Here is a 48,451-nt window from a genome sequence, read left to right on the forward strand (position 1 = left end):
GTATGCGGTAAAACTGGTAGGTAAAACCCGACCCGCTGGAGAATTTGCACCCGCATTGGTAAAAGAGTATGTAGACTGGGGTGCTGGTCCACGTGCCTCACAAAATTTAATTTTAGCTGCGAAAACCCATGCCGCAAGTAAAAGCAAGTTTTCGCCCGATATAGCCGACGTTAAAGCGGTTGCCACCGGAATATTGCGACATAGAATCATTAAAAATTACAAAGCCGAAGCAGAAGGATTTACCGAAGAACGCATTATCGCTGAACTACTGTAAGTATTACAAATTGATTTTATGTTAAGTTTTTATCCTTATTTTTAATAGAATCGTAAGATTGTCGATTAAAATTTTCATACTGCTAAATTTTAAGTAAAAAACCTTATTTAGACTCGTTTTAAGTAAGGTTTTCTTGATTTTGTTGCTTATTTTTCTGAGAAAAGCTAAAAAGCCTAGTTATTTTTTAATTTGATAGGAATTGCTTATTTTCGCAGCACTTTAAAACAATTAAACCTATGGCATACGATATTGATATGATTAAAAAGGTTTACAACCAAATCGCAGAGCGTGTAGACAAAGCGCGTGAGATTGTGGGTAAACCCTTAACGCTTTCAGAAAAAATACTTTACGCCCATCTTTGGGATGGAGAGCCTACAACGGCTTATAAGCGAGCAACCGATTATGTAAACTTTGCACCAGACCGTATTGCTTGTCAGGATGCAACGGCACAAATGGCTTTATTGCAGTTTATGCAAGCGGGTAAAAAGAAGGTGGAGGTGCCTACTACGGTGCACTGTGATCACTTAATTCAAGCTAAACAGGGAGCCGCAAAAGATTTACTACGTGCCAATGAAACCAGTAATGAGGTTTTTGATTTCCTAGAGTCGGTTTCAAACAAATACGGCATAGGTTTCTGGAAACCAGGGGCTGGTATTATTCACCAAGTGGTATTGGAGAATTATGCTTTTCCTGGTGGAATGATGATAGGTACCGATTCACATACGGTAAATGCTGGTGGACTAGGAATGGTAGCCATTGGTGTTGGAGGTGCAGATGCTGTTGATGTAATGGCAGGAATGCCTTGGGAGTTGAAATTCCCTAAATTAATCGGGGTAAAGTTAACCGGTGAATTAAACGGTTGGACGGCCTCTAAAGATGTTATTTTAAAGGTAGCCGGTATCTTAACCGTAAAAGGAGGTACTGGTGCGATTATAGAATATTTTGGTCCGGGTGCTAAGGCGATGTCTTGTACAGGAAAAGGAACCATTTGTAATATGGGAGCCGAAGTAGGAGCAACTACTTCAACCTTTGGTTACGATGACTCTATGGAGCGTTTCTTGCGCGCAACTAATCGTGATGACGTGGCCGATGCTGCGAACGAAGTGCGTGAGTACTTGACGGGAGATGACGAAGTTTACGCGAACCCAGAGCAGTATTTTGATGAAGTTATCGAAATTGACTTGTCAACGCTTAAGCCGCATTTAAACGGACCATTTACTCCAGATTTAGCTACTCCTATTTCAGAAATGAGCGAGAAGGCGCAAAAGAATGGTTGGCCTATTCAAGTAGATTGGGGACTTATTGGTTCTTGTACCAACTCTTCTTATGAAGATCTTACTCGTGCCGCCTCGATTGCTAAACAAGCGGTAGATAAAAACATAAAAGCAAAATCAGATTTCGGAATCAACCCAGGATCAGAGCAAATTCGTTATACGGCTGAGCGCGATGGATTGCTTCAAATTTTTGAAGATTTAGATGCAACCATCTTTACCAATGCTTGCGGACCTTGTATTGGGCAATGGGATAGAAGCGACCGTAAGGGCGAAGAGAAAAATACTATTGTGCACTCGTTTAACCGAAACTTCTCAAAACGTGCCGATGGAAACCCAAATACCCACGCATTTGTAGGTTCGCCAGAAATGGTAGCCGCAATTGCAATTTCGGGAAGATTAGATTTTGATCCTACACGCGATAAACTAATCAATGAAGATGGGGAAGAGGTAATGCTAGAAGAACCAAAAGGATTAGAACTTCCTCCTAAAGGATTTGATGTTGAAGATCCGGGTTATGTAGCACCTCGTAAAGATGGTAGCTCGGTAGAAGTTAAAGTGGCGCCAACATCTGAGCGTTTACAATTGTTAACACCATTTGAGCCTTGGGACGGTAAAAATATCACCGGTGCTAAATTGTTAATTAAAGCACATGGTAAATGTACTACAGACCACATCTCTATGGCCGGACCTTGGTTGCGTTTTAGAGGGCATCTTGATAATATCTCAAACAACTGTTTGATTGGTGCTGTGAATGCCTTTAACATGAAAACCAACTTTGTTAAAAATCAATTAACGGGTGAGTATGGTGGTGTTCCCGATACCCAACGTGAATACAAAGCTGCAGGTATTCCTACCGTTGTAGTAGGAGACCATAACTACGGTGAGGGTTCTTCACGTGAACACGCAGCAATGGAGCCTAGACATCTTGGAGTTTATGTAGTATTGGTAAAATCTTTTGCCCGTATTCACGAAACCAACTTGAAAAAACAAGGTATGTTGGGAATCACTTTTGCCAATGAATCCGATTATGATTTAATTCAGGAAGATGATACCTTTAACTTTACGGATTTAGAATCGTTTGCACCGGGCAAGCCGTTAACCATTGAAGTAGTACACGCCGATGGTTCTAAAGATGTGATAAAAGCAAATCATACTTACAACGAGAATCAAATCGAATGGTATAAAGAAGGTTCTGCGCTTAACTTGATTAAGAAGATGAATGCTTAAGCCAGAAATTCTATTTAAATATCTAAGAAAGCCTCTGATTTCAGGGGCTTTTTTGTTAGTTTTAAGGTATATAATCGACTAAACCTAAAAATGAAGTTTCTTAAAAAACACTGGAGTAGTATTTTATTTGGGTTGTTCTTGATTTTACTAATCATTCCGCAAACTCGAATGCCTATTATGGTTACGGTAAACCGAATTATTTCTTTTAGTCCGAGTATGAAAGATGCCGCTGACCAAAAGCGCTTAGAATCTTTTTCTTGGACCTTGCGCGATGCAAATGGACAAATGCATAACTTGAAAGAGGTTGAAGGAGAGGTTATCGTTTTAAACTACTGGGCAACTTGGTGTCCGCCTTGCGTAGCCGAAATGCCCGATTTTGAAAACTTGTACACTGCTTATAAAGATCGTGTACGTTTTTATTTTATTACCCAAGATGATGCGAGTAAGGTTAAAGCTTTTGTGGATAAACACAATTATAGCATGCCTGTATATTATCCGCAAAGTCAGCCTCCTACTAATTTACAAAGCAATGCTTTACCAACGACTTTTTTTATAGATAAATCAGGGAAGATCGTGCTAGAAAAAACAGGAGCGGCAAGTTGGAACAGCGATAAAACAAGAAATATTCTAGATCAATTATTATCCGATTGATCAAAAGCGGGTTTGAAAAAAAGCTTTGATGAATGCCCAGCTAAAAAGACTTCGCATAATTTTAAACTCTTCTTTAAATCGACTTTCTTCATCTAAAAATCGAAACATAGTGGGTACAGAATTTTTTGTGTAAAATTGAGTAAATAACCAAGGACCTAAATGGTTGTTATCATGTAAAACCTTTAGAAATATAGTATCGTAAAAGTTATATTTTTTACTGTAAAGACCATAAGAAGGAAGTCTATCTTTCTGGATGTTTTTGATTATATGCTTGACTTTTTTTTCGGTATTTTTAAAAGAATAACCACTAGAGGATTTCACCCAACCCCCTCCGGTGCCGATTTTTGTGATGCGGCTCGTGTGGTGTTTATGAAAAGGGTAATTACTCATCGGAATATTGCCCGTTTCGGTTTCTAAAATTTCAAAATCGGTTAGGTTGAAATAGGTCTTTAGGTATTCTCGGTTGTATTGATCGTAAACACTTTCTTTGACTGTAAACGGACTAAAAAAGGTAAATTCGATTAAAGCTTCATTTGGGCTATAAGGCAACACATACATAAAGCTAGTACTGTCTGGATAAGATAAGCGATAGTCCATCATCGTGAAAACTTTGGTGTCAAAAATGGGTTGTTTTGTTTTCACGCGTATTCCTTTAAAATGCTGCTGAATTTTTAGGTAACGTTTCTGGTTGTAAAAAGCCGCAGGAATTCGGCTATCAAATACGTGGCTACAGGGGTAACTTCCTAAAGCGGTGGTGACAAGAGCTTCTTTTCTATTTTCGTTAATACCAATAACCTCCTCTTTTAAAAAAATAAGATGAGAGTAGGTTTGCAGTTTTTTAAAAGCGTAATCATAAAAATCTTTGGCGTTAAGACTTTTGTAAGTATACGGAGGCAATTCTAACTTTAATTTAGTCTTGGGGGCTTTAAAAAAAGCCTGAGAATAGGAGGAAGTAAGAATTGGGTCCCATTGCCCTGGCCCAGCCTCCCAGAATGACCAGGTTTTATCGTTTTCACTGGGCCTACGCTTATCGATTAAAGCTATTTTCTTATTTGTTGCTTGGGTTTCTTCAGCCAAAGCTAAGGCAAGTTGTAGTCCTGCACATCCTGCACCAACAATTACATAATGAAAGCCAGTATTGAGCATAAGCCATTGATGCCTTGAAGTAATTTATTTTTTAAAATATTTGAAAGGTACGATTAGCATTCCAAAGTTTTCACTTTTTTCTTTACCTAAATGCTTGTGATGAATTTTGTGCGCACGTCTTATGCCTCTAGCGTACCAGTTATTGGCATTTCGAAACATTTTAAAACGTTGATGAATAAAAATATCATGTACCGTAAAATAAGCTAAGCCATAAGCAAAAATGCCTAAACCAATGGGCAGTGCAAACCAAATGTCTTCATAGCGCCAAAGCAAAAAACAACCTATGCTAACTAGAGCGTAAAAAATAAAAAATAAATCATTGCGTTCCCACCAATGGCTGTGGTCTTTTTGATGGTGGTCTTTGTGAAGACTCCATAAAAAGCCATGCATTATATATTTATGGGTAAACCAAGCCATAAACTCCATAAAGAAAAAAGTAGCGATAAATATTAATATCCAATATAATACTTGCATAATTAAATAAGTTTTAATCGGTATGACACATAACTTTGTGCCATTAATCCAAATTTTTGATAATTAGAAACACGTATACGCTTTTCTTTTATTTGCAAAGATGGTGTATTTTTTAGTTTACTTAATAATTTCGAGTAATAAATATAGGCCGTATAGACTCCTAATTTAGCTTCTACGGGAAGCTTAACAATCCCGCGTAAGCCGTTGGCAAAATCGGTTTCTATTTCTTGAATTATTTTTTGTTTACTCGCTTCGTCTAACTCGTTAAGATTAGTTTCTGGAAAGTAAGTACGGTTGAGGTCTTCGTGATCGGCTTTTAGATCTCTTAAAAAGTTTACCTTTTGAAAAGCTGAGCCCAAACGCATCGCATCATCTTTGAGTTGGTTGTATTTTTTTTCGTCACCTTTTACAAAAACTTTTAAACACATTAAACCTACTACATCTGCGCTACCATATATGTAATCTTGATACTCTTGATGTGTATGGTATTGCTTTTTGGTGAGATCCATTTTCATACTTCGCATGAAAGCCTGGTATAATTCGGGTTGAATATTATAGCGAAAAACCGTTTCTTGAAAGGCATTGAGAATAGGGTTTAGGCTTATTTTATGTTCGAGTGCATCTTGCAAATCCTTTTCAAAACGCTCAAATAAAAAGGCTTTATCGTAATCGTGAAAAGAATCTACGATTTCATCGGCAAAGCGCACAAATCCGTAAATATTGTAAATATCTTGGCGAATACTTGGTGCTAGTAGTTTCGTAGCCATAGAAAATGAGGTACTGTAGCTTTCGGTAACAGCTTTACTACATCTATGAGAAACAAGGTCGAATAATGCTTTCATATTAATTTTTTTTATCAATAAGTTCTGCGCTTAATTTACCCGATATTAAAGAGGGCGGCACCCCTGGGCCTGGAACGGTTAGTTGCCCTGTAAAATAAAGTCCGTTTACCTTAGCGCTTTTGAGTTTGGGCCTTAAAAATGCTGTTTGCAGCAAAGTATTGGCTAGCCCGTAAGCGTTCCCTTTGTATGAATTGTAATCGTTTACAAAATCATTTACGCAATAACTTGTTTTAAATATAATATTTTTTTTAACTTTTTGTTGAGTTATTTTTTCAAATCTACTTAAAATCTTATCAAAATAAGATTCGCGTAGTTGTTCATTGTCCTCAATTCCCGGTGCCAGTGGGATTAAGAAAATACCTGCTTCCTGGCCTTCGGGTGCAGCCACCTTATCGGTTTTAGATGGGAAACTAGCATAAAACAGGGGTTCTTCTGGCCAACTAGGCTTATCGTAGATACTGTAAGCGTGCGCTTTAAAATCTACGTCGAAAAATAAGGTATGATGATCTACATTCTTTAATTTTTTATCGAAACCTACATAAAAGAGTAGGGAGGAGGGTGCAAATGTTTTTTTAGACCAGTACTTTTCACTGTATTGGCGATAGTTTGTATCGAGAAGGCTTTCGGTGTGGTGATAATCGGCACCACTTAGAACGATATCGGAAGGAATGAATGCTTCGTTACAAACTAAGCCTTTCACTTGGTTTTGTTCATCGACCTCTATTTTACTAATATTCGAATCGGTATGAATGCTAACACCCAAATCTTGAGCTAATTGGGCGATTCCTCTTATTACTTCAAACATTCCACCTTTGGGGTGCCAAGTACCTAGACCCAAATCGGCATAATTCATAAAGTTGTAAAAAGCGGGTGTGTCGCTTGGCTTGGCTCCTAAAAATAAAACTGGGAATTCTAATGCCTGAATCAACTGCGGATTTTTAAAACGCTTGCGCACCTGTTTGGAAATGGTGCTAAAAAACTGACCGATTTTTAGGCTTGTCTCTGGAGTGATTAACTCTAAAGGAGATACTCCTGGTCTATATACTAAATCTTTAATAGCAATATTATAATTATCTTGGGCTGACTCAATAAATTTAGCCAGACTTTTAGCACTTCCTGGTTCTATACGTTCAAATTCTGCATAGATTTTATCAAGTGTATCTCCTATTGTAATTCGCTCATTTTGGCTGAAATAAATACTGTAGGCGGGACTTAGTTTAATCAACTCATAATAATCACTAGGTTGTTTACCAAAATCAGCAAAAAAACGTTCAAATACATCAGGCATCCAGTACCATGTTGGTCCCATGTCGAAAGTAAAACCGTCTTTTCTGTATTGACGAGCTCGGCCACCAATGCTTTTATTTTTTTCACAAACCTGCACTTTGTGTCCTGCTTTAGCTAAATAACAAGCGGCGGACAAACCGGCAAAACCTGAGCCTATTATAGATATATTTTTTTTCATTAAATGGAGCGTATAAATGTAGTTGGATTTTCGTAAATGTTTATTTGTGGCGGTAAATCTTCTATATTTAACGCTTTTGTTTTTAAGCCCAGTAATGCTAATTGGAAACGATTGGAATCTACATTAGCTAGTATCTTATCATAAAACTCTTTAAGGTAAGTTTCTGGACTTTCAGGTTTTATGGTAAAAACACTCACAAAATAAACCGATTTGTCTTGGCTCGCAAAACTGGTTAAGTCTTCTAAAGGAATAGAGTGCCCTAAATATACTACTTTATAACCTAAGCTAAGCAAGGAATACTGTAGATAGAGCAGGCCAATATCGTGTATTTCATTATTGGGCAAGAATAAGATAAAGACTTTTTCTTTATTAAATGCAGGCTCGACTTGCAATTTTTCGATATTGCTGAATAGTTTTTGCCTGATAAGATGCGAGATAAAATGTTCATGCGCTGGTTTTACCGTATTGGTCTGCCATAAATCACCTATTTGCTTTAACATAGGGATGAATACCTCTTCATAAATTTCTTGAAAAGTCATTTTTTCAAGCAGCGCATTGTAAGTATTTAGAAAAAGGCTTTGGTCAAAATTATACATGGATACAAAAAAAGCTTTTATAGCTCTATTCTCTGCATTATTAGCTGTTCTAATTTCGTGGGTGAGTTTATCTATTTCATCATTTTTAAGCTTTGAAATTCGAGATATTTTATATCCGTTCTCATTTAAGAATGCAATATTCAACAAGCGCTGTAAGGCCTTTGTGTCGTAAACCCTTATATTGGTATCGGTTCGTTCGGGTTTTAAGATGTGGTATCTTTTTTCCCAAATCCGGATAGTGTGCGCCTTAACTCCGCTAAGGGCTTCTAAATCCTTGATGTTGAATTCGTTTTTTACATATTCCATAACTCTTGTAACTTACTGTCAAAGCTAAACAAACTTAGTTTATTTTTGTTTAAATAAAAAGTTAAATCATTAAACAAAATTTTTAATAATACTTTGTTTCTCTTTTTTCTGCTATTAAGCGATTGAAAAACAGCCTAGTGTTAAGCTATTGGATTAGCGAAAGCTTACACCAATAGTATATTGGGTACTGGTTAAATTATATTATTTATTTTAAGTCTAAATAAAATTAATTAATTAGTTTTGCATCGCAAAAACAGAAAACTTATAGATTTGCGGTTTTTTATTGTGTTTTTTTTATTGCCTATCAGTGTGTTTGCTCAGCAAAGGATTACGGGTAGTGTGCAAGATGCGGAAAGCTTAGAGAGGTTACCTTATGTAAGCGTTATCAATTTAACCACCAATACTTGGGTATTAACCGATGAGGAAGGTAATTTTAGTATTGGGGTAGGTGAATTAAAGCGGGTAGAATTGCAATTCCAATTATTAGGAAAAAAGACAATTACCCGTTGGTTTGATACAAAAAATAGCCTAGATGATATTAAAATTTCTTTAGCAGATGAAAATTTGCGCTTAGAAGAGGTTGTGGTTAAAGCTACCAAAGGTCATACTTTTTCTGAGGTTCTTTTTGAAGAGGAAGCCATAAATCAAGTGCAAGCTTTCTCGCTTAATGAAGTTTTAGAACAGCTACCAGGACAGCAAATCAGCAATTTTAGTTTAAACGAATTTAAACCCATTGCCTTTAGAACGGTGCGCCCCAATACGGTTTCAGATGACGGTTTTGGTAATAAATCTTTTGGAACTGCTGTGGTGGTTGATGATATACCTTTGAGCAATAATGAGAATATGCAGAGTTACACGGCTAATATGGCTTCTCCTTTTGCGGCCAACTATCTAGGCTTTGGCGATAACCGTGCAGGAACCGGATTTAATGGCACCTTTTCGAATGCTAATTTTGGAGTAGATCTTAGGCAAATAGCTACACAGAACATAGAAAAAATTGAAGTGGTACAAGGGATTCCTTCGGTTAAATATGGCGATCTTACTTCGGGTTTAATTAAAATTGATCAAAAAGCTGGGCGTTCGCCTTATTTGGCCTACGCTTCTTTGCGAGAAGGTACTACAGAGTATGGAATAAATAAAGGTTTGACGCTTCCTAGCGGATTAGGCTTCTTAAACGTTTCGACTAGCTTCCTAGATGCACAAGCAAATCCGCGTGAAGCCTATACCAATTATAGAAGAGTGAATAGCCAATTGATGTGGAGTTGGGCCAATAAAGAGAAAAACATCAAAAATTCGCTTAGCTTGCAATACGGATTTCATTTAGATGATGTAAATTATGACAAAGAGGAGCGCAGTGAAAAGAAAGTAAAGAACGAACAAAAAGATTGGCGTTTAACCAATAGGTTTAGCTACCATTTTAAGCCTAAAGCTTTTCTAGATTATTTTGATTTCAATGTTAATTTTAATTTTTCTTCGCAGTATAGCTTCGAAAGTAAAGCGGTAAATAACGGAGGTAAATTGGTTGGTTTTGGAACGCGCGAAGGGGTTTATGAGGGTGTTTATACCGCACCTCGTTATACTTCTGTTAAAGAGGTAGAGGGAAAACCGCTATCGTTTTATGCTGCCGGTTTGGTTTATAAGTCTATTAGCAATTTAAGCAGTACCCATAATCTTTCGGCTGGATTTAACTATCGCTTAAGCGATAATTTAGGAGCAGGTCGATTGGGTTCGCCAAAAACCAGTATTAGTCAGTTTACCAATCAGACCGGTTCTGGCTCTTCAGCTTTTAGACCTTATAATTATGCCGATCAAGTTCAAGCCGAATCACAAATTTCTTTTTTCTTAGAAGATGATTTCACCCGTTTTTACACCGATAAAACGCTGCGAATCACGGCGGGATTGCGAGCCGATCTACAAAATGAATATTTAAGTCTATCTCCACGGGTAAATTCGGCTTTGATTTTTAACAAAGTAAAATTAAGAGCTGGTCTTGGACTTACAGCCAAAGCTCCTTCGCTGAATCAAATTTATACCGGTTACAGGTATTATGATGTGGTCTTAGCCGATTTTAGGTATCCTGGTGTGTATAATATTGGCGCCATTCAAACTTTTGTAGAACGCGAAGATAACCCCAATGTAAAACCCTCGCGTAGTTTAAGAACGGAGTTAGGTGCCGATTATAAATTTGGATTTGCTACGCTAAATATCACCGCTTTTTATAACAAACTTTTTCAAGGAATCTCCAGTCAGTCGTACGCCGTGCGTCGTGATTTAGCCGAAGTAGCTATTGATGATAGCGACTTGCAAAACCCAGAATTGCAAATCACTGGTTATCGGCCCTATTACTATACTGAGTCACAAATTGCTAATGTTTTTGAGTCGGAAGACTATGGGGTAGAAACATTTCTTAATTTTCCGTCTTTGGTGTTTAAGCAGCTAACTTTTGGTTTGCAAGCCAGTTATGTGCGCACACAAGACTTTCCTGGTAATGACCGATTTGTAAAATCATCAGATGCATCTACGCCGATTCAATTTGGGTTATATAAACGTGGAATTGTAAATCGAGAGAAACTTAATTTAGGAGGAAACCTAAGTTATCATATTCCACAAATAGGTTTGCTAATCAACGTTCGGTCAGAGCATATAATAATCGATAACTATCAGCGAGGAGCGTCGCTCTATCCATATGCCTATATTGATAGTCGGTTAAATAAAGTAAGTATTACACCAAGTGAGCAGAGTAATACCGATCTATTTGGTGACATTATAAAACCAGACGCAGGTTATATTCAGCCGGAAACCGAGGTATATCACAACTACCATTTGCGTATTTCTAAAGACTTCCTTAACGGATTTCGTTTTAGTTTTTATGTAAATAATTTCTTAGATCTAAAACCAACCCGGCTGGTGATAGAAAATGGTCAATTGGCGAAGCGTACCAATCCAGATGTAGTACAGCTTTCATTTGGAACTAAAATAGAATATCAATTTTAAACAATAACAAATATAAAATCAATAACAATGAGATTAATTCAATTCGGTTTTACACTTTTAGTGCTATTAGGCTTAGGTGCTTGCTCAAGTGATGATGATTTTGGAGGAAGCGGACTACAAACCCAAAGTTTTGCGGTGTATTTAAATTACGACAATCAGAGTTTTAACGGGAAACCTGTAAACCAAGGAGAGGTAGTTTTAACCAATACCAATACAGGAGATGCCTATAAAGCCACGTCGGGCAGTAACGGTTTAGCTAGCTTTGAAGCGGTAATACCCGGTACTTATAATGTATCGGCTAGTTTAACGCTTGATGCGCAAGCTTTCGAGCAAAATTTTGGTTATGCTCCAAGCGGCAATGAGGTTATATTTAATGCCAGTCAAGAAAATGTTGTTGTTAACGCCAATACACTTTCGGTTAATTTAACTTTAGACGCCGCTAGAATAGGAGATTTAGTAATCAAGCAAATTTACTATGCCGGTTCAGACACCAAAAATGGAGCGCTTTTTAGAGATCAATTTATCGAAATTTATAACAATTCTAACGAAGTGATTTATGCAGACGGTTTATATGTTGCGCAATTATACGGGCGTTCAAAAACCAATAGTGCAGCCTACACCCTACCAACTGGTCAATTTGATTGGAGTCAATCTATAGATATGAGCATGGGCATTAAAGCTAACACAGATTATGTTTATGCAGATTATGTATTGCAAATACCTGGTACTGGGACTGATTACCCTTTACAACCAGGTGAAAGCTTCGTGATTGCTCAAAATGCCTTAAATCATAAACAGCCTTTAGTAGATAATAATGGTGATCCTATAGAAATTGGCGATCCATCGCTTACGGTAGATTTAAGCTCGGCAGAATTTGAGGTGTATTTGGGAGACTTTAGAGTAGCCATTGGTGAGCAGCCTTATCAGTGGGATATTCAAAACCCGGCAGTGCAAGATGTAAATTTAGCATTCTGGGGAAGAGAAAATTATTTTAGCAATAATAAAGACTTTGTGTTAGATAGTTTTGGGAGAGATAGTTTTGCCATTTTTAGAGCAGATGACCAAGATTTTGCAGCGTATGCTAATTATAGCGATCCCTCTGTGGTTCAAATTGAAAATAACACTAATTTTTACCTGCAAATACCCGTTGCTCAGTTAATTGATGGAGTAGATTTGCAGCACTATAACCCTTCGTCTCAACGTCCAAAAATGTTGCCTCCTACGGTAGATGCTTCCGCGATAAGCGTAGATGGTATATATAACTCACAAAGTGTTATGCGTAAAACTAAGACTACCGTTAATGGTCGTATAATTTTAGAAGACAGCAACAACTCGGCACTGGATTTTAAAGTGATGAATAAAGCTATCCCCAAAGGATTTTAAATAATAAAGTATGCTAATCAAAAGAGGTTGTATTATTTTTCTGTTGGCGTTTTGGGCAAATTTAAGTTGGGCACAGCTTAAAGATAGTATAGATTTAAGTCAAAACACCTACCATAAAAACAGCTTACAAAACCTGTTGGAGCAACCTCTTCTGTATAGCCAGTATCGTTTTAAAGACTTTACACAAAGCAGTGTAGCTTTTGTGCAAGAAAAACGCCAACTCAAACGGGTACAAACTCCCTTAAAAAACACCGAATGGCGTTTTAATACCAAAGGCCTGTATGCGATTAATTCTCGGTTGAGGTTGTATGGCAAATTTTTATTTACCAAAAGTTTTAAAAAAGATTTAGGTTATACTTTGGGTTTAGAGCGCAGTACCAACCGGCCTGTGTTAGATCCGCATTATTTCTTTGCGCCTAAAAAAGCCGACTGGGAAAGTCAATTCTACCAAATAGCAGGAGGAGCAAGTTACTTGTTAAGCAAAAATTGGTCTTTTGCTTTGAATGTAGCCTATGAGAATCAACAGGCCTACCGATTACAAGACCCAAGACCCGAAATTACCGCTGCCTTTTACAAAGCGAATGCCCACCTAGGTTACACTCAAGGAAAGCATAAAATTGCAGCACAAGTAGGGATAGGACGAAGAACCGAAAACCACCAATCACTTTATGTAGATGATGCTTTAAACTCGCCCGCATATCCTGATACTTTCACCCAATTTACTTCGGGTTATGGCTTGGTGACTTTTAATGACTCTTATTTCAAACATTTGCGAAGAGAAATACCCAAAACTTGGGGTTTCGCCTACCAATATTCAGCTACTAGTTGGGCGCTTTCTGGCGCTTATACTTATCATACTGGTGTGAGTAAACTCTATGCTGCTGATGCCAATAATCAGATTTATTATGATGAAAGTTTATTAAGTCACGCCTATCGCAAAGAGAAACAAAATTTGCGCATTCAAGCGGATTATGAGGGTAATAAACTAGATGCTTCATGGGGTTTACATTATAAACATACCCAAGGCGATAATTATATTGAACAAGCTGGGGGGCAAAATTTTAGGTTAACCGAAGAACAAATCGGTTTAAACTTAAAGCTTTTGAGAGAAGAGCGGAAGCGTATTTTGTGGCAAACCCAAGCTAATATGAATTTGATTGTAGGAGAATATATTGACCTGTTGGGTTATACGCATAAAGAAATACAAACTTTAGTAACAGAAATCGAAATAGGTCGTACGATATATCAGAAAAACAATCATAATTTATTTGTTGCTTTACAAAGCTTGTATTCTCACGCTTTACAACAAAAATTGGACTGGCAGCAAGTGACAGAAAATACAACTTTTATAGATGAAGTTGTGTTTCCCGATCATGCTTATGAGAGGACTAATAGGTTGTTAACCGGGTTAACCGCGGCCTACACTCGATCTATTGATGACGAAAGAAGTTTAAGATTGCGTCTGCAGTACGCACTAGAAACGGCACTCCACCCAGCCGATGATTATTTAAATTTTGATGCGAATAATAAAATCAATTCCTTTGTTGGATTTTGCATCACCTTATCCTATTAATGCGATGAAAAGAATTTTATATATTATACTATTGATTGCCTGCTTTGGATGTCAAAACAAGCAATCGAAATCAGGTTCTTATAGTGTTATCGAATTAAAAACACGCTATGGTAGCGGGGATTTCACGCAATGGCCTGATGCTCTTGTAGACTCTAGTGTACAAGATTTTCAGGAAATCGGAAGTCTATCACCCTTATCCACATTCGAGGATGATTCACTTTACGAAGCTAAAAGGCAATTGGGTAAATTGCTTTTCCATGATCCTAGGCTTTCGGGAAGTAAACAAATAGCTTGTGCTTCTTGTCACGATCCCGATTTGGGTTGGGCAGATGGAAAACGGGTAGCCCACGGTCATAATCGGGCTACTGGTGAAAGAAATACCATGTCTATTTTAAATATCGCCTACGTTTCTTCATTTTTTTGGGATGGAAGAGCTGAAACCTTGGCGGAACAAGCACAGGAAGCCATGGAGAATCCCATTGAAATGAATCAGCATATGCAAGTATCTGTTAAATCTATTCGCGAAATACCTGGTTATGTACCTTATTTTAAGCAGGCTTTTGGGGAGTCTGAAATCAGTAGTGAGAAACTATTAGAGGCTCTGGCCGTTTTTGAAAAAAGTATTGTGAGTCGCAAAAGCAGATTTGATCGATTTATCGCAGGTGACACCACTCAACTCAGCAATGATGAGGTTCAAGGTTTACATTTATTTAGAACTAAAGCGCGTTGTATCAATTGTCATCATTCTCCCTTATTTTCTGACGGGCAATTTCATGATTTAGGATTATCATATTACGGTCGTAAATATGAAGATTTGGGTAGGTACCAAGTAACTAAAAAGGCCGAAGATGTGGGTAAATTTCGTACGCCCTCTTTACGTGAATTAGCGCATACCGCCCCCTATATGCATAATGGTTTGTTTCCGCACTTAGAAGGTATAATTAATATGTATAATGCAGGTATGGTTAGTTTAAAACCGAATGAGGCACAACAAAAAGACAGTCTTTTTCCAGTGAAATCGGAGTTGTTAAAGCCGCTAAATCTCAACACAAAAGAACAAGAACAACTTGAAGCATTTCTATTAAGTTTGTCTTCTACCATATATAGGGAGCCCGCACCTGAACAATTGCCTCAATAATTAAGATAGTGCCTGTGGACTTGATCGCCTTTGTTTATATTGTTTCTAAATCAAATACATCTTATATTTGGTTATAATCTTAAAAAATTAATGTTATAGCTATAAGAATGGGAAATAATTGCGTTAATTGTAAAAATGCAAATGATGCGATGCAGTGTAAAGTTCATGAAGTAAAAGTGAGCGCCAACTATACTTGCGATCAGTTTGATATGAAGTCAGAAATTCAAAACGAGCGAAATTGTTTAACTTGTTTACGTTATGAGGGACCAACGTGTGCGCATCCGCAGAAAGCAGCAGAGGGAATGTTGTGCTCTAGTTGGGCACCAGATACGGCAGCATAAGAATATAAAATGCAAACAAAAGAACCGAGTATTCGCTCGGTTTTTTTATGCTTTAATAATCCGTGGTAAATCAATTAATAGCACGAAAATCTTGAAATAAACGAGTGAAAATATTTTGCATCCAATTCAGATCTAAAAAGGGAATAACCCGAGTTTGGCTCTCTGATAGGTATTACTATCTCTTGAATTGGTAAATATTTTATTGCATAATAAAAAAGGCTATTCTTTCCCTAAATCTAATCAGTATGGGATTATAATGTAGATATTGTAGGGTATTAGAGATCTTTATTGTGCCCAGGATGGGAGTCGAACCCACACGCTCTAATGAACACATGGCCCTCAACCATGCCTGTCTACCAGTTCCAGCACCTGGGCATTTATAAGGTGCAATAGAGTGCTTAAACGCATAAAGATAAATACTTTTGTATAATTTTACTTCAGTAAATTGTCGTTTAAACAACAAACCCTGCTAAAAAAGCAGGGTTTTGTGATCTGGCTGGGGCTCGAACCCAGGACCCTCTCCTTAAAAGGGAGATGCTCTACCAACTGAGCTACCAGATCTTAATATTGTTACATTTGATTATAACAACTTTAAAAAGAACAATTCCTATTACAGGTTACTTTGATCGATTTAGCTGATAATTTATTTTGAAATTGTCAAACGACCATTCTTGGAGTAAATCTTTAGCTCAACAAAAATCAGAACTTTAAAAGTGATCTGGCTGGGGCTCGAACCCAGGACCCTCTCCTTAAAAGGGAGATGCTCTACCAACTGAGCTACCAGATCTTTTCAATATTTTATTGCCTGAACGCGGGTGCAAATATATAATCAATATTCAAATTATCAAGAAAAAAATGAGAGAATTTTCATATATTTCAAAAAAAAAGAGAATTCAATAAAATTTGTGTTTATGAAAATAGTTTTGATGGGGTATATGGGCAGCGGAAAATCATATTATTCTCGGCTGTTAGCTAAGGAGTTAGGATTTAAATACCTTGATTTAGATTTAGAGATCGAAAAAAAAGTAGGAAAAAGTATAAGCGGCATTTTTTCTAGCCGAGGAGAAATCTTTTTTCGTAAACTTGAACATCAAATGCTTGAAGAACTATTAAAAACTCAAGATAATTTTGTTTTAGCCTTGGGAGGAGGAACACCCTGTTACGGCAATAATTTAAAGTTGATTGCAAACACAACCAACCTAAAGAGTATCTATATTAAGCGAGATTTAAATTATCTGTTGAATGTTTTATGGGAAGAAAAAACCAAACGCCCAATGATTGCTCATTTAGATAAGGAAGAAGACCTAGAAGACTTTATTCGCAAGCATATGTTTGAGCGCCAATATTATTACCAACAAGCTGACTTTAGTTTAAAACCATCTAATGACCTTGACGATACAATAAATGCACTAATGCAATTACTCCAATAAATACGCCGTGTAAGGGCTATCAAAATTAACTTTTACCGTTTCGCTTAAAGATGTAGACAGTGATAAACCAACGAAATCTGCTTTAATAGGATATTTTTTGTGACTTCGATCTACTAATACGGCAGTTTGTATTTTTTTTACCGGTTGGTCGAGAAAAAAATTAACGGCGTAAATCAAGGTAGAACCACTATTTAATACATCATCGACAATTATAACCGACTCATTTTTATATTCTGAGGAGGAAATACTGGCTTCAATTCCGTTTAACGGATTTTTTTTATCCAGTTTGAGACTCACTAGCTGAATATTTATATCACTTATTTCTTCCAAACAAGCTTTAATTTTTTCGGCGAAAGTAAAACCTTTGTTTTTTATACCAGCCAGAATTATTTGTGATTCATTTAAATTGCTCTCGTAAATTTGAAATGCAATACGTCTTATTTTGTATTCAATTTCTTGTTGGTTAAGAATGGCTGTTTTCATCTTCTTTAAAATTAGGGTCGTTGTCGGTTAATTTATTTGGATCTTGGGGTTGGTCAAACCAATCATCAATATCACGACGGTCTTTTTTTGTGGGTCTTCCCGTCCCTTTTTTGCGATAATAATCCTTGCTATATTTTAGTAAATCTAACTTTTCTAAATTCTCTTTTGGTGTGATATCGGTGGCGTAGATCGAAACCAACTTAGCTCCAACACGTGAGGGGGGTAAATCGAGCACACGTAGTTTATAATTAATTTGATTTTTGCGCACTTCAATTTCATCTCCAGGGTAAACTTCACGAGATGGTTTTAATGCATCGCCGTTTATTTTTACGTGGCCTTTTTTACAGGCTTGCGTAGCAATACTTCTTGTTTTAAAATACCGAACACACCACAAATACTTATCTACTCGCATAAATCTATTTTGTATTTAAAAACAAAAATAAAAGAAAATTGTATCTTGCAGGCTTAAAATTAAGAAATGATGAAAGTAAAAAATTGGATCTACGGTCTGGGTGTTGCTTGCCTTTTAGTAATTGCAGCGTGTAGCCCCGATGATGACGGCGGCAGTAAGGTGAAATTGAGAGATTATGCAGAGGTTTACGAGGAAAATCGTGTGGAAATTGAAGAATACCTAAAAACGCATTATTTTAAAGTGCGTACCGACATAAATAATCCAAGCCTTAAACAAATTGTTTTTGACACCATAGCGGGAGCTAATGCCGATAAGGTTTCTATATTCGACTCACCAGAGTTAAAATCAAAAACCATTACAACCAATGATGTAAATTATACCTTGTATTATTTGCAAGTGCGAAAAGGAGCCGAAACGGCGTATCAACCTACTTTTGCCGATAACGCTATTGCAGGCTATGCTGGATATCGATTAAATGGTGATAATTTTGATGGTAGTGTAAATCCCGTCGAATTTACTTTGCCTACCTCTTTAAATGGAAGTGTGATTCGTGGTTTTATGTTGGGATTGATTGAGTTTAGAGGAGCTTCTGACTTTACCGAAAATAACGATGGTACCATTACCTATACCGATGATTATGGGATTGGAGCTGTTTTTATTCCATCTGGTCTAGGGTATTATGCTACACCGCCTAGTGCTAGTATTCGTGCCTATGAGCCTATTATGTTTACCTTCCAACTTTATGCGGGAAAACAAATGGATCATGATAATGACGGAATTCCTTCTTATTTAGAAGATAAAAATAACAATATGTTTTTTGATGATGATAGTGATGGCGATAGAATACCTGACTTCAATGACCCTGATGATGACAATGACGGAGTGCCTACTGCCGATGAAATAGAAGTAAACGATCTTAATGAAGACGGAATTATTACTGCCGATGAAATTGATTTTATCGATACCGATAACGACGGCACACCAGATTATTTAGACCCTAAAGTTTTTTAGGCTTAATGGAATGCCATTGAATTAAAACACCCACATTTATGTCTTTAAGTGAGGGTGTTTTTTTTAGTGCTCGTCAAAACCAGTTAAGCAAAATATTTAGAGAAAACCTACGTTAAATACTATAATTACTTACATTTGCGCCTATGCAAAAATATGGGGTTATTTTGTTTTTAATACTGGGTTGGCGTCTTTCGGCTCAAATAGGAGGACAAGCAACATATCAGTTTTTAAACCTATCGGCATCACCCAAGCAAGCTGCTTTAGGAGGTAAAAATATTACAGGATATTCTTATGATCCTACAGATGCTTTATACAATCCCGCTGCGATTAATGCCGAAATGGATAACCAAATTTCTCTAAACTATATCAATTACCTGGCCGATGTAAATTATGGCTCAGCTTCTTATGCTTATTTATTCGATAGAAGAACCCAAGTTTTTCATACAGGAATACAATATATAAATTATGGAAGTTTCGATGGTTACGATGAGTTTGGGAATGCAACTGGTAGTTTTAGCGGTGGGGAAGCTGCCTTGTCTTTTGGCTATGCCTACAACCTGCCGAGAACAAATTTTTTCATAGGAGCCCATCTTAAATTAATTACTTCTAAACTAGAGCAATACACCTCGATGGGCGGAGCTATAGATCTGGGAATCACCTATTATGATGAAGATTTAAAACTGGTGATTGCCGGAGCATTACGAAATTTAGGCACGCAATTTACAACCTACCATGAACTTCAAGAGTCTTTACCTACTGAATTTATAGTAGGTATTTCGCAAACCGCATCAAACATTCCCGTTCGTTGGCACATAACTTTTGAGAACCTTCAAGAATGGAATATAGCCTTTAGCAATTCTAACCGAAATGAAACCGATCTCAATGGTAATGTTACCAAGGATGATCCTAGTTTTTTTAATAATGTATTACGGCATACCATTGTAGGTGCCGAATTTTTTCCTGAAAGCGGCTTTAACCTAAGACTAGGTTATAGTTTTCGTAGGGGAGAAGAATTACGAATTTTAGACCAAAGAGCTTTCGCCGGAATCAGCGCAGGCTTATCCATTAAATTTAATAAAATCAGACTCAGTTATACTTACGCACAGTTTAGCAGCGCTGCAAATGCGAGTTTCTTTGGCTTAATTATCGATTTGCAAAATAGGTATTAACCTATACTTAGGTATTTGAAACTAGGTATCTAAATGGGTCAAGCCGAATTTAATTCAATTAAAAGAGCTAATTTTGCTTTGAAAAATAATATTGATTTGAAGAAGATTATCATTGCCATTGACGGGCATTCAAGCACAGGAAAAAGCACTATTGCAAAACAACTCGCAAAAGAATTAGAATATATTTATGTAGATACAGGTGCAATGTATAGGGCGGTAACCTATTACGCTATGAATAATGGATTTATAAGTGAAGAACATTTTGATAGTAAGGGTTTAATAGCGCAATTGAATGACATTCAGTTAAGTTTTGTCTTCAATGAGGATAAAGGCTATGGCGAAATTTACCTTAACGGTAAGAATATAGAAGAAGCTATAAGAACTTTAAGGGTTTCCAATTTTGTGAGTGCGGTTGCGGCTGTTCCCGAGGTTAGAAAAATGCAAGTAAAGCAACAACTCGAATTGGGAAAAAACAAAGGAATTGTAATGGATGGTCGTGATATTGGTACGGTGGTTTTTCCCGAAGCTGAACTTAAGATTTTTATGACCGCTTCCGCGGATACCCGTGCTAAAAGGCGCTATGATGAGTTGAAAGCTAAAGGTGAAAAAGCTCAGTTTGCCGAAGTATTAAAAAATATTCAAGAACGTGATTATGTCGATAGTAATAGGGAAGACAGTCCGCTTAAACAAGCAGAAGATGCAGTTTTGATCGATAATAGTAATATGGATGAAAAAGAGCAGTTTGCCGTTGTAAAGCAAATGGCGCTTGACAAAATTAGGCAAGTAAACAGCTAAATTCTAAAAAATAAAAAAATCCGCTTCGAACAAAAAGCGGATTTTTTTTTGAAACATTTTATAAGTTGTGTGGCTAGATCTGTTCAAAGTCTTGATCTTCTCCTAAATTTGCTTTACGTACATTAATGGCTTTTCCATTTTCATCAATTACAAATGCTACCACTTCAATATTTTGAGAATTTTCCACGTTGCTTGGTACAGCTATTTCGTAATTAACGGTATACACATCATTGATGAATTCTTCCTTAGGAATGCTGTCTCCTAATAAATCGGTTAAACAGCTTCTCAAAATATGGTTGTGTTCAAAATCTGGAACAGGATTTACGCCGTTATAATAAGTGGTGTAATTTTTCTGTTCATAAATCAAACCATTTTCCAAAACATAAACAACGAGTTTTAAATCTCCAAAATTTTTGGCTTTTTTTACATTCACTGCAATATTTAGCTGATTATTTGCTAAACTATTGGTGATGGCTAATCCTAATTTGGGGTTTTCTCCTTGAGTTAAATCAAGAACTTGATTTACATATTCGGTTTCTGGGTTTTTCCACAAAATGGTACGATTTAAAAATCCTTTAGGGTATCCTGGTGTATTTAATAAGTTTTCTAAAACACTGGCATCATAATTAAAAGGATCATAAGTAGCGCTATTCGGATTTGAGCTATCTCTGTGAATGGCCACTGCTACGGCATTGTCTGTACTCGTGAAAACTTGTTCAATTGCCTTGGCTACACGTGTGCAATATCCGCACCAAGTACCTGTGTAGTCTTCGATAAGTACACGCTTTTTAAAGTTGATTTCGCTACCATCGTGGTAATTAAAAACAACTTCATTGGACTTTAAGTTGTCATAAGTGGCATAGGCTCTATATTCACCGGTTTCATTTGATGTAAATGTGTCGCCTTGAATGGCTTCACCATTAACATAAATAGTAGTGAGCGCTGTGATTTCTTCTCCTCCTTTAGTGGCCGTAAAAACAATGCTATTGTCTATTAAACTCGAGACATTATTGGTGCTTAGCAAAATAGGGTCCTCAGAAGGTAAAATGGTATATTCTTCCTTACACCCTGTAAAACTAAGGCTAATTAAAAAACCAAGGATGAGTATTTTAAAATGATTCATTTTAATAATCAATTATTTTTTTACCACCTTTAAGGTAGCTTTTTGATTTTTGGTTTCAAAACCTAAAAGGTAAACTCCGCTTTTTAAATCACCTAAAAATAAAGTGTTTTGTCCGGCTTGATAGTTTTGAAATACTATTCTTTTTCCCGTTAAATCATATAGGCTAACTTTTCCTATTTCTTGGGCATGAAAGTTAATTTCTTGCTTAAAAGTAGAGGCCATTAGGTTAACTCCCATATCTTTTAAGTTGTAATTTTTTGTATTTAAAGAAGAATCATAAGTATAGGTAAAGGAAAGGATGTCTCCGATTTCGTTATCGTTAGCATCTACCTCAAAAAATCTAAAACCATAAACTACAGGTTGGTTAGGATCAGTTCCTGGATTAGAATTAAAGAAATGGTCAAAATCATTGTTAGATGCCCCTGGTGCTAGTGTTAATGCTCCGTTTTGCGGATAGGTAGCTCCTGCTGTAATTGTGTTAAAACAGGTGTCACCAAGACAAAATTGAAGATTGGTTCCATCTGAGTTTGTCACTTGAGTAACCTCGGCCATTATGTTTACCGTATTGCTGCCGTTATTGGTTATTTTTAATTGTATCTCCGCATTTTTTTGACCCAAGGTAGAAAATGAAAAATTATCTCCGTCTACAATGGTGATTCCTTGTGCAGGGTCGGTGATTGTAATTTGCGCCATAGCGGTTAAGCTGGCCAAAAATAAGGTAAAAAGTAGGGTAATTTTTTTCATAGTTTGTTTTTTTTAGGCACCTAGAAAAACGCTAGGTGCCGTTAAATCTATTATTTCTTTATTAATTTGGTGGTGTAAGTTACGGTTTTACTTGCTAGGTTTACAAAATAAACACCGTTTTCTAAATGCCCGATACCAATCGCTTGCTCTTTTGTCACTTCTTTAGCGCTATGTACCAGCTTACCAGTAATATCAAATATTTCGATGTTAAAATTGTCTAGGTTATTTACAAAAATAGCATCTTGAGCAGGATTAGGATAAACCGAAATTACAGAAGTATCATGATCGGCTGCACCTAAGGTGGTGTTTGTTCTAAAGGCTCCTTCAAGCACTAATTCAGATCCAAAATTCCCTACATCCTTGTTGTAAATAATGTTTCCTTGAGACTTGATGGCTATACCAGGTTGAATAGAATTGGTATAAGACCAACCATCACCATAAGAATCTTTTAGTTTAATCGTATAGCACTCTGAAGCTGGTAAAACGTGAGTCGTACTAATAGTAGTCATTGCATTTGGTCCACCTCCATTTTGAGATCCAGTATAATTACCTCCTGAGGCCACTACGGCACCGGTGCTGTCTAGTATTTCCCAACTAGCTTCGGTAGGATAATTATCCGTTCTAATATCAACAGTAATATTTCTTGAACCCTCTTGCGCTTCATCAAAGTTTATTTGTCCAGAGTTGTTGGTATTATCATCGTCATTAGGTATGTTTATGTCAATAGTATTAGAAGCTTGTGGCGTAAAATTGATTACTGGTAAATCAACAACTTCAGTTTCTCCAATAGCTAGATTACCAGTCCAATTGTGCGTATTTATAGCACCACCGTTAATGCTATACTCAATCGCCAAACTGGTTAGCGTGTTCATTCCATTATTTTGAATGGTAACTTGTGGAGTAACTTCTGTTTTACAAGTATTTTCTATTTCTTTAATTTCAGCTAATTCAATTTCGTTATTAAAGCTAGAAGTTAAAGTCATCACTGCCTCGTTTCCGCTAATGATTTCTTCATTACCTTCTGCAACATAAGCAATTACTTCTAATTCACTTAACTCAATAGGAATACTATTGTGGTCGGCAGGGATGGTATAGGTATAGGTTTGGGTAAACAAACTTCCTTGCGTGGTAGTGCTTATTACATCACCCCATTGTCCTGTTAGAAAGTGAATAAGGCGGTGCATATGATTGTAATTACTTCCCATATTTCCACCAGATTGAGGTCCAGCGGTATTGTTTTGGTTTAAAGCAATGTTAAGCTTATTAGTTGATACGGGGCTACTACCAGTATAGTAAGCCTCTACATAAACGGTAAGTTCTCTTGTTTGCAGATCAATGTTTGCTGTTGCTGCTACATTTACATAAGAAGGCTGTTGCAAAATAGTGTTGGCTGCAGCGGTCCAGAAATTCCTTCCCATTGCGGTTGCTCCCGATGCCATCGCATAACTAGGAAATTCGTGACGATTTACCTGTCCGGCAGGATACCCCGTTAAGCCCGATTGTGTGGCTAAAGCGGCTCCAAAATTTGTTCTAAAATCAGGATCGCCAGGTCCAGGATTAGCATAACCACCCGTGTGCACATTTACCAGAAAAACGTCACCTGGGTTATTGGTTTTTAAACTTTGAGCAATTGCGTGCCCTTGCGGACAATAACCACAGTAGATACCTGTAAATTCTTCTAAAATCACATTCTTGTTTTCGGGTGTGGTAGACACAATGGTCTGTGCAAAACCAGCCATACTACCCGAAAGCAAAGCCAAGCTAAGTAAAATTCTTTTCATCTAAGTTTAGTTTTAAAAGTTAAGATTATCACAAATATACAATTAATATCAAAAGTTGCTTTTTTTTTAATTTAAAATATGAAGTTTCTTCCTATCTAGGCTATAAATTATATATTTGCTCAGCTTTAACAAACAATTAATAAAACTATGCGAATTCTACTAATTTTTGTAGCCATTATGATGGCTCATTTTTCACAGGCTCAATCTCAAATGCCTAATGTTCAATTGAAAAATATGGACAATCAATTAAAAAATGTATATAAAGATTATGCTGAAGACGATAAAGTGTATATTTTTTCGTTTTGGGCCACTTGGTGTGCGCCTTGTATTAATGAATTAGAGGCGATTAAAGCGGTTTACACAGACTGGCAAGAAGAGGTAGATGTAGAACTAATCGCTATTTCAATAGACGATGCTCGTACCGTAAAACGAGTAAAACCAATGGTAAATGGTAAAGCTTGGGAGTATGAAATTTTATTAGATACCAACCAAGAACTTAAACGCAAATTACAAATCAACAATGTACCGCATACCATTGTGGTTAAAAATCAAAAGGTAATGCACGTATCTAATGGCTACGCCGAAGGTGCCGAAGAAGAATTGTTCGAAGAAATAAAAGCTTTGTAATGATAAAAAGAATATCAACGCTAGTAGTTTTTCTGGCGGCAGGTTTGATTTCTCAGGCTCAAGAAACAGATGATGAAAATAAAATAAAAGGTAGATTTTATGGTGGGCTAGAATCTAATATGCAATATTATGTAGATGACCCAAAATTGGGCGATTTTGAGTTCGATGATCGTTTTAGATCTAACAATTACTTAAACGCCAATTATAATTATGGGAAGTTTACCGCGGGAGTGCAAGTAGAAGCCTACGAAGCTAACTCGCTGCTTAATTATAACCCTAAGTTTGAAGGGACTAATCTGGCAACATTTTATGTCAATTACAAAAGTGATAAAATAGACATTACTTTAGGACACTTTTATGAACAGTTTGGTAGCGGATTGCTATTGCGTACTTGGGAAGATCGCGCTTTAGGAATCAACAATGCACTTCGTGGGGCACGTATAATTTACAGACCAAATCATAACATCCGTTTAACGGGGCTTTATGGAAAACAGCGTAGTGGTTTTGATGTTACCGATGGAGATATTTACGGATTTGATAGCGAGTTTTATCTAACCGATTGGTTGCAATTAGAAAAATCAGATTTATCGGTGGGGGCTTCTTATGTAGGACGATATGAAGAAACCAATATCGAGAATCCATATTTTTCTGAATTGACCAGCGCGATGGCTTTTCGATTTAATTATTACTTGGGTTCTTTTTATGTAAATGGAGAAGCTAATTATAAAACGGAAGATGCTGTTATTAATGCTAACAATGATATTTCAAATGATTTGGTTAAGGACGGTTCTGCTTATCAAATAAACCTTGGTTACACCAAAAGTGGTTTAGGCATAGATTTGACTTTAAGAAGGCTTGAAAACATGGGGTTTTTCTCAGAACGTAAGCCCGAAGTGATTGATGCGAACAATACCAGCATCAACTACAACGATAAAATAATGAATTATGTGCCAGGTCTTACCAAACAACATCACTCTAACCTAGCTAATATCTATGTTTTTCAAGCACAGTATCGCGTAGGAAATCTAGATGTTGATATTCTAAAGTCTGGAGAAACAGGCGGGCAACTCGATGTATATTATACCTTTAAAAAGGGTACAAGTTTAGGAGGTAAATACGGAACCGAAATAGCAGCAAACTTTGCTAGCTGGTACAATTTGGCGGGAGAATACCGATATTTTCCTCAAGATTATGACACGCAGTTTTTTGGACGAGGGCAAAAGTATTTTTCTGATTATAACTTAGAAATCCGTAAGCGTTTCAGTAAAAATTGGCGTAGCGGTTTCTATTACGTGCATCAGTATTATGATAAGCGATTGGTTGAAGGTGGAGATCAAGTAAATGCTGATATTCTAGCAGTAGAGAATGTGATTAGCCTACCCAATAAAAAATCTTTAAGAGTCGAGCTAGAGCATATGTGGGCCGACGCCGATAGACGCAATTGGGCAGGAGCAACCGTAGAGTTTAACTTCAATAGAAACCTATCGGTTTACTTTTGGGATATTTACAACTATGGTACAAAAAAAGAAGCAGAAAAGAATCATTACTATAATTTCGGAGGGGCTTATCGTTTTGGCGCCACACGAATAGCTTTAAATTACGGACGCCAACGAGGAGGTTTGGTGTGTGTTGGTGGCGTTTGCCGCTTTGTACCCGAAAATACAGGGTTTACACTCAACTTATCTACTTCGTTTTAAATCAATTTATCCTGTCTGTTACCAGATAAGAATTATTCTTAAACCATTTCAGGTCAGTTGTGACTCGAAATGGTTTTTTATTTAGAACCATTATAATTTAAGCTTGGTGTTGGTTATCTACAAAATGGTTTTTTAACTTAGGGCAGTATTAAACGATGATTTTGGTCATTGTTATATAGGTACATTAAAAAGACCTTTGCAAGGTAAAATAAGCTGTTATGCAGGATAATTGTTTTCATTGTGGCAACTCTTGTGATCAAGATGCAATTGTATTTGACGAAAAAGCTTTTTGTTGTAGGGGTTGTAAAGCCGTTTATGAGTTATTCTCTAGCAATGATTTAGGCTGTTATTATGATTTGCAAGATGCCCCAGGTGCCATTCCAGAAGAGGTAGCTGGTAAATTTGATTATCTAGATAATCAGAAAATAGTTGAGAAACTTGTTGAATTTGACGATGGCGATATTCAAGTGGTAAATTTGTACGTTCCGCATATGCATTGCAGTTCTTGCATATGGATTTTAGAAAACCTACATAAACTGCAAGCACATATTCGAACAGCTCAGGTAAATTTCCCTAAAAAAACAGTTAGAATAACCTATAAATCATCCGCTTTAAGCTTAAAAGAGGTGGTGCAATTGCTTAGCCGTATTGGGTATGAACCCTACATCAGTTTAGATGATTTTGATAAAGGAAAAAAAGAAGTAGACCGCAGCCTTATTTATAAGTTGGCTATTGCCGGATTTGCTTTTGGTAATGTTATGTTCTTGTCTTTTCCAGAATATTTTGAGGTAGAGGAATATTGGCTTGAAGAGTACAAGCACTTGTTTAGGTGGTTGATGTTTAGCTTCTCGCTACCCGTGGTTTTTTATTCGGGGACAGATTATTTTATATCAGCCTATAAAGGATTAAAGGCTAAAATTTTAAATATAGATGTACCCATAGCATTAGGTATTTTGGTTTTGTTTTTACGGAGTACCATAGAAATATTATTCGATTGGGGTACAGGCTTTTTTGATTCGCTAACTGGTCTTGTTTTCTTTTTGCTTGTGGGTAAATTTTTTCAACAAAAAACCTATAGCTTCCTCTCTTTTGAAAGAGATTATAAATCTTATTTTCCTATTGCGGTTACCCGAATAGATAAACAAAATAAGACAGAAGAGAACATTCAAGTATATGATATTGAAGTAGGAGACCGGCTTTTAATCCGCAACAGCGAACTTTTACCGGTAGATGCTATTTTAATTAATGGCGAGGCACAAATAGATTATAGTTTTGTTACAGGAGAAAGAGACCCAGTGCGTAAAGTGTCTGGCGATAAGTTGTTTGCTGGTGGTAAGCAACTTGATGGCGCAATTGAAGTGGAGGCCTTAAAATCTGTAGAGCAAAGTTATTTGACCCAATTATGGAGTAACGATGTGTTTAGTCAGAATAAAGATGCCTCTTTTGTAAATCTGACCAATAAAATAAGTAAGTATTTCACAAGTGTGCTGTTAATTATTTCGCTGGTAGCAACTGCATTTTGGATGTATTATGACTCCAGTATGGCGCTTAATGTTTTTACCGCAGTGCTTATTATTGCCTGTCCGTGCGCGTTGGCACTGTCAACTCCTTTCTCTTTAGGAAATATGCTTCGTATTTTTGGTAGAGCTAAATTTTATTTAAAAAACGCACACGTAATCGAAAAATTGAATGATCTCGATACGATTATATTTGACAAAACCGGTACCTTGACCACTAATAAGAAAGTGGCTATCACTTATGAGGGTTTGGAATTAACAGAGGAAGAAGCCTCTTTGTTAAAAAATACGTTACGGGCTTCGAACCACCCCTTGAGTAGGTCATTGTATACCTTTCTAGCCAGCCAATCTATTAGCACCTTAGATAGTTTTGAAGAAGTAACTGGTAAGGGAATGTTAGCCCGACAGGCAGAGAATAGCATTCAAGTTGGCTCGGCGTCGTTTGTAGGTAGCCCGCAGGTTGATAGTCAATTACAAACTACGGTTCACGTAAAGGCCAATCAAGAATATAAAGGGAAGTACACTTTTAATAATCAATATAGATTGGGTGTGCAAACTATATTTAATGCGCTTTCCCGTTCCCATAAGTTGGTAGTCTTATCGGGTGATAATGCAGGTGAAAAAGAGCAATTAGCCAAAATGTTACCAAAAAATACCCAACTATTGTTTGATCAAAAGCCTGATGACAAGCTCAATTTTGTAAAAGGACTGCAAGAGAAAGGTGAAAAAGTAATGATGATTGGTGACGGTCTAAACGATGCTGGAGCTTTGGCTCAAAGTGAGGTAGGGGTAGCTATCTCTGAAAATGTAAATGTGTTTTCGCCAGCTTGTGATGCTATTTTAGATGCCGAACAAATGCATAAACTGCCAAGTTTTTTGTTAGCAGCTAGAAGGACAGTAAACACGATTAAATATAGTTTTGTTTTGTCTTTCCTGTATAATGTAATCGGACTTTATTTTGCGGTAACCGGACAGCTAAAACCTGTGATTGCGGCTATTTTAATGCCCTTAAGCTCTATTAGTGTATTGATTTTTGTTACCTTGCTAACCAATTATACCAGTAGAAAGTTGAAATTATTTAAAAATTGATAATTGTCATTTTTTAAGAAAGCTTTCACAAGTAATTTTGAAAACTAGAATTTAAACATGAGTGTAATTTATCTTTTATTAGCATTGAGTATTTTAGTTGCTCTTATTTTTTTTGGAGTATTTATTTATTCTGTAAAACGTGGGCAGTATGATGATGTACATACCCCCGCCGTGAGAATGCTTTTTGAAGATGAATTGGTTAAAGAAGAAAATCAAAAACAATCAATAAAAACCAAAGACTAATTATTATATTATGGAAATCGAAAAATTTTATTATGACAATAAGATTGTAAAAAAATTCCTGTATGCAACCATATTTTGGGGTATCGTAGGAATGTCTGTGGGCTTGCTATTAGCCTTTATGTTTATTTTTCCTAACCTAACCGACGGCATTTCATGGTTGAGTTTTGGTAGGCTACGACCACTGCATACTAATGCGGTGATTTTTGCCTTTGTAGGGAATGCGATTTTTGCAGGAGTGTATTATTCTACTCAACGCCTTCTTAAAGCACGTATGTTTAGCGATGCTTTGAGTAATATTAATTTCTGGGGTTGGCAGCTCATCATTGTAGCTGCAGCAATTACCTTACCCTTAGGTTTTACCAGCTCAAAAGAATATGCTGAGTTAGAGTGGCCAATAGATATAGCTATTGCGGTAGTTTGGGTTGTTTTTGGTTGGAACTTAATAGCTACTATATTAAAACGTAGACAGCGTCATATGTATGTTGCGATCTGGTTTTACCTGGCTACGTTCGTAACGGTGGCAGTTTTACATATTTTCAATAGTTTAGCATTGCCTGCAACTTTCTTAAAAAGTTACTCTGCTTATGCCGGGGTTCAAGATGCTTTGGTGCAGTGGTGGTATGGGCATAATGCGGTTGCGTTTTTCTTAACCACACCATTCTTGGGTTTAATGTACTATTTTGTGCCTAAAGCAGCCAATAGGCCCGTTTATTCTTACCGACTATCTATTATTCACTTCTGGTCGTTAATTTTCATATATATTTGGGCAGGACCGCACCACTTATTGTACTCTTCTTTACCAGATTGGGCTCAAAATTTAGGGGTGGCTTTTTCGGTAATGCTTATCGCTCCGTCTTGGGGAGGTATGATTAATGGTTTATTGACCTTACGAGGTGCTTGGGATAAAGTAAGAACAGATCCTATTCTTAAATTTATGGTAGTTGCCATTACCGGTTATGGTATGGCCACTTTTGAAGGACCTATGCTATCTTTAAAAAACATTAATGCTATTGGTCACTTTACCGATTGGATCATTGCTCACGTTCACGTGGGGGCACTAGCTTGGAACGGATTTTTAGCCTTTGGTATGATTTATTGGTTAATTCCTCGCTTGTTTAAAACTAAATTATACTCTATTGCCTTAGCCAATGTGCATTTCTGGGTAGGAACTTTAGGTATTATTCTGTATGCACTACCACTATACGTAGCTGGATTTACACAAGCTTCTATGTGGAAGCAATTTAACCCAGATGGTACTTTGGTATATGGTAACTTTTTAGAGACCGTAACAGAGATTATGCCTATGTATTGGATGCGTGCCATTGGTGGTTCTATGTATATTGTAGGTGCATTTATCTTATTGTATAATGTGGTTATGACTGTAAGAAAAGGTTCTGCTGTTACCGATGAATTAGCCGAAGCTGCAGCTTTACCTAAAGTTACAAAGAAAAGAACTGCAGGTGAGGGGTACCACACTTGGTTAGAGCGAAGACCCGTAAAATTAACTATCTATGCCACTATTGCCATCTTGATTGGAGGAGCTGTACAAATTATACCTACCCTATTGGTAGAGTCCAACATCCCGACTATTTCTACCGTTAAACCTTATACTCCACTAGAGCTAGAGGGGCGCGATATTTACATCCGTGAAGGTTGTGTTTCTTGTCACTCACAGATGATTAGACCCTTTAGAAGTGAGGTAGAACGCTATGGGGAGTATTCAAAAGCGGGAGAGTTTGTATATGATCGTCCGTTTTTATGGGGTAGTAAACGTACTGGTCCAGATTTACACAGAATCGGTAAAAAATATTCTGATAACTGGCACTTCAATCACTTTTATGATCCGCAGACTACCTCGGCCGGTAGTATTATGCCACGATACCCTTGGTTAATCACCAATGCCTTAGATAAATCGAATACAGAAGCGAAGATGCGTACCTTAGTAAAACTGGGTGTTCCATATACCGATGAAGAGATTGCCAATGCGCAAAAATGGATGGAGGAACAAGGTGCTGCTATCGAGGAGAACCTACACACCGATCCCGATTTTGCCGAGACCTATAAAGCCGATAAAGCTTATGCTCAAGAAAACGGATTGGAGTTTGTTGAAATGCGAAATCGAGAAGTAGTAGCTGTTATCGCTTATTTGCAACGTTTAGGTACAGATATTAATGTAAAAGAAGAAGTTACTAGTACAAACTAAAAAACCACTGCACGATGTTTAAATTTGTAAAAGGTCATTTAGAGACCATCGAAAATATTGAGATTTACCCAATTATTTCATTGCTAATTTTTTTCTTATTCTTTTCAGCATTATTCTACTGGGTATTTACCGCAAAAAAAGATTATATAAAAGAGGTAAGTAACTTGCCTCTGGATAACCAAAACGATCAAGAATTATGAAAACAATCGGTTCATACATACGCTTAGCCTTATTTGTACTTTTAGCTTACCTGCTTATAGAGTATACAGTAGAAACAGGAGATCAATCCACTTTTATGGTGTACCCCATAGCTTGGCTAGTTTTTGGTGTTGCGGTATTGGTTGTGGTAGCTTTAGAAATTGCTGTTGAGGCGCTAAATAGTGTTTTATATAAAGCCTTACCTGAAGATAAAAAACTTGGTTTTGAGGCCAGTCAAGCTCAGGATTCAAAAATTATGATTTGGTTAAAAGAAACTTATCATAAAATGCTTGATAAAAAGCCAATCGAGAATGAAGATGAGATCATTTTAGATCATAATTATGACGGTATCAAAGAGCTTGATAATAACTTGCCGCCTTGGTGGACCTACTTATTCTATGCTACTATTATTTTTGCAGTAGTATATATGGTGCGTTTTCACATCTTTGTAGATTACACGCAACATGAAGAATTTGAAATGGAATTAGCTCAAGCAGAAAAAGAGATAGAGGAGTATAAGAGAACAGCAAAAGACTTGATCGATATTAACACGGTAACCTTATTGACAGATGCTTCAGACCTAACAGCTGGCGAAAATATATATATGCAAAACTGTATTGCTTGCCATAAAGCCGATGGAGGCGGAAGTATCGGGCCTAATTTAACCGATGAGTATTGGATACTTGGCGGTGGGGTGAAAAACGTCTTTAAAACCATTTCAGAAGGAGGTCGTGATGGTAAAGGAATGGTAGCTTGGAAACAAACTTTGAAGCCTCTTGAAATGGCACAAGTAGCCAGCTATGTTATTTCATTAGGTGGTACCAACCCAGAAGGCGCAAAAGAACCACAAGGCGATTTATGGGCAGGTAATGAGTAGTATCTTGTTTTTGCAAACCAAAATTATAACTAAATCTTAGCACGATAAAAGACTTCTGATTTTGGTTAGAAGTCTTTTTTTTAAGAACTGGTTGAATTATTTTAATAGGCATTTACAGTATGAGTAATTTTGAAGAAGGTAATGAAAAGTTTAGGGACTCAATAGGGACTCTAGATGAAGAAGGAAAACGAGCTTGGGTATATCCTAAAAAACCCGTAGGTAAATACTACGATTATAGAAAATACGTAAGCTATTTTTTATTGTTGTTTCTATTGGCCGCTCCGTTTATTAAAATCAACGGGAATCAATTCCTTTTGTTTAATGTTTTAGAAAGGCGGTTCAATATCTTTGGCTTACCTTTTTGGCCTCAAGATTTTTATCTCTTTGTTATGTCTATGATTATAGGAGTGGTTTTTATCACCCTATTTACAGTAGCTTTTGGACGTATATTTTGCGGTTGGATTTGCCCTCAAACCATCTTTATGGAGATGGTTTTTAGACGTATCGAATACTGGATAGAAGGAGACCGCGGGAAACAAATAAGACTGAATAAACAAGAGTGGAATGCTGATAAAATAAAGAAGAAATCTTTAAAATGGCTTATATTTTTTATCATTTCATTTTTAATAGCAAATGTTTTCTTAGCCTATCTCATTGGTAGCGATCAGCTTATTCAATACATTATTGATGGTCCCTTAGCGCATACCGATGTTATATTGCCCTTGCTTATATTTACCGGTGTATTTTACTTTGTATTTACTTGGTTTCGCGAGCAAGTCTGTATTATCGCTTGCCCTTACGGAAGGCTACAAGGGGTATTACTAGACAAAAATTCTATCGTAGTAGCCTATGATTATAAACGTGGCGAAAAAGAAAAAGGAAGGGCCAAATTTAAGAAAAACGAAGATCGAGCTGCTAGTGGTAAAGGCGATTGCATCGATTGTTTTCAATGTGTGCAAGTTTGTCCTACAGGTATAGATATTAGAAACGGTACCCAACTTGAGTGCGTAAACTGTACCGCCTGTATCGATGCTTGTGATGCGATGATGGAAAAAGTAAATCTACCTAAAGGGCTTATACGTTATGCGAGTGAAGCAAACATTGCCGAAAAGAAACCTTTTACTTTTTCACCAAGATTAAAAGGCTATACCGCTGTATTGGGTATACTAATAGCGGTACTAATTGGAATGCTGTTTTTGCGCAACGATGTTGAAGCCAGTATTCTAAGGTTGCCTGGAGAATTGTATGAAAAGAAAGAAAACAATATTATAAGCAATGTTTATACTTATAAATTAATTAATAAAACTACTTCAAAAATTGAAGATGTTAACTTTAAGTTGATTTCACACGACGGGACAATAAAAATTGTTTCTCACGACTCTTTTGAAGTTCCAGAACAAGGTATGGCACAGGGTACTTTATTTATTGAAATCCCTTTACCAGCTATTGAGAGTGATCGAGAGCGATTAAAAATTGGTGTTTACAGCGGCGATAAATTAATTGAGACAACGGTGACCGCATTTTTGGGACCAAGAAGTTTTAGATAAAAAAGAAATATTATGAAAATAAATTGGGGTTGGGGCATCGTTATTGCCTTTGTAGGATTTATAAGTTTTATACTTTACTTTGTAATAAAAGTTTCCACAAACGATGCCTATGAACATGATTTGGTGGTAGAAGAATATTACAAACAAGAATTGAAATTAAATGGACAAATAGAGGCAGAGCAAAATGTCTTACCTTTTAAAAGAGATATTTTGGTTGAGGTAGTTTCAGGCGATTTACGCATAAAGATGCCGCAAGAAAAGGTGAGTGAGTTGGCTAAGGGTACACTCTTAATGTATAGACCATCGAACAAAAAACTAGATTTCACTTTACCTTTTCAGTTGAAGAATGGAGAAATGTTTGTACCCAAAGAAAAATTGGTCGGGGGCATTTGGGCGGTGATCATAGAATGGGAAGAAAATAATAAAAATTACCGGTTTAAAAAAGAACTTCATTTGTAGCTATGCTTTGGTCCGCTTTTCTTTTAGGTTTATTGGGTAGCTTGCATTGCGTAGGCATGTGTGGGCCAATAGCCTTTATGCTGCCTTTAGACCGGACCAACCACCTGAAGAAAGCATTTCAATTAAGTCTATATCATTTTGGAAGATTAATGGCTTATAGCATTATGGGAGTGCTTTTTGGTATAATAGGTAAAGGGCTTTACCTGTTTGGTTTTCAGCAACGCATATCCATTGCAATTGGAGTGGTTATGATATTGGTGGTTGTACTACCCAAAGGTAAATTTGCAAAATTTAATATTGCTAATCCTATATATAAATTAATTGCTAAAGTAAAATCGGCATTAGGTAAAGAACTCAAAAAGCGTACTCCAGATACTTTTCTTACTATAGGTTTCCTTAACGGATTTTTACCGTGTGGGTTACTTTATATGGCGGTATTTGCAACCTTCACTTTTGAGTCTATGGTCTTAAGCACCGCCTATATGTTGCTCTTTGGTTTAGGTACAATACCTTTAATGACTTTTGTTGTTTATGCAAAAGATTTCCTTAATCAAAAATGGCGCAATAAATTTCAAAAATTGATTCCATATGCATTGGTGATAATTGGTATACTTTTTATTTTAAGAGGGTTAGGATTAGGTATTCCTTACGTTTCGCCAGAATCCGTTAACTTTATTGAGTCGCCCGAAGCAAATTTTGATTGCGCACCGAATTTGCAACAAAACTAATAAATGTCATAGTTTAGTTGGGGCTGTACCTGTAATTTTGAATAAAATTTAAAGTACTTATTATGTTATATATTACCGCCCAACAAGCTGTAGAACAAGTCAAATCTAATTCTAGGTTGTTTTTTCAAGGAGCCGCAATGACCCCAAAATTAATCATTAAAGCCCTTTGCGATCGATATAAAGAATTGGAAAATGTAGAAATAGTACAACTCCACACCGAAGGAGAAGCTAAATATACACAGGAGCCTTATAATCAAAGCTTTCGTGTAAATTCTTGCTTTGTTGGTAGCAATGTAAGAAAAGCAGTCAATCAACAACAAGGAGATTATATACCGATTTTTTTAAGTGAGGTTCATTTATTATTTAAGCGTAACATATTGCCTTTAGATGTAGCTTTTATTCAAGTTTCACCACCAGATAAACATGGTTTTTGTTCTTTAGGAACTTCTGTAGATGTAACCTTATCGGCCATCGAAAGTGCAAAACGTGTAATTGCCCAAGTAAATCCAAATGTACCTCGAACCCATGGCGATGGTATAATACACATCCAACAAATTGACGCAATGGTAGAGGTCGATGAACCTATTCATCAAGTATTTCTTTCTGAGCCTAGCGCAACAGAATTGGCTATAGGTAATCACGTAGCGCAATTAATTGAAGATGGTGCTACTTTACAAATGGGTATTGGAGCAATACCTAATGTGGTGCTCAACAACTTAAAAAACCATAAAAACCTTGGTATTCATACCGAAATGTTTTCAGATGGAATCCTTCCTTTAGTAGAAAAAGGAATCATAAATGGCAGTCAGAAAATGGTTAAAAACGGCAAGATAGTAACTTGTTTTGCTATGGGATCTCCCAAATTATATGACTTTATCGACGATAACCCAATGGTACATTTTAAAGAAGCTGCTTATACCAACGATACCTCCATTATTCGAAGAAACCCTAAAGTAACCGCTATAAACTCTGCAATAGAAATAGATATTACTGGGCAAGTTTGTGCAGATACCATTGGGAAAATGCAATTCTCTGGAGTTGGAGGTCAAATGGATTTTATTCGAGGAGCAAGTCTTTCAGAAGATGGTAAAGCAATCATAGCTATGCCTTCTATTACTGCCAAAGGCATTTCAAAAATCACCCCTTATCTAAAAAAAGGGGCTGGGGTAACCACAACACGCGCACACGTGCACTACGTAGTAACTGAAAACGGAGTCGTAAATTTATTTGGTAAAAGCTTAAAGCAAAGAGCAAAAGCGTTAATTTCTATTGCACATCCCGATCATCAGGAAGAATTGAGTAAATTAGCCTATGAGAGATTAAATAATTAAAAACTATCCTTAAGATGTTAAAAGAAATTGAAGAAAGAGCAGACGTGGCTTTGCTGGTAAGAAGTTTTTACCAAAAGGTGCGTAAAAATGAAGAAATAGGACATTTTTTTAATGAGACCATATCAGATTGGGAAGAACACCTGGATAAATTAACCGATTTCTGGGAAAGCAATTTGTTTTATGTTGATAAATTTAGAGGACGCCCCGGTAGGGCGCACATTATGGTTGACCAAAACTTTGATAACAGTATTGAGGCAAAGCATTTTGGCGTGTGGTTAAATTTGTGGTGGCAGACCATAGATCAATTGTTTGAAGGAGAGCGCGCCGATAGAGCCAAAGAATTAGCCAGAAATTTAGGAACCAATTTTCATATGAAAATTTTTATGGCTAGAGAACGAAAGAGTTTGCTGTAAGTTTCTGTAAATTAATCGATTGGCAAAATAATTAAAATATTCTAATATTTTTCAATTATCATGCTGATTAGGTCTTTTAGGTTTCATAAATTTGATAAATAATTGTTTAAAAAGAAAGCAGGATATAGCAGCTATTGTTCTTATACTGTTCTAAAAAATTAAAAAATAAAAATATATGGCTAATAAGAAAGAAACCATGTATGATAATGTAATGAAGCAATACAATAAGGTTGCAGATTACATGGATTTAGATCCGAATATCAGAAAAATCTTAGCGGTAACCAATAATGAGATCATTATTCATTTTCCTGTAAGGATGGATAATGGTGATGTAGAAATTTTTACTGGATACCGCGTACAGCATAACAATGCCTTAGGTCCTTACAAAGGAGGTTTGCGTTATCACGCCGATGTTGATGTAGAAGCTGCAAAGGCTTTGGCTATTTGGATGACTTGGAAAACCTCTTTAGCAGGATTGCCTTATGGCGGTGCAAAAGGAGGAATTCAATTGGATCCTAGAAAATATTCTATTACCGAGTTAGAGCGAATCACCAGACGATTTACTTATGCTCTGGGAGAAAACATAGGTGCCGAGCACGATATTCCTGCGCCCGATGTGAATACCAATGCCCAAACCATGGCCTGGATTGCAGATACTTATATGAGCACAAAATCTCCTTCTGAGAGATCTAAGCATCAACACGTAGTAACCGGTAAACCTGTAGGTTCTGGAGGACTTGAAGGTAGAGACCGTGCAACGGGTTTTGGAGTTTATTTAACCATAAGATTATACCACGAAAGTAGAGGAGAATCTTTAAAAGGTAAAACTTTTATTGTGCAAGGTTTCGGTAATGTAGGCTATTGGGCTTCTAAATTCTTAGAGGCCGATGGAGCAAAGCTAATTGCAGTTCAAGATGCACACGCTACCATTCATGATGCAGCAGGATTTAGCGTAGAAGATTTATTTGAGCATAGCAAGCCTAGAAAGAATTCTATAGCTGGTTTTGCAGATGATAAAGAAATCGACCCTAAGAAATTCTTTGGTTTAGAATGTGATATCTTAATTCCGGCGGCATTAGGAAACCAAATTACCGAAGAAAATGCAGCCGATGTTAAAGCACCTTTAATTGCAGAAGGAGCAAATGGACCAACTACCGATGCAGCAGAGAAAATACTATTAGAAAATGGTGTAACCATTATACCAGATATTTTATGTAACTCTGGCGGGGTAATTGGTAGTTATTTTGAATGGTTGCAAAACCGAAATGGTGAATTATGGCAGTTAGATGAAATCATGATTCGCTTAGAGAAAAAATTAACCGGCGTTTTTAAGAAAGTTGAAAACGAGGTAAAAGAAAGACAGACAGACTGGAGGACTGCTGCTTATGTATTGGCTATTTACCGTATAGAAATGGCTTATAAACAACGCGGAATTTTCCCATAAATCTATCCTTTCTTAAAAACTTAACCTTCTTGTATCAATTTATCTTATCAACAAAAAGATAAATTGATGTAGAGAAGGTTTTTTTTATCCTAAAAATTTGTAATTTCATCGCCGCAACGCAAAAAGACAAGGTTATGCCCGATAAAATACAGGAACATTATAGCGAAGAAGAAATCCAAATACTCAATATGAATAAAGATTTGAACTTTTGGGTAGACGAACTTAAGTTTATGGTTTCCGAAATAACTTTTTTTAAACAGTTATTGGCTAAAGATGAATTAAAGTTTAATACATCGCCTAATTATAAAGAAGTTAAAAAGATATTAGCCGAGAATCTAGAAACTACCAAAAAGTTTCTAGAAGAGTTAATCGATTATGATGTAGTGTCTAACGGTATTCAAGAATGTGACGATTTATCTTGTGAAACATATTACCTTAATGAGCATCAGGACTACAAAAAACGCGTTCGGGACCATTTAAAATTACATAAAGATAACAAACAGGTATTGTTTAAGTTAGTACAAGAAAATTTATAAAGACCAATAAAAAATCCCTATTTTGATAGGGATTTTTTATTTAACAATCGCTTAAGTTAACTCTAACAGCTAGGCCTCCCTCTGAGGTTTCTTTGTATTTTGAATTCATGTCTTTTGCCGTATCCCACATTGTTTCAATAACACTATCTAATGGTACTTTTACTTTAGTGGCGTCAGTTTCTAAGGCTATTTCAGCGGCATTTATTGCTTTTATGGCTCCCATTGCGTTACGTTCTATACACGGTACCTGCACTAAACCAGCAATAGGGTCACAAGTTAAACCTAAATGATGCTCCATAGCAATTTCACTTGCAACAAGTACTTGCTCTGGTGTGCCTCCAAGAAGATGAGCTAAACCTCCTGCCGCCATGGCCGAAGAAACACCGATTTCTGCTTGACACCCACCCATAGCTGCCGATATGGTTGCTCCCTTTTTAAACAAGCTGCCTATCTCGCCAGCAACCAGCATAAACTCTTTAAGGTGTTCAAAAGTAGCTTGATGATTTTCTATCGTCATATAGTACATCATTACTGCGGGTACGGTACCAGCACTACCATTGGTGGGGGCAGTTACTACTCGGCCTAAACTAGCATTTACTTCGTTAACACTGATAGCGTAGCAGCTTACCCATTTTAAAATTTGCCTAAACTTTACCTCAGTATTACGTATGGCTTCAAGCCATTCTTGTGGGGTGCTATAATCTTGATCGCCAATAAGTTTTTCGTGTATTCCAAATGCTCGACGTTGAACTTTTAAACCACCTGGTAAAATGCCAGGAGTATGGCAACCTACATACATTGACTCGAGCATTACATCCCAAATTGCTTTTAAGCCCTCGTCTATTTCTTTTTCGCTTCTTAGCGATTTTTCATTCTCTAGTACAATTTGAGCGATATTTTTATTTTCTTGCTTGCAAAAAGCCAATAGCTCAGTTCCCTTTTCAATACTAAAGGGAAATTGTTTAAATACTTCTACCTTTTTCTTAGCATTTTCTCGCTCTTCTTTAACTACAAAGCCACCACCAATAGAATAGAATGTAGCCTTATATTGGCTTGCATCATCTATTGTAGCAATAAAGGTCATACCATTAGGATGAAAATCAAGAAATTTCTTATTAAAAATCACCTGTTTGGCAGGATCAAAATTGAGTTTTCGTTCTTGGTTAAGATGAAGAATATGGCTTTCTTTAATTTTAGTTATACTAGGCTCTAGCAATTCTAAATCCATTTTTACGGGATCATAGCCCAATAAGCCCAACAATACCGCAATATCGGTAGCGTGACCTATACCGGTTAACGATAATGAGCCGTATAAATCAACATGGATTTGCGTAATTCGATTAAAGATGTTTTCTTCTTTTAATTCATCTATAAAACGCTGGGCAGCACGCCAAGGGCCTAAGGTGTGTGAACTCGATGGTCCTACACCTATTTTTAGCATATCAAAAACACTGATGCACTCAACTTTTTTCATTTCTTCCAATTAAATTATGGCAACTACAAAGATGAAAGAAAAATTTCATCTTTCCACATGTCTGCTTACTTATTTGTTTGCTATTTTAAATGCATAGAGAATTTTTTTTGGTTAGGGATAGCAGCGTTAGCCCGTAAAAAATCAAGCTTTTTTAAAGCTTGATTTTGCGGACTTTAAGCGTATAGCCCGGCTTTCTTTTTTTGTTTTTTATAAAAAGAAAGAACCCCCAACAGGCACAATGACAAGCAATAAAAGTATAAAGGTGACATGATGTCATATTTAATCTGCTGGCACAAAGATTGAATAATGCTAAGCGAATTTAAAGTTTAAAAAAAATAAATTATATAAATTATGAGTAAGATAATAGGTATAGATTTAGGTACTACTAACTCGTGTGTTTCTGTGATGGAAGGGAATGAGCCTGTAGTAATTCCTAATGCTGAAGGTAAGCGAACTACCCCGTCTGTAATAGCTTTTGTTGAAGATGGTGAGATTAAAGTAGGAGATCCGGCTAAGCGACAGGCGGTGACTAACCCAGAAAAAACAATTGCTTCTATCAAGCGTTTTATGGGTAACAAGTATTCTGAATCAAATAGAGAGGCAGATCGTGTTGCTTATAAAGTGGTAAAGGGAGATAATGACACCCCGCGTGTAGATATCGATGGGCGTTTGTATACCCCACAAGAATTATCGGCTATGATTCTTCAAAAAATGAAGAAAACTGCCGAGGATTATTTAGGTCAAGACGTAAGTGAGGCGGTAATTACCGTTCCGGCTTATTTTAATGACTCGCAAAGACAAGCTACCAAAGAAGCAGGTGAAATTGCTGGCTTAAAAGTGCGTAGAATTATTAATGAGCCTACAGCTGCAGCTTTAGCTTATGGCTTAGATAAAAAAGGACAAGACCAAAAGATAGTAGTATTTGATTTTGGTGGAGGTACGCACGATGTTTCTATTTTAGAATTAGGTGACGGTGTATTTGAAGTTTTAGCTACCGATGGGGATACACACTTAGGTGGAGATGACGTAGATGAAACGATAATAGATTGGTTGGCCGATGAGTTTCAAAAAGAAGAAGATATCGATTTACGCAAAGACCCTATGGCTTTACAGCGTCTTAAAGAAGCTGCAGAAAAAGCTAAAATTGAATTATCAAGTTCTTCAAGTACAGAAATTAATTTGCCTTATGTGACCGCTACTGCTAGTGGACCTAAGCACTTGGTAAAACAACTTTCTCGTTCTAAGTTTGAGCAGTTAATTAGTGACCTTGTAAAGCGAACTATAGCACCTTGTGAAAAGGCTATGAAAGCAGCTGGTTTATCAAAAAGCGATATTGACGAAGTAATTTTAGTAGGAGGTTCTACACGAATTCCTGCTGTACAGGAGGCGGTTGAAAACTTCTTTGGTAAAAAACCAAGTAAAGGTGTAAACCCAGATGAGGTAGTGTCTTTAGGAGCTGCCATTCAAGGTGGGGTATTAACAGGAGATGTAAAGGATGTTCTTTTACTAGATGTAACACCACTTTCTTTGGGTATTGAGACTATGGGAGGTGTAAACACCAAGTTAATTGAAGCCAATACTACCATTCCTACAAAGAAGTCACAAATATTTTCTACAGCAGCAGATAATCAACCTTCTGTAGAAATTCACGTGCTACAAGGAGAACGACCAATGGCTGCCGATAATAAAACTATTGGTAGATTCCATTTAGATGGTATACCACCAGCACAACGCGGTACACCACAAATTGAAGTGACTTTTGATATTGATGCCAATGGTATTATTAAAGTAAGCGCCACAGATAAAGCTACTGGTAAATCACAAGATATCCGAATCGAGGCATCTTCTGGATTAACCGAGGAGGAAATTGAGAAAATGAAGAGTGAAGCAGAGGCTAACGCTGAAGCGGATAAAAAAGCTAAAGAAAAAGTAGATAAGCTTAATGAAGCTGATGCAATGATCTTTCAAACTGAAAAACAATTGAAAGAGTTTGGCGATAAACTATCTGATGATAAGAAAAAACCGGTTGAAGATGCATTAGCAGAGCTTAAAAAAGCTTATGAAACTAAAGAATTAGAAGCAATAACTCCAGCGCTAGACAAGTTAAATGAAACTTGGAAGAGTGTATCTGAAGAGATGTACAAAGCGCAGGCAGAAGCTCAGCAAAACGGAGCTGGTGCCCAGAATTCAGGCAATGCCGGTGCTCAAGGGGAAGCAGGAGGAGACGCTTCTAAAGATGATGTTGAAGATGTAGATTTCGAAGAGGTAAAATAAACCTTATTAAATCTCAATAAATAAAAACGCGATCGGTAACGGTCGCGTTTTTTTATGATTTTTGTAGTACTTTTTTAAACGTTCAAAAGCAGTAAATCTTTTCTTAATTGTGGAGACTTTTAATCGAAAAGAAGATTTTGTTCTACCTAAATTGATTTTATAAAAAATAGAAATTTTAGGTTATTTCTTCTCTTCTAATTTACTAAGCTTCTTACGCTCTTTAATTAAATTTTTAAATGTTTTACCGTACCGAGATTTTTTAATTGGTTTAGGCAACGAATTATAAACCGTATCTAAATATTTTACATTAGCATCAAATGCTTCTGTAATCATAATATAAGGAGCAACTTCGTAGTCCTTATTATTGATAGCAAAATTTACAGTGTAGAGATACTTGCGCTTTAAAAGCTGATTGAATTTTTTTTGAATGGCTTTACTTTCTTCCTCATTTTGTTCTTGGTAGGCTTTAAAACTAGCTTCCACAATGTCTAGGCGTTCGTCATTAAACTTTTTTATAACCGCAAAATAATCTTGCAATAGCTTATGGTTTGTACTCCCTTCGACTTTGGCATTATAGGAAAATTCTTTTAAGTCAGTTTTAAAGTTTAGCGTACCGGGTTCAGCAAAAATTTCTACAATATTTTCGCTGTTTTCACCAACTCCTTTATCTAAATACACAAATAAGATTTCTGGCTCTTTCAAGTTGGTTTTCAAACTAAAGCTTTCTTCGCCTCGAATGTGTGTCGAGTCCAGGTCAATTACGAATGAATCTTTTACCCTTTGTAAATAAAGGGTTCCTTTTCTCAGACCGTCTACCTTTCCATTAAGCGTAAAATTGGTTTCTTTGTCTTGACAAGCTAATACGAGAAAACTAATTAAAAATAGGGTAATTGTCTTTTTCATAATGGGTTTAAAGATATAATTTAAATAGAGTTAGAGGCTACTTCCATAAGCACAGCACATAAATAAGCTGCCCAAGTACCAACTACGTAACCTAATACCGCTAGTAAAACTCCAACGGTTGCCAGTGATGGATGAAAGGCTGCAGCCACAACGGGAGCAGAGGCTGCCCCGCCTACATTTGCTTGGCTACCCACAGCCAAAAAGAAATAGGGGGCTTTTATTATTTTTGCAACGCCAATTAATAAGCCTGCGTGAATGGCCATCCATACTAAACCTATTGCAATTAAGCCAGGGTTGTCAAAAATCATCAGTAAATCCATTTTCATTCCTATAGTAGCAACAAGAATATAAATAAAAATGCTCCCTATTTTACTAGCTCCCGCACCTTCATACTGTTTTGCTTTGGTGAAAGACAAAATAATACCGATAAAAGTAGCTATGGTTATCATCCAAAAGAAAGTAGAAGTAAACGAGGATAGTGCCGAGCTTTTGTCGTTAAAAACAGAGAAATTGTCTTTGAGAAAATTAGAAATTCCATCGGCTCCCCAATGCCCTAGGCCTACAGCTCCCATGGCTAAGCCTAGCATAATCATATAATCTGACAGTTTTGGTGTTCTGGAGATGCTAGCTGTGTAATCGCTAACCTTTTGCTTAAGTTCTGTTATAGCACTAGAATCGGCTTTAAGCCATTTGTCAATTTTATCTGTTTTAGCAATCCCCATTAATACAATAGCCATCCATATGTTGGCCACCACAATATCAACAAAAACCATCCCCCCATATTTTTCGGGATTAAACTTAAAAATTTCTAACATTGCCGCTTGGTTGGCTCCACCACCAATCCAACTTCCGGCCAAAGTTGCTAATCCGCGCCAAACGGCATCGGGCCCCGCACCTCCAACAGTTTCTGGGGAGACCATAGATATTATAAGTATAGCTATGGGGCCACCGATGACAATACCTAATGTGCCAGTAAAAAACATTATCAATGCTTTTGGGCCTAAATTGAAAATAGCTTTTAAGTCAATACTAAGCGTCATTAAAACTAAAGAAGCTGGTAACAAGTATCTACTAGCTACAAAATATAGCTGAGAACTTTCTGCACTAATAATTCCTAATGTATTTAAAATTGCAGGGAGTAAGTAGCACATTAATAAAGCAGGTACGACTTTATAAAACTTTTGCCAAAATGAATTTTTTGATTCATTGGTGTAAAAGACCAGTGCTAAAACAACCATCAATAAACCAAAAACGATGGCATCATTGGTAAAAATCGGGGTATTCTCCATAGGTAAAATCAATTTTGGTAAATATAAATACTTTTACAAAACTGGAAAGTGATTTCAAAAATTAATCGGTACACACAAGTGGTGTACTTAATTACATTAAAAAAAGTCAGCTATTTTATTTAAATCTTTTTTGGGAACAATATATTTGCATAAAAAATAAACATGAAGAATTTAATTTTGGCTTTTTGCCTAATCCTGCTGCCCCTAGCAGCAGTAGCTAAAAATACCCCTAGCGATTGGGGGCAAAACGGTCACCGCTCAACTGCGCAAATCGCTCAACAATATCTTAAGAAGAATACCTTAAAACGTGTTCAAGAAATTTTAAAAGGTGAGAGCCTTGCTGTGGCCTCTACTTTTTCTGATGAAATTAAAAGCGATAGAGCTTTTAGAAAGTATAATGCTTGGCATTATATCAATATTGATGAGGGTACAAGTATAGCTCAAATCGATAATCTAAAAGAAGAGAATATAGTTTGGGCTATTGAAAAATGTGTTGAAGTTTTAAAAGACTCAAGGCGTTCAGCGGAAGATCAAGAATTCCACCTAAAAATGCTTATACATTTGGTAGGAGACTTACACCAACCCATGCATGTGGGAAGGGCAGAAGATCGTGGCGGAAATGATATTGATGTTATTTGGTTCGGAAAACCCAGTAATTTACACCGTGTTTGGGATTCTGAAATGATAGCGAGCTACGATATGAGTTTTACCGAATTAGCAGAGCATAGACCCTCTCTTAATAAAAATCAAATAATGAATTTGCAGGAAGGAACTCCAGCCGAATGGGCGTTGGAATCTCAAAAAATAGCCAGTAAACTTTATGCCGATGCGGCAAAAAACTATAATTTACGTTATAGTTATATGTATAAATGGTTTCCTGTTTTAAAAGCGCAATTAGAAAAAGGAGGCTTACGCTTGGCCAAAATTTTAAATGAAATTTACGGTTAACTAACGTTTGCTTATTTTGTTGCCACTTATTGCTTTTTGTCGGCTACATTTAAAAGTTCCAGCATCAAAATTTCTCAAATTTTGATGCTTTGTTTTTCTTCCTTGTACACGTGCACGCCATAATCTAAAACTTGAAGGTTTCAATTCGCGCTGCATAAGTTTAATAACTTCTTTTTCTGGAATTCCAAATTGGAATTCAATAGCCTCAAAAGTAGTGCGATCTTCCCAAGCCATTTCAATTATGCGATCAATTTCTCGTATACTAAATTTTTTGTTAGTCATTTTTAATTATTCTAAAGGTTAAATTTATTCTTGGTCCAACAAGCTTTCTGGTTTTTGGAATCTGGTGTTTCCAGAAATGCTGCGTGTTTCCCTGCATCAATAAAAGACTTCTGTGCGGTAGCATTATATCGTGCTTTAAACTTTTATTATAGTTATGTTTTAATTTAAATTTTCGGGTGGCTCCAAGACTTATCGATGCTATTTTAGGTTGTTTACCCAATTCTTTTTCGTTATCGGCGTGCCAACCGTTGCTGTCTTCACCGTTGCGGTATAGGTTTAATAGGCAAGTGGTAAATTGTATACCAAAGTCGTTTTGCAACTTATTTTTTATCTTTAGTATCGGTTCAGGAAAAGGTGAGGGATGTAATGTAATACCAGAATAGGAATACGGGTTTTTGTTGGTTGCATATAAGGCAGTAAGTCTTGGTTGTAAGTATTCTTTACCAAAAATCTTAATACGATCTTCTTGCCAATCTGTTTGCTGTAACAAGTGTTCAAACAAGAGGTCAGCTTCAGAAGCTGGTAAATAAAGCGGATCAAAATATATATCGGCATCTGGTAAATTTATAATTGGCATAATTAAAATTGTAAATAATAGAAAGCCCACCAAATAAGTAATCCCTGCAAAGGAATACGTAAAATTAAAATCCATTTAGGAATCCCAAGTCCAGCTTTTTTAGAACTAAGCATATAAAAATGTACCCACAAGAAAACAATTAGCATCGCTATAATACCAAAAATCGCATAATCTTTAAATGGTTCATATAATAAAGTAAGTCCTAGTAGAATTTCAGTCGCACCACTTATTAATACCCAACGTTTTTTATTTTTAAAAATACGAGGCATAATGCGCACATACGCCTTGGGTTTTACAAAGTGCATTACCCCTGCAAAAATATACATTGCACACATTAAATAGAGATGCCAAGAATAGTAATCCATAGTATAAAGGTAAAAAATTAGATAAGGCGGTTTTTCATTTTATCATATAATTAATATTTGTTGTAGAAATGTCTTGAATTCTTATCCCTTCGCTTTCGCGGAATTATTCTCGTTACCTATTATTAATTGTACTAACATATATAGGAGGGAAGCGGGGTGATCATTATTTAACCCTGGATTTTTGAATGAGGAGTTAGCCCTTTTTATAATAGCATAATTTAAGTCTATCTCCATTTCCATAAACTTGGATAGAAACTTTTAAAAAAACTTCAGGTGGTTAAATCACTTGTTAGCAAGCTATTAGTATTTCATTAAAAAATAAATCAAAAAAAAGCCCATAAAAAGTTTGTGCAATGGAATAAAGGTTCTACATTTGCACCCGCAAACGACGTAAGTCTTTGTAAGTTCATTAAAAAGCGAAATAGTTTAGTTTAGGGGTTGTGAGATAAAGAAAGACTTTTTATCTTTGCCTTCTTAAATAAGCTAAGCGGTCATCAAAAATAAATTTTAAAAAAAAACTTTAAATTTATTTTGGCAGAAACAAAAAAGTTTCTATCTTTGCAGCCGCTAACACAACAAGTGTTAAACGTTCTTAAAAACAAGATGATTGGTAAATAAAATAAAGGTTCGATTCCTTTACATCTAACAAACGAAGTTGAGGTTTTTTTAAAGCTGAAGCGGAGTGAAAAGTTCATTGATTTATTGAATTGACAGTGTATATTTTTACTTGGAAACGAGTAAGAAATGCGAAATTAAAACAAAGGCTAAATAGAATAGTTTTGAGTCGAGATACTTAGT

The 48,451-nt window shown here is 36.5% G+C and carries 43 protein-coding genes and 3 tRNA genes (1 of these 46 cut by a window edge); 27 read left to right on the top strand and 19 right to left on the bottom strand.

Annotated features, from left to right (window positions below; translation table 11 throughout):
* The 3 genes from ACH2AZ_RS05465 to ACH2AZ_RS05475 form a co-directional block, all read left to right on the top strand.
* Positions 1-274 carry the 3' portion of an AAA family ATPase gene (locus ACH2AZ_RS05465; protein WP_394906998.1) on the top strand. It extends 680 nt beyond the left edge of the window, so 274 of the gene's 954 nt are visible here — the last part of the coding sequence; its start codon lies off the left edge, out of view; the stop codon is at positions 272-274.
* A 236-nt stretch (positions 275-510) separates the two neighbouring features.
* Positions 511-2,775 (top strand): aconitate hydratase, encoded by a 2,265-nt coding sequence (locus ACH2AZ_RS05470; protein WP_394906999.1) that lies wholly within the window; start codon positions 511-513, stop codon positions 2,773-2,775.
* A 90-nt stretch (positions 2,776-2,865) separates the two neighbouring features.
* On the top strand, positions 2,866-3,426 hold the full coding sequence (locus tag ACH2AZ_RS05475) for a TlpA family protein disulfide reductase (RefSeq protein ID WP_379048276.1): 561 nt from the start codon (positions 2,866-2,868) through the stop codon (positions 3,424-3,426).
* On the opposite strand, the gene ACH2AZ_RS05480 is transcribed toward ACH2AZ_RS05475, so the two are convergent.
* Genes ACH2AZ_RS05480 through ACH2AZ_RS05500 form a run of 5 tightly spaced genes read right to left on the bottom strand, consistent with a single transcriptional unit; the run spans position 3,427 to position 8,255 of the window.
* Positions 3,427-4,572: a lycopene cyclase family protein gene (locus ACH2AZ_RS05480; RefSeq protein WP_394907000.1), complete on the bottom strand. Its 1,146-nt coding sequence runs from the start codon at positions 4,570-4,572 to the stop codon at positions 3,427-3,429. It lies immediately after the preceding gene.
* A 24-nt stretch (positions 4,573-4,596) separates the two neighbouring features.
* Positions 4,597-5,046 carry a beta-carotene hydroxylase gene (locus ACH2AZ_RS05485; RefSeq protein WP_394907001.1) on the bottom strand — a complete coding sequence of 150 codons (450 nt, stop codon included), beginning with the start codon at positions 5,044-5,046 and terminating at the stop codon, positions 4,597-4,599.
* 2 nt (positions 5,047-5,048) lie between these two features.
* The gene (locus ACH2AZ_RS05490) at positions 5,049-5,888 is read right to left on the bottom strand and encodes a phytoene/squalene synthase family protein (protein WP_394907002.1); all 840 of its coding nucleotides are present in this window, start codon (positions 5,886-5,888) and stop codon (positions 5,049-5,051) included.
* A gap of 1 nt (position 5,889) precedes the next feature.
* Positions 5,890-7,353 carry a phytoene desaturase family protein gene (locus ACH2AZ_RS05495; RefSeq protein WP_394907003.1) on the bottom strand — a complete coding sequence of 488 codons (1,464 nt, stop codon included), beginning with the start codon at positions 7,351-7,353 and terminating at the stop codon, positions 5,890-5,892.
* Positions 7,353-8,255 carry a MerR family transcriptional regulator gene (locus ACH2AZ_RS05500; RefSeq protein ID WP_394907004.1) on the bottom strand — a complete coding sequence of 301 codons (903 nt, stop codon included), beginning with the start codon at positions 8,253-8,255 and terminating at the stop codon, positions 7,353-7,355. The genes ACH2AZ_RS05495 and ACH2AZ_RS05500 overlap by 1 nt, the downstream gene beginning before the upstream one ends.
* A 270-nt stretch (positions 8,256-8,525) precedes the next feature.
* Between ACH2AZ_RS05500 and ACH2AZ_RS05505 the strand changes: the two genes are divergently transcribed.
* Genes ACH2AZ_RS05505 through ACH2AZ_RS05520 form a run of 4 tightly spaced genes read left to right on the top strand, consistent with a single transcriptional unit; the run spans position 8,526 to position 15,343 of the window.
* Positions 8,526-11,249: a TonB-dependent receptor domain-containing protein gene (locus ACH2AZ_RS05505; protein ID WP_394907005.1), complete on the top strand. Its 2,724-nt coding sequence runs from the start codon at positions 8,526-8,528 to the stop codon at positions 11,247-11,249.
* Positions 11,250-11,276: 27 nt separating this feature from the next.
* Positions 11,277-12,632 (top strand): DUF4876 domain-containing protein, encoded by a 1,356-nt coding sequence (locus tag ACH2AZ_RS05510; protein WP_394907006.1) that lies wholly within the window; start codon positions 11,277-11,279, stop codon positions 12,630-12,632.
* Between the two features lie 10 nt (positions 12,633-12,642).
* Positions 12,643-14,205, top strand: coding sequence for a DUF6850 family outer membrane beta-barrel protein (locus ACH2AZ_RS05515; RefSeq protein ID WP_394907007.1), 1,563 nt, complete (start codon positions 12,643-12,645; stop codon positions 14,203-14,205).
* Between the two features lie 4 nt (positions 14,206-14,209).
* The gene (locus ACH2AZ_RS05520) at positions 14,210-15,343 is read left to right on the top strand and encodes a cytochrome-c peroxidase (RefSeq protein WP_394907008.1); all 1,134 of its coding nucleotides are present in this window, start codon (positions 14,210-14,212) and stop codon (positions 15,341-15,343) included.
* Between the two features lie 632 nt (positions 15,344-15,975).
* Here the strand turns inward: ACH2AZ_RS05520 and ACH2AZ_RS05525 are convergent.
* The 3 genes from ACH2AZ_RS05525 to ACH2AZ_RS05535 form a co-directional block, all read right to left on the bottom strand.
* Positions 15,976-16,059, bottom strand: a tRNA-Leu gene (locus ACH2AZ_RS05525).
* Between the two features lie 113 nt (positions 16,060-16,172).
* Positions 16,173-16,245, bottom strand: a tRNA-Lys gene (locus tag ACH2AZ_RS05530).
* 153 nt (positions 16,246-16,398) lie between these two features.
* Positions 16,399-16,471: transfer RNA gene (locus tag ACH2AZ_RS05535), tRNA-Lys, on the bottom strand.
* 124 nt (positions 16,472-16,595) lie between these two features.
* Here ACH2AZ_RS05535 and ACH2AZ_RS05540 point away from each other — a divergent pair.
* Positions 16,596-17,114, top strand: coding sequence for a shikimate kinase (locus ACH2AZ_RS05540; protein ID WP_394907009.1), 519 nt, complete (start codon positions 16,596-16,598; stop codon positions 17,112-17,114).
* Here the strand turns inward: ACH2AZ_RS05540 and ACH2AZ_RS05545 are convergent.
* Together ACH2AZ_RS05545 and ACH2AZ_RS05550 are read right to left on the bottom strand one after the other, a co-directional pair.
* Positions 17,103-17,597, bottom strand: a complete 495-nt coding sequence (locus ACH2AZ_RS05545) for a phosphoribosyltransferase family protein (protein ID WP_394907010.1) — start codon at positions 17,595-17,597, stop codon at positions 17,103-17,105. The genes ACH2AZ_RS05540 and ACH2AZ_RS05545 overlap by 12 nt on opposite strands.
* Positions 17,578-18,009 carry an RNA-binding S4 domain-containing protein gene (locus ACH2AZ_RS05550; protein ID WP_394907011.1) on the bottom strand — a complete coding sequence of 144 codons (432 nt, stop codon included), beginning with the start codon at positions 18,007-18,009 and terminating at the stop codon, positions 17,578-17,580. Before ACH2AZ_RS05550 ends, ACH2AZ_RS05545 begins: the two co-directional genes overlap by 20 nt.
* Before the next feature lie 66 nt (positions 18,010-18,075).
* Between ACH2AZ_RS05550 and ACH2AZ_RS05555 the strand changes: the two genes are divergently transcribed.
* The 3 genes from ACH2AZ_RS05555 (at position 18,076) to cmk (ending at position 20,984) form a co-directional block, all read left to right on the top strand.
* Positions 18,076-19,020: an FKBP-type peptidyl-prolyl cis-trans isomerase gene (locus ACH2AZ_RS05555; protein WP_394907012.1), complete on the top strand. Its 945-nt coding sequence runs from the start codon at positions 18,076-18,078 to the stop codon at positions 19,018-19,020.
* A gap of 143 nt (positions 19,021-19,163) precedes the next feature.
* A complete protein-coding gene (porQ, locus tag ACH2AZ_RS05560) occupies positions 19,164-20,189 on the top strand; it encodes a type IX secretion system protein PorQ (protein WP_394907013.1) in 1,026 nt (341 codons plus the stop codon).
* Between the two features lie 96 nt (positions 20,190-20,285).
* Positions 20,286-20,984, top strand: coding sequence for a (d)CMP kinase (gene cmk, locus ACH2AZ_RS05565; protein ID WP_394907014.1), 699 nt, complete (start codon positions 20,286-20,288; stop codon positions 20,982-20,984).
* Positions 20,985-21,057: 73 nt separating this feature from the next.
* Here the strand turns inward: cmk and ACH2AZ_RS05570 are convergent, their stop codons facing one another.
* The 3 genes from ACH2AZ_RS05570 to ACH2AZ_RS05580 are packed head-to-tail and all read right to left on the bottom strand — an operon-like array spanning position 21,058 to position 24,632.
* Entirely contained in the window at positions 21,058-22,107 is a 1,050-nt protein-coding gene (locus ACH2AZ_RS05570; RefSeq protein WP_394907015.1) for an Omp28-related outer membrane protein, read from the bottom strand.
* A 12-nt stretch (positions 22,108-22,119) separates the two neighbouring features.
* The gene (locus ACH2AZ_RS05575; protein ID WP_394907016.1) at positions 22,120-22,851 is read right to left on the bottom strand and encodes a T9SS type A sorting domain-containing protein; all 732 of its coding nucleotides are present in this window, start codon (positions 22,849-22,851) and stop codon (positions 22,120-22,122) included.
* Between the two features lie 50 nt (positions 22,852-22,901).
* On the bottom strand, positions 22,902-24,632 hold the full coding sequence (locus tag ACH2AZ_RS05580; protein WP_394907017.1) for an Omp28-related outer membrane protein: 1,731 nt from the start codon (positions 24,630-24,632) through the stop codon (positions 22,902-22,904).
* A gap of 147 nt (positions 24,633-24,779) precedes the next feature.
* Between ACH2AZ_RS05580 and ACH2AZ_RS05585 the strand changes: the two genes are divergently transcribed.
* From ACH2AZ_RS05585 to ACH2AZ_RS05650, 14 genes are all read left to right on the top strand, one after another.
* A complete protein-coding gene (locus tag ACH2AZ_RS05585; protein ID WP_394907018.1) occupies positions 24,780-25,259 on the top strand; it encodes a TlpA family protein disulfide reductase in 480 nt (159 codons plus the stop codon).
* Positions 25,259-26,956 carry a DUF6029 family protein gene (locus tag ACH2AZ_RS05590; RefSeq protein ID WP_394907019.1) on the top strand — a complete coding sequence of 566 codons (1,698 nt, stop codon included), beginning with the start codon at positions 25,259-25,261 and terminating at the stop codon, positions 26,954-26,956. The genes ACH2AZ_RS05585 and ACH2AZ_RS05590 overlap by 1 nt, the downstream gene beginning before the upstream one ends.
* 218 nt (positions 26,957-27,174) lie before the next feature.
* A complete protein-coding gene (locus tag ACH2AZ_RS05595; RefSeq protein WP_394907020.1) occupies positions 27,175-29,562 on the top strand; it encodes a heavy metal translocating P-type ATPase in 2,388 nt (795 codons plus the stop codon).
* Positions 29,563-29,619: 57 nt separating this feature from the next.
* On the top strand, positions 29,620-29,805 hold the full coding sequence (gene ccoS, locus ACH2AZ_RS05600) for a cbb3-type cytochrome oxidase assembly protein CcoS (protein ID WP_379048232.1): 186 nt from the start codon (positions 29,620-29,622) through the stop codon (positions 29,803-29,805).
* A gap of 10 nt (positions 29,806-29,815) precedes the next feature.
* Entirely contained in the window at positions 29,816-32,008 is a 2,193-nt protein-coding gene (gene ccoN / locus ACH2AZ_RS05605) for a cytochrome-c oxidase, cbb3-type subunit I (RefSeq protein WP_394907021.1), read from the top strand.
* A gap of 14 nt (positions 32,009-32,022) precedes the next feature.
* Complete coding sequence (locus ACH2AZ_RS05610) at positions 32,023-32,208, top strand: CcoQ/FixQ family Cbb3-type cytochrome c oxidase assembly chaperone (protein WP_147862045.1); 186 nt, start codon at positions 32,023-32,025, stop codon at positions 32,206-32,208.
* Positions 32,205-33,083 carry a cbb3-type cytochrome c oxidase N-terminal domain-containing protein gene (locus ACH2AZ_RS05615; RefSeq protein ID WP_394907022.1) on the top strand — a complete coding sequence of 293 codons (879 nt, stop codon included), beginning with the start codon at positions 32,205-32,207 and terminating at the stop codon, positions 33,081-33,083. Before ACH2AZ_RS05610 ends, ACH2AZ_RS05615 begins: the two co-directional genes overlap by 4 nt.
* A 119-nt stretch (positions 33,084-33,202) precedes the next feature.
* Positions 33,203-34,630 carry a cytochrome c oxidase accessory protein CcoG gene (ccoG, locus tag ACH2AZ_RS05620; RefSeq protein ID WP_394907023.1) on the top strand — a complete coding sequence of 476 codons (1,428 nt, stop codon included), beginning with the start codon at positions 33,203-33,205 and terminating at the stop codon, positions 34,628-34,630.
* Between the two features lie 12 nt (positions 34,631-34,642).
* Positions 34,643-35,089, top strand: a complete 447-nt coding sequence (locus ACH2AZ_RS05625; RefSeq protein WP_394907024.1) for a FixH family protein — start codon at positions 34,643-34,645, stop codon at positions 35,087-35,089.
* A 2-nt stretch (positions 35,090-35,091) separates the two neighbouring features.
* A complete protein-coding gene (locus ACH2AZ_RS05630; RefSeq protein ID WP_394907025.1) occupies positions 35,092-35,817 on the top strand; it encodes a sulfite exporter TauE/SafE family protein in 726 nt (241 codons plus the stop codon).
* Between the two features lie 62 nt (positions 35,818-35,879).
* A complete protein-coding gene (locus tag ACH2AZ_RS05635) occupies positions 35,880-37,148 on the top strand; it encodes an acetyl-CoA hydrolase/transferase family protein (RefSeq protein ID WP_394907026.1) in 1,269 nt (422 codons plus the stop codon).
* A gap of 14 nt (positions 37,149-37,162) precedes the next feature.
* The gene (locus ACH2AZ_RS05640; protein ID WP_394907027.1) at positions 37,163-37,561 is read left to right on the top strand and encodes a group III truncated hemoglobin; all 399 of its coding nucleotides are present in this window, start codon (positions 37,163-37,165) and stop codon (positions 37,559-37,561) included.
* 175 nt (positions 37,562-37,736) lie between these two features.
* On the top strand, positions 37,737-39,005 hold the full coding sequence (locus tag ACH2AZ_RS05645; RefSeq protein ID WP_394907028.1) for a Glu/Leu/Phe/Val dehydrogenase: 1,269 nt from the start codon (positions 37,737-37,739) through the stop codon (positions 39,003-39,005).
* Between the two features lie 134 nt (positions 39,006-39,139).
* Positions 39,140-39,541, top strand: coding sequence for a hypothetical protein (locus ACH2AZ_RS05650; protein WP_394907029.1), 402 nt, complete (start codon positions 39,140-39,142; stop codon positions 39,539-39,541).
* Between the two features lie 40 nt (positions 39,542-39,581).
* On the opposite strand, the gene ACH2AZ_RS05655 is transcribed toward ACH2AZ_RS05650, so the two are convergent.
* Positions 39,582-41,015 carry an L-serine ammonia-lyase gene (locus ACH2AZ_RS05655; protein ID WP_394907030.1) on the bottom strand — a complete coding sequence of 478 codons (1,434 nt, stop codon included), beginning with the start codon at positions 41,013-41,015 and terminating at the stop codon, positions 39,582-39,584.
* A gap of 351 nt (positions 41,016-41,366) precedes the next feature.
* Here ACH2AZ_RS05655 and dnaK point away from each other — a divergent pair, with 351 nt between their 5' ends.
* Positions 41,367-43,289: a molecular chaperone DnaK gene (gene dnaK, locus ACH2AZ_RS05660; protein WP_394907031.1), complete on the top strand. Its 1,923-nt coding sequence runs from the start codon at positions 41,367-41,369 to the stop codon at positions 43,287-43,289.
* A gap of 180 nt (positions 43,290-43,469) precedes the next feature.
* Here dnaK and ACH2AZ_RS05665 read toward each other — a convergent pair whose 3' ends face one another.
* Both ACH2AZ_RS05665 and ACH2AZ_RS05670 read right to left on the bottom strand, forming a co-directional pair.
* Complete coding sequence (locus ACH2AZ_RS05665) at positions 43,470-44,192, bottom strand: DUF4369 domain-containing protein (protein WP_394907032.1); 723 nt, start codon at positions 44,190-44,192, stop codon at positions 43,470-43,472.
* A gap of 20 nt (positions 44,193-44,212) precedes the next feature.
* Positions 44,213-45,481 (bottom strand): DUF819 domain-containing protein, encoded by a 1,269-nt coding sequence (locus tag ACH2AZ_RS05670; protein ID WP_394907033.1) that lies wholly within the window; start codon positions 45,479-45,481, stop codon positions 44,213-44,215.
* Between the two features lie 162 nt (positions 45,482-45,643).
* Between ACH2AZ_RS05670 and ACH2AZ_RS05675 the strand changes: the two genes are divergently transcribed.
* Positions 45,644-46,429 (top strand): S1/P1 nuclease, encoded by a 786-nt coding sequence (locus tag ACH2AZ_RS05675; RefSeq protein WP_394907034.1) that lies wholly within the window; start codon positions 45,644-45,646, stop codon positions 46,427-46,429.
* On the opposite strand, the gene ACH2AZ_RS05680 is transcribed toward ACH2AZ_RS05675, so the two are convergent.
* From ACH2AZ_RS05680 to ACH2AZ_RS05690, 3 genes are read right to left on the bottom strand one after another with little or no spacing between them, the layout of a single operon-like run.
* Positions 46,430-46,711, bottom strand: a complete 282-nt coding sequence (locus ACH2AZ_RS05680; protein ID WP_147862031.1) for a TIGR03643 family protein — start codon at positions 46,709-46,711, stop codon at positions 46,430-46,432.
* Positions 46,704-47,288, bottom strand: a complete 585-nt coding sequence (locus tag ACH2AZ_RS05685) for an alpha-ketoglutarate-dependent dioxygenase AlkB family protein (protein ID WP_394907035.1) — start codon at positions 47,286-47,288, stop codon at positions 46,704-46,706. The genes ACH2AZ_RS05680 and ACH2AZ_RS05685 overlap by 8 nt, the downstream gene beginning before the upstream one ends.
* A 2-nt stretch (positions 47,289-47,290) precedes the next feature.
* Entirely contained in the window at positions 47,291-47,653 is a 363-nt protein-coding gene (locus tag ACH2AZ_RS05690; RefSeq protein ID WP_394907036.1) for a hypothetical protein, read from the bottom strand.
* Positions 47,654-48,451 lie beyond the last annotated feature (798 nt).

This window comes from uncultured Mesonia sp., assembly GCA_947499595.1.
Lineage (GTDB): Bacteria > Bacteroidota > Bacteroidia > Flavobacteriales > Flavobacteriaceae > Mesonia > Mesonia sediminis.

Bases quoted from the DNA above. Each gene is read 5' to 3' on its own strand.
- ACH2AZ_RS05470 (WP_394906999.1), top strand. From the start codon at position 511: ATGGCATACGATATTGATATGATTAAAAAGGTTTACAACCAAATCGCA.
- ACH2AZ_RS05475 (WP_379048276.1), top strand. From the start codon at position 2,866: ATGAAGTTTCTTAAAAAACACTGGAGTAGTATTTTATTTGGGTTGTTC.
- ACH2AZ_RS05480 (WP_394907000.1), bottom strand. From the start codon at position 4,572: ATGCTCAATACTGGCTTTCATTATGTAATTGTTGGTGCAGGATGTGCA.
- ACH2AZ_RS05485 (WP_394907001.1), bottom strand. From the start codon at position 5,046: ATGCAAGTATTATATTGGATATTAATATTTATCGCTACTTTTTTCTTT.
- ACH2AZ_RS05490 (WP_394907002.1), bottom strand. From the start codon at position 5,888: ATGAAAGCATTATTCGACCTTGTTTCTCATAGATGTAGTAAAGCTGTT.
- ACH2AZ_RS05495 (WP_394907003.1), bottom strand. From the start codon at position 7,353: ATGAAAAAAAATATATCTATAATAGGCTCAGGTTTTGCCGGTTTGTCC.
- ACH2AZ_RS05500 (WP_394907004.1), bottom strand. From the start codon at position 8,255: ATGGAATATGTAAAAAACGAATTCAACATCAAGGATTTAGAAGCCCTT.
- ACH2AZ_RS05510 (WP_394907006.1), top strand. From the start codon at position 11,277: ATGAGATTAATTCAATTCGGTTTTACACTTTTAGTGCTATTAGGCTTA.
- ACH2AZ_RS05515 (WP_394907007.1), top strand. From the start codon at position 12,643: ATGCTAATCAAAAGAGGTTGTATTATTTTTCTGTTGGCGTTTTGGGCA.
- ACH2AZ_RS05520 (WP_394907008.1), top strand. From the start codon at position 14,210: ATGAAAAGAATTTTATATATTATACTATTGATTGCCTGCTTTGGATGT.
- ACH2AZ_RS05540 (WP_394907009.1), top strand. From the start codon at position 16,596: ATGAAAATAGTTTTGATGGGGTATATGGGCAGCGGAAAATCATATTAT.
- ACH2AZ_RS05545 (WP_394907010.1), bottom strand. From the start codon at position 17,597: ATGAAAACAGCCATTCTTAACCAACAAGAAATTGAATACAAAATAAGA.
- ACH2AZ_RS05550 (WP_394907011.1), bottom strand. From the start codon at position 18,009: ATGCGAGTAGATAAGTATTTGTGGTGTGTTCGGTATTTTAAAACAAGA.
- ACH2AZ_RS05555 (WP_394907012.1), top strand. From the start codon at position 18,076: ATGATGAAAGTAAAAAATTGGATCTACGGTCTGGGTGTTGCTTGCCTT.
- porQ (WP_394907013.1), top strand. From the start codon at position 19,164: ATGCAAAAATATGGGGTTATTTTGTTTTTAATACTGGGTTGGCGTCTT.
- ACH2AZ_RS05570 (WP_394907015.1), bottom strand. From the start codon at position 22,107: ATGAATCATTTTAAAATACTCATCCTTGGTTTTTTAATTAGCCTTAGT.
- ACH2AZ_RS05575 (WP_394907016.1), bottom strand. From the start codon at position 22,851: ATGAAAAAAATTACCCTACTTTTTACCTTATTTTTGGCCAGCTTAACC.
- ACH2AZ_RS05580 (WP_394907017.1), bottom strand. From the start codon at position 24,632: ATGAAAAGAATTTTACTTAGCTTGGCTTTGCTTTCGGGTAGTATGGCT.
- ACH2AZ_RS05585 (WP_394907018.1), top strand. From the start codon at position 24,780: ATGCGAATTCTACTAATTTTTGTAGCCATTATGATGGCTCATTTTTCA.
- ACH2AZ_RS05590 (WP_394907019.1), top strand. From the start codon at position 25,259: ATGATAAAAAGAATATCAACGCTAGTAGTTTTTCTGGCGGCAGGTTTG.
- ACH2AZ_RS05595 (WP_394907020.1), top strand. From the start codon at position 27,175: ATGCAGGATAATTGTTTTCATTGTGGCAACTCTTGTGATCAAGATGCA.
- ccoS (WP_379048232.1), top strand. From the start codon at position 29,620: ATGAGTGTAATTTATCTTTTATTAGCATTGAGTATTTTAGTTGCTCTT.
- ccoN (WP_394907021.1), top strand. From the start codon at position 29,816: ATGGAAATCGAAAAATTTTATTATGACAATAAGATTGTAAAAAAATTC.
- ACH2AZ_RS05610 (WP_147862045.1), top strand. From the start codon at position 32,023: ATGTTTAAATTTGTAAAAGGTCATTTAGAGACCATCGAAAATATTGAG.
- ACH2AZ_RS05615 (WP_394907022.1), top strand. From the start codon at position 32,205: ATGAAAACAATCGGTTCATACATACGCTTAGCCTTATTTGTACTTTTA.
- ccoG (WP_394907023.1), top strand. From the start codon at position 33,203: ATGAGTAATTTTGAAGAAGGTAATGAAAAGTTTAGGGACTCAATAGGG.
- ACH2AZ_RS05625 (WP_394907024.1), top strand. From the start codon at position 34,643: ATGAAAATAAATTGGGGTTGGGGCATCGTTATTGCCTTTGTAGGATTT.
- ACH2AZ_RS05630 (WP_394907025.1), top strand. From the start codon at position 35,092: ATGCTTTGGTCCGCTTTTCTTTTAGGTTTATTGGGTAGCTTGCATTGC.
- ACH2AZ_RS05635 (WP_394907026.1), top strand. From the start codon at position 35,880: ATGTTATATATTACCGCCCAACAAGCTGTAGAACAAGTCAAATCTAAT.
- ACH2AZ_RS05640 (WP_394907027.1), top strand. From the start codon at position 37,163: ATGTTAAAAGAAATTGAAGAAAGAGCAGACGTGGCTTTGCTGGTAAGA.
- ACH2AZ_RS05645 (WP_394907028.1), top strand. From the start codon at position 37,737: ATGGCTAATAAGAAAGAAACCATGTATGATAATGTAATGAAGCAATAC.
- ACH2AZ_RS05650 (WP_394907029.1), top strand. From the start codon at position 39,140: ATGCCCGATAAAATACAGGAACATTATAGCGAAGAAGAAATCCAAATA.
- ACH2AZ_RS05655 (WP_394907030.1), bottom strand. From the start codon at position 41,015: ATGAAAAAAGTTGAGTGCATCAGTGTTTTTGATATGCTAAAAATAGGT.
- dnaK (WP_394907031.1), top strand. From the start codon at position 41,367: ATGAGTAAGATAATAGGTATAGATTTAGGTACTACTAACTCGTGTGTT.
- ACH2AZ_RS05665 (WP_394907032.1), bottom strand. From the start codon at position 44,192: ATGAAAAAGACAATTACCCTATTTTTAATTAGTTTTCTCGTATTAGCT.
- ACH2AZ_RS05670 (WP_394907033.1), bottom strand. From the start codon at position 45,481: ATGGAGAATACCCCGATTTTTACCAATGATGCCATCGTTTTTGGTTTA.
- ACH2AZ_RS05675 (WP_394907034.1), top strand. From the start codon at position 45,644: ATGAAGAATTTAATTTTGGCTTTTTGCCTAATCCTGCTGCCCCTAGCA.
- ACH2AZ_RS05680 (WP_147862031.1), bottom strand. From the start codon at position 46,711: ATGACTAACAAAAAATTTAGTATACGAGAAATTGATCGCATAATTGAA.
- ACH2AZ_RS05685 (WP_394907035.1), bottom strand. From the start codon at position 47,288: ATGCCAATTATAAATTTACCAGATGCCGATATATATTTTGATCCGCTT.
- ACH2AZ_RS05690 (WP_394907036.1), bottom strand. From the start codon at position 47,653: ATGGATTACTATTCTTGGCATCTCTATTTAATGTGTGCAATGTATATT.